48 protein-coding genes (2 of these 48 running past the window's edge) are annotated in these 57671 nt (G+C 72.6%); 23 read left to right on the forward strand and 25 right to left on the reverse strand.

What is annotated here, in order from left to right; translation table 11 throughout:
* Together ACRQ4C_RS11265 and ACRQ4C_RS11270 are read left to right on the forward strand one after the other, a co-directional pair.
* Positions 1–851, forward strand: the 3' portion of a protein-coding gene (locus ACRQ4C_RS11265; protein ID WP_439688705.1) for an AAA family ATPase. Its footprint begins 148 nt before the window's first position; 851 of the gene's 999 nt are visible here — the last part of the coding sequence; the start codon falls outside the window, past its left edge; it ends in the stop codon at positions 849–851.
* Positions 851–2221: a DUF58 domain-containing protein gene (locus ACRQ4C_RS11270; RefSeq protein WP_439688706.1), complete on the forward strand. Its 1371-nt coding sequence runs from the start codon at positions 851–853 to the stop codon at positions 2219–2221. The genes ACRQ4C_RS11265 and ACRQ4C_RS11270 overlap by 1 nt, the downstream gene beginning before the upstream one ends.
* A gap of 7 nt (positions 2222–2228) precedes the next feature.
* Here the strand turns inward: ACRQ4C_RS11270 and ACRQ4C_RS11275 are convergent, their stop codons facing one another.
* Positions 2229–3224 (reverse strand): stage II sporulation protein M, encoded by a 996-nt coding sequence (locus ACRQ4C_RS11275; RefSeq protein ID WP_439688707.1) that lies wholly within the window; start codon positions 3222–3224, stop codon positions 2229–2231.
* An 87-nt stretch (positions 3225–3311) separates the two neighbouring features.
* On the opposite strand from ACRQ4C_RS11275, the gene ACRQ4C_RS11280 reads away from it, so the two are divergent.
* A complete protein-coding gene (locus ACRQ4C_RS11280) occupies positions 3312–4181 on the forward strand; it encodes an RDD family protein (RefSeq protein WP_439688708.1) in 870 nt (289 codons plus the stop codon).
* A 113-nt stretch (positions 4182–4294) separates the two neighbouring features.
* Here ACRQ4C_RS11280 and ahcY read toward each other — a convergent pair whose 3' ends face one another.
* Together ahcY and ACRQ4C_RS11290 are read right to left on the reverse strand one after the other, a co-directional pair.
* Positions 4295–5773: an adenosylhomocysteinase gene (ahcY, locus tag ACRQ4C_RS11285; protein ID WP_439688709.1), complete on the reverse strand. Its 1479-nt coding sequence runs from the start codon at positions 5771–5773 to the stop codon at positions 4295–4297.
* 142 nt (positions 5774–5915) lie between these two features.
* A complete protein-coding gene (locus ACRQ4C_RS11290) occupies positions 5916–6128 on the reverse strand; it encodes a DUF3499 family protein (RefSeq protein WP_058726834.1) in 213 nt (70 codons plus the stop codon).
* 58 nt (positions 6129–6186) lie between these two features.
* Between ACRQ4C_RS11290 and ACRQ4C_RS11295 the strand changes: the two genes are divergently transcribed.
* Complete coding sequence (locus ACRQ4C_RS11295; RefSeq protein ID WP_290131365.1) at positions 6187–6627, forward strand: metallopeptidase family protein; 441 nt, start codon at positions 6187–6189, stop codon at positions 6625–6627.
* A gap of 109 nt (positions 6628–6736) precedes the next feature.
* Here ACRQ4C_RS11295 and ACRQ4C_RS11300 read toward each other — a convergent pair whose 3' ends face one another.
* The 5 genes from ACRQ4C_RS11300 to manA all read right to left on the reverse strand — a co-directional run bounded on the left by ACRQ4C_RS11300 (position 6737) and on the right by manA (position 13864).
* On the reverse strand, positions 6737–8143 hold the full coding sequence (locus tag ACRQ4C_RS11300) for a DUF5719 family protein (RefSeq protein WP_290131364.1): 1407 nt from the start codon (positions 8141–8143) through the stop codon (positions 6737–6739).
* Positions 8140–10995: a glycosyltransferase gene (locus ACRQ4C_RS11305; protein ID WP_439688710.1), complete on the reverse strand. Its 2856-nt coding sequence runs from the start codon at positions 10993–10995 to the stop codon at positions 8140–8142. The genes ACRQ4C_RS11300 and ACRQ4C_RS11305 overlap by 4 nt, the downstream gene beginning before the upstream one ends.
* A 119-nt stretch (positions 10996–11114) precedes the next feature.
* On the reverse strand, positions 11115–11447 hold the full coding sequence (locus ACRQ4C_RS11310) for a WhiB family transcriptional regulator (protein ID WP_400413460.1): 333 nt from the start codon (positions 11445–11447) through the stop codon (positions 11115–11117).
* Between the two features lie 186 nt (positions 11448–11633).
* Entirely contained in the window at positions 11634–12602 is a 969-nt protein-coding gene (gene galE / locus ACRQ4C_RS11315; protein WP_290131361.1) for a UDP-glucose 4-epimerase GalE, read from the reverse strand.
* A gap of 53 nt (positions 12603–12655) precedes the next feature.
* Complete coding sequence (gene manA / locus ACRQ4C_RS11320) at positions 12656–13864, reverse strand: mannose-6-phosphate isomerase, class I (RefSeq protein ID WP_290131360.1); 1209 nt, start codon at positions 13862–13864, stop codon at positions 12656–12658.
* Between the two features lie 42 nt (positions 13865–13906).
* On the opposite strand from manA, the gene ACRQ4C_RS11325 reads away from it, so the two are divergent.
* Positions 13907–15292 carry an O-antigen ligase family protein gene (locus ACRQ4C_RS11325; protein ID WP_439688711.1) on the forward strand — a complete coding sequence of 462 codons (1386 nt, stop codon included), beginning with the start codon at positions 13907–13909 and terminating at the stop codon, positions 15290–15292.
* A gap of 61 nt (positions 15293–15353) precedes the next feature.
* Here the strand turns inward: ACRQ4C_RS11325 and ACRQ4C_RS11330 are convergent, their stop codons facing one another.
* Positions 15354–16733: a hypothetical protein gene (locus ACRQ4C_RS11330; RefSeq protein ID WP_439688712.1), complete on the reverse strand. Its 1380-nt coding sequence runs from the start codon at positions 16731–16733 to the stop codon at positions 15354–15356.
* A gap of 92 nt (positions 16734–16825) precedes the next feature.
* Between ACRQ4C_RS11330 and ACRQ4C_RS11335 the strand changes: the two genes are divergently transcribed.
* Positions 16826–18127 (forward strand): O-antigen ligase family protein, encoded by a 1302-nt coding sequence (locus tag ACRQ4C_RS11335; protein ID WP_439688713.1) that lies wholly within the window; start codon positions 16826–16828, stop codon positions 18125–18127.
* 216 nt (positions 18128–18343) lie between these two features.
* Here ACRQ4C_RS11335 and ACRQ4C_RS11340 read toward each other — a convergent pair whose 3' ends face one another.
* A complete protein-coding gene (locus ACRQ4C_RS11340) occupies positions 18344–19084 on the reverse strand; it encodes a polyprenol monophosphomannose synthase (RefSeq protein ID WP_439688714.1) in 741 nt (246 codons plus the stop codon).
* On the reverse strand, positions 19081–21570 hold the full coding sequence (locus tag ACRQ4C_RS11345) for a glycosyltransferase (protein WP_439688715.1): 2490 nt from the start codon (positions 21568–21570) through the stop codon (positions 19081–19083). The genes ACRQ4C_RS11340 and ACRQ4C_RS11345 overlap by 4 nt, the downstream gene beginning before the upstream one ends.
* Positions 21571–21710: 140 nt before the next feature.
* Between ACRQ4C_RS11345 and ACRQ4C_RS11350 the strand changes: the two genes are divergently transcribed.
* Complete coding sequence (locus tag ACRQ4C_RS11350) at positions 21711–22997, forward strand: glycosyltransferase family protein (RefSeq protein ID WP_439688716.1); 1287 nt, start codon at positions 21711–21713, stop codon at positions 22995–22997.
* A 143-nt stretch (positions 22998–23140) separates the two neighbouring features.
* Here the strand turns inward: ACRQ4C_RS11350 and ACRQ4C_RS11355 are convergent, their stop codons facing one another.
* Both ACRQ4C_RS11355 and ACRQ4C_RS11360 read right to left on the reverse strand, forming a co-directional pair.
* The gene (locus ACRQ4C_RS11355) at positions 23141–25306 is read right to left on the reverse strand and encodes a hypothetical protein (protein WP_439688717.1); all 2166 of its coding nucleotides are present in this window, start codon (positions 25304–25306) and stop codon (positions 23141–23143) included.
* Entirely contained in the window at positions 25306–25926 is a 621-nt protein-coding gene (locus ACRQ4C_RS11360; RefSeq protein ID WP_439688718.1) for a hypothetical protein, read from the reverse strand. The genes ACRQ4C_RS11355 and ACRQ4C_RS11360 overlap by 1 nt, the downstream gene beginning before the upstream one ends.
* A gap of 227 nt (positions 25927–26153) precedes the next feature.
* Here ACRQ4C_RS11360 and ACRQ4C_RS11365 point away from each other — a divergent pair, with 227 nt between their 5' ends.
* Genes ACRQ4C_RS11365 through ACRQ4C_RS11385 form a run of 5 tightly spaced genes read left to right on the forward strand, consistent with a single transcriptional unit; the run spans position 26154 to position 31433 of the window.
* Positions 26154–27056 (forward strand): ABC transporter permease, encoded by a 903-nt coding sequence (locus ACRQ4C_RS11365; RefSeq protein WP_290131351.1) that lies wholly within the window; start codon positions 26154–26156, stop codon positions 27054–27056.
* Between the two features lie 3 nt (positions 27057–27059).
* Positions 27060–28286, forward strand: a complete 1227-nt coding sequence (locus ACRQ4C_RS11370) for an ABC transporter ATP-binding protein (protein WP_290131350.1) — start codon at positions 27060–27062, stop codon at positions 28284–28286.
* 2 nt (positions 28287–28288) lie between these two features.
* Complete coding sequence (locus ACRQ4C_RS11375; protein WP_439688719.1) at positions 28289–29338, forward strand: glycosyltransferase family 2 protein; 1050 nt, start codon at positions 28289–28291, stop codon at positions 29336–29338.
* Positions 29339–29397: 59 nt separating this feature from the next.
* On the forward strand, positions 29398–30573 hold the full coding sequence (locus ACRQ4C_RS11380; RefSeq protein ID WP_439688720.1) for a glycosyltransferase family 4 protein: 1176 nt from the start codon (positions 29398–29400) through the stop codon (positions 30571–30573).
* On the forward strand, positions 30570–31433 hold the full coding sequence (locus tag ACRQ4C_RS11385; RefSeq protein WP_290131347.1) for a glycosyltransferase family 2 protein: 864 nt from the start codon (positions 30570–30572) through the stop codon (positions 31431–31433). Before ACRQ4C_RS11380 ends, ACRQ4C_RS11385 begins: the two co-directional genes overlap by 4 nt.
* A 40-nt stretch (positions 31434–31473) precedes the next feature.
* Here the strand turns inward: ACRQ4C_RS11385 and ACRQ4C_RS11390 are convergent, their stop codons facing one another.
* The 3 genes from ACRQ4C_RS11390 to ACRQ4C_RS11400 are packed head-to-tail and all read right to left on the reverse strand — an operon-like array spanning position 31474 to position 34773.
* Entirely contained in the window at positions 31474–33282 is a 1809-nt protein-coding gene (locus ACRQ4C_RS11390; RefSeq protein ID WP_439688721.1) for a glycosyltransferase family protein, read from the reverse strand.
* An 8-nt stretch (positions 33283–33290) separates the two neighbouring features.
* Complete coding sequence (gene rfbA, locus ACRQ4C_RS11395; protein WP_290131345.1) at positions 33291–34154, reverse strand: glucose-1-phosphate thymidylyltransferase RfbA; 864 nt, start codon at positions 34152–34154, stop codon at positions 33291–33293.
* A 10-nt stretch (positions 34155–34164) separates the two neighbouring features.
* The gene (locus tag ACRQ4C_RS11400) at positions 34165–34773 is read right to left on the reverse strand and encodes a dTDP-4-dehydrorhamnose 3,5-epimerase family protein (protein WP_111238994.1); all 609 of its coding nucleotides are present in this window, start codon (positions 34771–34773) and stop codon (positions 34165–34167) included.
* A 116-nt stretch (positions 34774–34889) separates the two neighbouring features.
* Here ACRQ4C_RS11400 and ACRQ4C_RS11405 point away from each other — a divergent pair, with 116 nt between their 5' ends.
* The 7 genes from ACRQ4C_RS11405 (at position 34890) to ACRQ4C_RS11435 (ending at position 43875) form a co-directional block, all read left to right on the forward strand.
* Positions 34890–35831, forward strand: coding sequence for a glycosyltransferase family 2 protein (locus tag ACRQ4C_RS11405; RefSeq protein ID WP_439688722.1), 942 nt, complete (start codon positions 34890–34892; stop codon positions 35829–35831).
* Between the two features lie 43 nt (positions 35832–35874).
* A complete protein-coding gene (locus ACRQ4C_RS11410; RefSeq protein ID WP_439688723.1) occupies positions 35875–37380 on the forward strand; it encodes a glycosyltransferase family 39 protein in 1506 nt (501 codons plus the stop codon).
* Positions 37377–39005: a glycosyltransferase family 39 protein gene (locus ACRQ4C_RS11415; RefSeq protein WP_439688724.1), complete on the forward strand. Its 1629-nt coding sequence runs from the start codon at positions 37377–37379 to the stop codon at positions 39003–39005. Before ACRQ4C_RS11410 ends, ACRQ4C_RS11415 begins: the two co-directional genes overlap by 4 nt.
* Positions 39002–39988: a dTDP-glucose 4,6-dehydratase gene (gene rfbB, locus ACRQ4C_RS11420; protein WP_439688725.1), complete on the forward strand. Its 987-nt coding sequence runs from the start codon at positions 39002–39004 to the stop codon at positions 39986–39988. Before ACRQ4C_RS11415 ends, rfbB begins: the two co-directional genes overlap by 4 nt.
* A 35-nt stretch (positions 39989–40023) precedes the next feature.
* Complete coding sequence (gene rfbD, locus ACRQ4C_RS11425) at positions 40024–40875, forward strand: dTDP-4-dehydrorhamnose reductase (RefSeq protein WP_290134217.1); 852 nt, start codon at positions 40024–40026, stop codon at positions 40873–40875.
* A 191-nt stretch (positions 40876–41066) separates the two neighbouring features.
* Entirely contained in the window at positions 41067–42209 is a 1143-nt protein-coding gene (locus ACRQ4C_RS11430) for a glycosyltransferase family 4 protein (protein ID WP_439688726.1), read from the forward strand.
* 79 nt (positions 42210–42288) lie between these two features.
* A complete protein-coding gene (locus ACRQ4C_RS11435; protein ID WP_439688727.1) occupies positions 42289–43875 on the forward strand; it encodes a glycosyltransferase family 39 protein in 1587 nt (528 codons plus the stop codon).
* A gap of 80 nt (positions 43876–43955) precedes the next feature.
* On the opposite strand, the gene purE is transcribed toward ACRQ4C_RS11435, so the two are convergent.
* The 4 genes from purE to ACRQ4C_RS11455 all read right to left on the reverse strand — a co-directional run bounded on the left by purE (position 43956) and on the right by ACRQ4C_RS11455 (position 48677).
* Positions 43956–44468 (reverse strand): 5-(carboxyamino)imidazole ribonucleotide mutase, encoded by a 513-nt coding sequence (gene purE / locus ACRQ4C_RS11440; protein ID WP_439688728.1) that lies wholly within the window; start codon positions 44466–44468, stop codon positions 43956–43958.
* Between the two features lie 9 nt (positions 44469–44477).
* The gene (locus ACRQ4C_RS11445; protein ID WP_439688729.1) at positions 44478–45581 is read right to left on the reverse strand and encodes a glycosyltransferase; all 1104 of its coding nucleotides are present in this window, start codon (positions 45579–45581) and stop codon (positions 44478–44480) included.
* A gap of 93 nt (positions 45582–45674) precedes the next feature.
* Positions 45675–47333, reverse strand: coding sequence for a glycoside hydrolase family 6 protein (locus ACRQ4C_RS11450; RefSeq protein ID WP_439688730.1), 1659 nt, complete (start codon positions 47331–47333; stop codon positions 45675–45677).
* Between the two features lie 207 nt (positions 47334–47540).
* Entirely contained in the window at positions 47541–48677 is a 1137-nt protein-coding gene (locus ACRQ4C_RS11455; protein ID WP_439688731.1) for a 5-(carboxyamino)imidazole ribonucleotide synthase, read from the reverse strand.
* 113 nt (positions 48678–48790) lie between these two features.
* On the opposite strand from ACRQ4C_RS11455, the gene ACRQ4C_RS11460 reads away from it, so the two are divergent.
* The gene (locus ACRQ4C_RS11460) at positions 48791–49258 is read left to right on the forward strand and encodes a GtrA family protein (protein WP_290131334.1); all 468 of its coding nucleotides are present in this window, start codon (positions 48791–48793) and stop codon (positions 49256–49258) included.
* A 10-nt stretch (positions 49259–49268) separates the two neighbouring features.
* Positions 49269–50834 (forward strand): ArnT family glycosyltransferase, encoded by a 1566-nt coding sequence (locus ACRQ4C_RS11465; RefSeq protein WP_439688732.1) that lies wholly within the window; start codon positions 49269–49271, stop codon positions 50832–50834.
* A gap of 22 nt (positions 50835–50856) precedes the next feature.
* On the opposite strand, the gene ACRQ4C_RS11470 is transcribed toward ACRQ4C_RS11465, so the two are convergent.
* From ACRQ4C_RS11470 to ACRQ4C_RS11480, 3 genes are all read right to left on the reverse strand, one after another.
* A complete protein-coding gene (locus ACRQ4C_RS11470) occupies positions 50857–51891 on the reverse strand; it encodes a lysylphosphatidylglycerol synthase domain-containing protein (RefSeq protein WP_290131332.1) in 1035 nt (344 codons plus the stop codon).
* Positions 51892–51981: 90 nt separating this feature from the next.
* Positions 51982–53856, reverse strand: coding sequence for a hypothetical protein (locus ACRQ4C_RS11475; RefSeq protein WP_439688733.1), 1875 nt, complete (start codon positions 53854–53856; stop codon positions 51982–51984).
* A 225-nt stretch (positions 53857–54081) separates the two neighbouring features.
* The gene (locus ACRQ4C_RS11480; RefSeq protein WP_439688734.1) at positions 54082–54228 is read right to left on the reverse strand and encodes a hypothetical protein; all 147 of its coding nucleotides are present in this window, start codon (positions 54226–54228) and stop codon (positions 54082–54084) included.
* A 7-nt stretch (positions 54229–54235) separates the two neighbouring features.
* Here ACRQ4C_RS11480 and ACRQ4C_RS11485 point away from each other — a divergent pair, with 7 nt between their 5' ends.
* Complete coding sequence (locus ACRQ4C_RS11485; protein ID WP_439688735.1) at positions 54236–55033, forward strand: GH25 family lysozyme; 798 nt, start codon at positions 54236–54238, stop codon at positions 55031–55033.
* Positions 55034–55120: 87 nt separating this feature from the next.
* Here ACRQ4C_RS11485 and ACRQ4C_RS11490 read toward each other — a convergent pair whose 3' ends face one another.
* Positions 55121–56359, reverse strand: coding sequence for a polysaccharide pyruvyl transferase family protein (locus ACRQ4C_RS11490; protein ID WP_439688736.1), 1239 nt, complete (start codon positions 56357–56359; stop codon positions 55121–55123).
* Positions 56360–56408: 49 nt separating this feature from the next.
* Between ACRQ4C_RS11490 and ACRQ4C_RS11495 the strand changes: the two genes are divergently transcribed.
* Complete coding sequence (locus tag ACRQ4C_RS11495; protein ID WP_439688737.1) at positions 56409–57587, forward strand: glycosyltransferase; 1179 nt, start codon at positions 56409–56411, stop codon at positions 57585–57587.
* On the opposite strand, the gene ACRQ4C_RS11500 is transcribed toward ACRQ4C_RS11495, so the two are convergent.
* Positions 57554–57671 carry the final stretch of a hypothetical protein gene (locus ACRQ4C_RS11500; RefSeq protein WP_439688738.1) on the reverse strand. Its footprint extends 1385 nt past the window's final position, so 118 of the gene's 1503 nt are visible here — the last part of the coding sequence; its start codon lies beyond the right edge, outside the window; it ends in the stop codon at positions 57554–57556. The genes ACRQ4C_RS11495 and ACRQ4C_RS11500 overlap by 34 nt on opposite strands.

Here is a 57671-nt window from a genome sequence, read left to right on the forward strand (position 1 = left end):
TCGCGCAGGGCCACGTGCTCCTCGAGGGCGTCCCCGGGGTCGCGAAGACGCTGCTCGTCCGGAGCCTCGCGGCGGCGATGTCCCTCGACACGAAGCGCATCCAGTTCACGCCGGACCTCATGCCGGGCGACGTCACCGGGTCGCTCGTGTACGACGCGTCGACGGGCACGTTCCCGTTCCGCGAGGGCCCCGTGTTCACGAACGTGCTCCTCGCCGACGAGGTGAACCGGACGCCCCCGAAGACGCAGTCCGCGCTCCTCGAGGCCATGGAGGAACGTCAGGTCAGCGTCGACGGGGACGCACGACCCCTGCCCGACCCGTTCTTCGTCGCCGCGACCATGAACCCGATCGAGTTCGAGGGCACCTACACGCTGCCCGAGGCCCAACTCGACCGGTTCCTGATGAAGCTCACGCTCGACGTGCCGCCGCGGGACGTCGAGTGGCAGGTCCTCCGACGGCACGCCGACGGCTTCGTCCCGCGGGACGTGTCGTCGGCGGGCATCGTCCCGGTGGTCGGACGCGACGAGGTGCTGGCGGCCCAGCGCGCGGTCCGCGGGGTCGGTGCGCGGGACGACGTGCTCGCCTACGTCGTGGACCTCGCCCGCGCCACGAGGCAGGCGCCGTCCGTCCGGGTCGGCGTGAGTCCGCGCGGTGCCACGGCCCTCCTCGCCGCGGCGAAGGCCTGGGCGTGGATCACCGGGTACGACGCGATCACCCCGGACCACGTGCAGGCGATGGTCCTGCCGGTCTGGCGCCACCGGCTGCGGGTCGCCGCGGACGCCGAACTCGAGGGCGTCGGCGCGGACGGTGTGCTGCAGCAGGTCCTCGAGCAGGTCCGGGTGCCGATCTAGTGGCCGTCAGCGGTCGGTTCGTCGCGCTCCTCGCGGTCGGCGTCGTCCTCGTCGTGCTGCTCGGCACGGGGTGGGCGGGCCTCGCGTGGGTCGGGGTCGTGGTCGTGGCCGCGGCGCTCGACGTGCTGCTCGCGGCCGACCTCGGACGGGTGCGCGTCGACCGCCGGATGCCCCGACTCGCACGTCGGGACACCGTGGCCGACGGCACGCTCGTCCTCGCGAACGACGGCCCGCGCCCGCTCCGTGCGCTAGTCCGCGACATGTGGGAGCCCTCGACCGGGTTCGGGCCGGACCGCGTCCGCCTGACGGTGCCCTCCGGGGAACGGCGCACCGCCCGCGTCCGGTTCGCGCCGTTCCGTCGTGGGCGTCGACGGACCGCGGGCGTCGCCGTCCGGGCGTTCGGACCGCTCGGGCTCGCCGCACGGCAACGGGTCCTGCCGGCTCCGGCCGAGCTCGTCGTGACGCCGCCCTTCCGGTCCCGTCGACACCTGCCGTCCCGGCTGGCACGACTCCGGGAGCTCGACGGCGAGACGACGCTGCAGCTCCGCGGCCACGGCACCGAGTTCGACTCCCTCCGCGACTACGTCCGGGGCGATGACGTCCGGTCGATCGACTGGCGGGCGACCGCCCGTCGGCAGGACCTCGTGGTGCGGACCTGGCGTCCGGAACGGGACCGTCGGGTCGTGGTCGTCGTCGACGCCGGCCGTGCCGGGGCGGGGCGGATCGAGGACGAGCCGCGGCTGGACACCTTCATCGAGTCGGCGCTGCTGCTCGGCGCGCTCGCTACCGCAGCCGGGGACCGCGTCGACCTCGTCGTGCTCGACGACCACGTCCGCGAACGGGTCGTCGGCGCCACCCGGACGGACGTCGTGCAGCGGTTCGGCGAGGCCCTCGCACAGGCCGAGCCCGGGCTCGCCGCCACCGACTGGGCCGCGGTGCCGGCGGTCGTCGACGCGGTCACGACCTCCCGGGCGCTCGTCGTGCTGCTCTCCGGCCTCGACTCGGTCGGGGCGTCTGGCGACCTGTTGGCCGTGCTCCCCCGGCTGACCGCGCGCCACGCGGTCGTCGTGACGAGCGTGACCGACCCGGCCGTCGCGGCGGCGGCGCGCTCCGCCCTGGAGCCGGCCACCGGACGACGCGGACCAGCCGTCGGACGCGGGGCGGGCCTCCCGGCCGGGGCAACACGCGCCGGGGCTGCCGAACGCGACGTCCACCGACGGGCGGCCGCCGAACGCACCCTGCTCGACGCCGACGGGGTCGCGGACGCCGCTCGCCGTGCCGGTGCGGAGGTCGTGCGGGGCGTGCCGACGGCGGTGCCGCCGCTCGTCGCCGACGCCTACATCCGCGCGAAGGCGGCCGGACGGCTCTGACGGCTGCTCAGCCGGCGGTCAGCGCCGTCGCGCCGCGCTCGAACTCCTCGAGGTCACCGCGCTCCCCCGCGCGGTACGCCCGACCGCCGACCACCCACTGGTAGACGAGGACCAACGCGAGCGCGGCCGTCCCGATGCCGATCTTCACCGGCCACGGCCAGGGCTGGCGGGTGACGACGCCCTCGACGAGCCCGGACAGGAGCAGCGTCAGCGTCAGTCCGACCGCGACCGTGATGAGCGCGCGACCGTCCTCGGCGAGTGCCTGCGCCCGGGTCCGCGCGCCCGGCGCGATCCACGACCACGCGATCATCAGTCCGGCGGCTCCGGCGACGAAGATCGAGTACAGCTCGAGCTGACCGTGCGGTGCGATCCAGAGGAAGAAGTCGCCAAGGCGACCCTGGGAGTGCATGACCGCGCCGGACACCCCGAGCCCGACGGCGTTCTGCACGATCGAGAACGGGACGAAGACGCCGGTGATGCCGAACGCGACCATGCTCGCGGCGATGTAGGCGTTGTTGGTCCACACCTGCGCCGTGAACGCCCCGAGCCCGTGGTCCGAGTAGTAGTCGACGAAGTCCTGCGTCGCGTACCGCCGGAGCGCCTCGGGCGTGCCGAACGTGTCGACCGCGCCGGCGGTGGCGCTGATCCACACGCCGACGACGACCCCGATGAGCGTCGTCGCGACGGCCACCCAGATCGTGGTCCAGCGGATCCGGTAGAGCGCGGCGGGGAGCTGCACCGCGAAGAACGTCGTGAGCGCGGTCAGCGGGTCGACCGGGGTGCCGGTGAAGCGGAGCCGGGCGCGGAAGAGGGTGAGCGAGAGGCGGTCCCCCGTCGCGGTCCGGGGCGCTGCGCCACGGATGCGGGCGAGGTCGGTCGCGGCCTCCTGGTAACCGGAGACGAGTGCGTCGACGTCCGCGCCGGAACGCGGACGGCGGCGAGCGAGTCGGTTGAGCTCCTGCCAGCGTTCACGGTGCACGTCGCTGTACGCGTCGAGGTCCACTGCTCCCCCTCGTGGTCGGGCTCCGGTGCGCGGTGCCGGCGGTCCGGCACCGGTGCGTGGCGCCCCGGTCTCCGACAGAATGATCCCATGCCGAAGCCGACCGCGCCGCGCGACCTCGCGGACACGCGCTTCGTCCGGTCGCTCGACGACACCGCGGACGAGCTCGTCGTCGGTGAGGCGGTGGCGCTCGACGTCCAGCCGGCCGGCATCGCGCTCCGACTGGCCGCGGCGCTCCTCGACGCGGTGTGCACCGTCGCCCTGTACGTCATGCTGCTCATCGGTCTCGCTCGTGTGGTCCCGAGCGGGGTCGACACGGGCTGGGTGGCGGCGCTGCAGATCGCCGTCCTCGTCCTCGTGCTCGTGCTCGTGCCCGCCGCCGTCGAGGCCACCACCCGCGGCAAGAGCGTGGGACGGTACGCGACGGGCACCCGCGTCGTGCGGACGGACGGCGGGGCGATCGGCTTCCGGCACGCCTTCACGCGCGCCCTCGTCGGGCTGCTCGAGCTCTGGGGCACGCTCGGCTCGTTGGCGCTGCTCGTGGCGTTGTTCGGGTCGCGGCCGCGGCGGCTCGGGGACCTGCTCGCCGGGACGGTCGTGCAGCACGAGCGGGCACGGCGGACGGCGGACCCGGTGGTGCTCATGCCGGTCGAGCTCGGCGAGTGGGCCCGGGTCGCGGACGTGTCGTCGCTCCCCCAGCGGCTCGAGAACCGGCTCGGGGCGTTCTTCCGCGGAGCCGCCGACATGCGGCCGGACCACCGGACGGCGACGGCGGACGCCCTCGCCGCGGCCGTCGCTGGGCACGCGCACCCGGTGCCGCCCGTGCCTGCCGAGGTGTTCCTCGCCGGGGTCGTGGCGCTCCGGCGGGACCGGGACCTCCGCTTGCTGCGGGGTCGAGCGGCGACGATCGCTGCGGCGGCCGCCACGGCAGGTGCGCGGCCCCCGGGCTTCCCCCGCTAGCTGTCGTTCCTCGGGACGCTTCGACACCGTGTTCCGGACAAGACACCGCGGATCTCCACGGTGCTGTGTCCGGAACCTGGTTCCGGGGACCGCGCGCCGCCGCGCGCGCCGCGTCAGTACCGGTAGTGCTCCGGCTTGTACGGCCCCTCGACTGGCACACCGATGTACGCCGCCTGCTCGGGCCGCAGCGAGGTCAGCCGGACCCCGAGGGCGTCGAGGTGCAGGCGCGCGACCTTCTCGTCGAGGTGCTTCGGCAGCACGTACACCCCGGTCGGGTACGCGTCCCGCCGGGTGTGCAGCTCGATCTGCGCGAGGACCTGATTCGTGAACGAGTTGCTCATGACGAACGACGGGTGCCCGGTGGCGTTGCCGAGGTTCATCAGACGCCCCTCGGAGAGCACCAGGATCGAGCGACCGTTCGGCAGCCTCCACTCGTGCACCTGCGGCTTGATCTCGACCTTCTCGGCCCCGGGCAGCGCTTCGAGCCCCGCCATGTCGATCTCGTTGTCGAAGTGCCCGACGTTCGCGACGACCGCGAGGTGCTTCAGGGCGAGCATGTCCTCGACCCCGACGACCCCGAGGTTGCCCGTGCACGTCACCACGATGTCGACCTCACCCGCGACGTCCGCGAGCCGCGCGACCTGGTAGCCGTCCATCGCCGCCTGCAGGGCGCAGATCGGGTCGACCTCGGAAACGATGACCCGGGCGCCCTGGCCGCGGAGGGCCTCCGCCGCGCCCTTGCCGACGTCGCCGTACCCGACGACGAACGCGACCTTGCCGCCGATGAGGACGTCGGTCGCCCGGTTCAGGCCGTCGGGCAGCGAGTGCCGGATGCCGTACTTGTTGTCGAACTTCGACTTGGTCACCGAGTCGTTGACGTTGATCGCCGGGAACTTGAGCTTCCCGTCGCGCGACAGCTCGTAGAGGCGGTGCACGCCCGTGGTGGTCTCCTCCGTCACGCCCTCGATGTCCGCGGCGATGCGGGTCCAGCGGTCCGCGGAGTCCCGGAGCGACGCCGCCACGGTGTCGAGGACGATCCGCCACTCGGCGCTCGCGTCGGGTCCGGCCTCGGGCACGCGCCCGGCGGCCTCTGCGTCGGCACCGGTGTGCACGAGCATCGTCGCGTCACCGCCGTCGTCGAGGATGAGGTTCGGGCCGATCCAGTCCGCTCCGGCGGACGCTGCCTCGGCGCTCCAGTCGAAGATCCGGTTCGTGCACCACCAGTACTCCTCGAGCGTCTCGCCCTTCCACGCGAACACCGGCACGCCCGCGGGCTCGTCGACCGTCCCGGTCGGGCCGACGACGACCGCCGCGGCGGCCTCGTCCTGCGTCGAGAAGATGTTGCAGCTCGCCCAGCGCACCGTCGCGCCGAGGGCCACGAGCGTCTCGATGAGCACCGCCGTCTGCACCGTCATGTGCAGCGACCCGGCGATGCGGGCACCGGCGAGGGGCTGCCCGGCGGCGAACTCCTCGCGCAGGGCCATCAGCCCCGGCATCTCGTTCTCCGCGAGGCGGATCTGGTGGCGTCCGGCCTCGGCCAACGAGAGGTCGGCGACGCGGAACGGTGCTTCGGTGCGGGACTCGATGGTCATGGCGCCAGTCTTCCACGCGCGCGTCGGCGCGTGGTGTGCGCGACGCGGTGCGACGCGCGGAGGGCGCCACGGTGGTGACGGCCGGGAGGCACGGTACGCGACCCGACGTCGGTCACGCGAGCAGGGCCTCCAGGCCGGTGCCTCAGTCGGCTTCGCGGAGCGGCTCACGTCGGACGACGCGCCACCCCCGCGGCACCCGCAGCCGCGCGGCGTGCCGCGCGCACAGGTCGTAACCGTGCGGCTCGACCCGCGTTGACAGCGGACCGACGACGACCATCGAGTCCCCGTAGTCGTACGTGAGGGTCGCCGACGCGCTCGCGCCACAGGCGACCTTGCTGCAGATCCGTACGTCCATACCGGTACCGACCCTACCGGGTGGGTCCCGGACCCCTGCGCCCGCGTACGATGACGGGATGCGCCGCAAGCCCCCGCTCGTCACCCCGGTCGACCGAGGCCGGGGCCGTTCCCGGCACGGACGCGGTGGTCGTTCGAGCGTGACCGGACCGGACCTCGCACCGCTCACCACGCGGGCGGAGGCGTTCGACCGGATCGTCGGCGACACCGCGCACTACCTCGTGCAGCTGTGGCCGGACGAGCTCGCGGGCGTCGTGTTCCAGGTCGCGGACATGCCGACCGACCCGACCCTGCCGGACCGGATGCCTCGGTGGCGGGTCGACCGGGCCGGCAAGCGGGTCACGGTGTTCCGCGTCCCCGTCGAGCGGGTGACCCGCAGCCCCGAGAAGGACGACGTGGACCGCCGGATCATCGTCGAGACCGCCGTGTTCCGCGCGGTCGGCGAGCTGATCGACAAGGACCCGTGGGACCTGGCACCGGACCGCTACCGGCACTGGTGACGGACCCGACGGACCCGACGGACCCGACGGACCCGACGGACCCGACGGACCCGACGGTCCCGTCGGACCCAGCGCACCCGACGGACCCCGCGGGCCGAACGTTCCCCGCTCAGGGGTAGACGCGCACCGGGGTCGAGACGGCCGTCGACGGCCGCACCGGGAAGCCCGCGATCCCGTCGTCGTTCTGGTAGGTCACCCCCGCCACGAGCCCCGCGGCGCCCGTGATCGTCAGCTGCTTCGCGGTCGGCGCCGGGACGGTCACGGTGGCCCCGGAGACGACGGACACCTGCCGTTCCTCGTCACCGGAGGCGATCGTGACGTCGGCGTCCGCACGCGTCGGGTTGACGAGGGTCAGCTGTGCACCGTCACCGGGCGCGACCGCGGTGACGACGTCGTCCCCGAGCGGCTCGGCCGACGCGAACCAGCCGAGGTCGGTCGCGTCGTCCTGGGTCGGCGTCGTGGTGCGGGCGCCCGCGACGACCGGCACCGTCGAGCTGATCGTGAGCGAGTACCGCCCGTCCGGGAAGTCGTCGAGCGTGACGTCGGTCACGATGCCCGGCTCGGCCGTGGCGTTCACGGTGGAGCCGCCGCCGTCCGCCGTCGTGATCCCGAGTGTCACCCGTGCCGCGGTGGTGCCGGGGACGAAGAGCCGGACCACCGGGGCGGCGTCCGCGGTGTCGTCGCCGCGCTGGGCGGCGTCGGCGCCCTCGAGGACGACCCCGGGGATGATCTGGGACGTGCTCGGAGCGGCGCCGCCGGACACGATGTCGAAGCCACCGGGGGTGAGCGTCCGCACCACCGTCTCCTGCATGTGCGCGACGATCTGCCCACCGGAGGACTCGACGTGGACGACGGTCGAGCCCTGGTCGGAGACGAAGCCGGACAGCGGCACGACCTTCTGGCTCCGCGGGGCGACCACGATGCCGGTCGTCCCCGGGGCGCTCACGGTGCCGGAGCCGTCGTAGATCGCGAGGTCGACGGTGGCGTTCACGTCGGTGGGGTTCGCGAGCGTGATGAGGCTCGTGCGTCCGGTCTCGGTCGAGCCCCCGACCAGCCAGGTCGACTGCGCGGGGTCGTCGCACGACGCGGCTCCGACGCCGACGAGGTCACCGTCGGAGACGCTCTGGTAGCTGCTGCCCGCGACCTGCGGCGTCGTGGAGCCGGCCGGCGCGGTGAGGAGCCGGGGGTCGCTGCTGCCGGAGTCGTCCACGCCGAGGTCGGACCGCTCGACGGAGTCGCCCGTCGTCGCCGTGGCCACGGTGGCGCTGCCGACCGGGCTCGCCTTGGTCGCGTCGTTGCCCGCGTCGTCCGAGAGCCGCAGTGCGTTGCCCGCGCAGACCCGCTGCGCGTCGGCCGCGACGGGGGTGACCGTCTGTCCGGCGGGACGGCCGGGGGTCGACTCGGTCCCGATGGCGTGCGCCACCGTTACGGTGCCGGCGGCGACGACCACGGCGACCGCGGTGGCGGTGCCGCGGACCAACCAGCGGCGGACGGTGGCGGGGGTGCTGGCGCTCATTCGTCACGCTCCTCGTCGAAGGTGGTCGCGGGTTCCTCGGCCTCGATGCGGTTCGAGGTGGCGCGGCGCCGGCGGGGTGCGGTGGGCACCGCGAGCAACGCTGCGGCGCCGAACACCACGCCGAGGACGACGAGGTAGGCGACGTGCGTGGCCTGGGCGGCCGCGGAGCCGGTGGAGGTCCGGTCGACCTCGCCGTCGAAGTGGAACAGCTGGCCGTTCGTGGTCTCGCCGATGCTCGTGAAGAGCGCGTTCTGGCCGATCGCCCCCGCGGCGCGGTCGTGCACGGTCTGTGCCAGCGGGTCGGAACCGGCGTCGTCGAGCAGCACGAAGCTGATCCCGAGCGAGCGGAGCGCCGGGCGGGGGTCGTAGCCGCTGCGGCTCGCGAGGTTGCCCGCGAGCGTCGTGAGCTGCTCCCCCGAACGGCTGAGGGTCAGCGCCGTCGAGTCCAGCGTCGACTGGTCGTCGAGCGTGGAGCCCTGCCCGCGTTCGAGCGAGACGGACAGCGAGCCGTCGGGCTGCGGGTCGACGACGAGCGTGCCGACGTCCGGGTTCGCCTGCGCCTCGGCGTTGACGTAGGCGCTGAGCACGCGCCCGCTCGTCGGCTGGATCGTGGCGGTCTGCAGGTAGAACGCGGCGAACGCCGGTGCGACGGTCACGCCGGCGAGGACCGTCGCCACGAGCCCCGCGACCGGAGCGAGTCTCGGCAGCACGTCGAGGCCGATGCAGGCAGCTGCGACGATGCCGAGCCAGTACACGCTCAGCCCGCTCCCCGGCCAGACGATGGTGGTCGTGGAGCCGACGCCCGTGACCGCGAGCTGCGTGGCGCCGAAGGCCGTGGCGTACCCGAGCAGGGCGACGACGAGCGCGGCGCCCGCGACGGCCCAGCGGTGCCCGAGCATCGCGCCGAGTGCCGCGACCGCCACCGGGAGCGCCAGGACGGCCATGACGACCGGCAGCACCCACGCGACGAGAGCGAGCGACTCGGTGTGCAGCAGCCAGCCGCTCCAGTCCGGCACGGGCTGCCCGATGGCGAGCTGGAACGCCGACGGCGCGCGGGTCGCGGATGGTACGCCGGGATCCGCGAGGACGGCGAGCGGGTTGCCCCTGGCCACCTGCGCCAGGAGCAACGGCAGGAACAGGACCGCGGCCGGCACCGGGATGAAGATGCGGCGGTGTGCCCGCCGCCAGCCGACGACCAGTGCGACGAGCCACGTCAGCAGGAGCACCGGGAGCAGGGACGGCGCCGAGGCGGCGACGACCGCGAAGAGGATGGCGGCGCCAGCAGCCCACGCCCACGACCGGTGGGCCTCGAGGAGCGCGAGGAACAGCCACGGCAGCGTCAGGTGCGCGATGACGGCACCGAGGTGCCCGCTCGTGACCGCCCCGACGAGCGTCGGCGCGATCGTGTACAGCGCTGCGCCGATCACCGGCACCCAGGTCCGGGTCGTGACCTTGCGCACGGCGAACCACGCGCCGAGCGCGGACACCGGGAACGCGAGCAGCATGACGAGCACGACCGAGGTCGACGGCGACCAGAACGTGATCGAGCCGAGGACCGCGACGACCGCGGTGAACGGGTCGCTCGGACCGGTGAAGCCGGTACCGAGGGAGTGCCAGCCGTAGCCGACGTTCTGCCACAGCCGACCGACCGAACTCGACAGCGGCAGGAGCCCGCCACCGGTCAGCGCCGGCGACCCGAGCAACGGGTACAGCGTCACGACGCTCAGCACGGCCGCGGCGAGCACCACCCAGACCCCGCCGTCGCCGAGGAACGAGGCGCGTGCGATCGGGGCGTCCTCGACGCGTGCGAGTTCGACGTCGCGGGACGTCGTCCGGCGCTCGTGCAGGCGGCGCCAGCTCACGCGGAGCGGCTCGATCGCGGCCCACCCGACGGTGCGGTTGCGCGCGAGCACCTTCCGCGCCCGTCCGACCCCGCTCCCGAACGCGACCGCGAAGGCGGCGGCGAGCTCGCCCGTGACGGCGGCCGGGTGCTTCGCGACGAGGTGCCCGACCGCACGCGCGACCGCGAACGGGACGAGCGTCAGCCAGTGCAGCCAGAGGGTCCACGCCGGGGCGTAGGTCAGCCGGCGGTGGAGCTGCGCCTGACGGTGCAGCCGCACGCGCTTGCCCTCGGAGAGCCGCTTGCGACCGAACTCCTCGACCGGGCCGGCACTCGAGACCCGGGCCTCCGGGACCACCGCCACGCGGTGTCCCGCGAGACGCGCCCGTACGCAGAGGTCCAGTGCGGCGTCGACGTCGGGCAGCGCCGGGTCGAACCCGCCGAGCTGCTCCCAGACGGACCGCCGGACGAGCATGCCGGCCGCCGCGACGCCGAGGACGTCGGTGTACCGGTCGTGCTGACCCTGGTCGAGTTCGTCCTGCACGAGCACGAGGGACCGTCCGGTCCTGGTCATGCTCTCGCCGAAGTCGCGGATGCGGGAGGGGTCGTCGTCGTGCACGAGCTTCGGGCCGACGACCACGACGGACGGCGCGATCTCGACCGCGGTGAGGAGTTCGGCCAGCGCCTCGGGAGCCGGTGCGTTGTCGTGCCCGAGGAACCAGAGCCACTCGTCGGCCGGACCACCGTCGCCGTCGGCGGGCGCGACCTCGCGGACGCCCGTGGCGACCGCCTGCACGAAGGTCCGGCGCGTCGACAGGCGGACCAGAGCGGCCGAACCGCCGAACTCGAGTCCCGCCGTGGAGCCGTCGGTCGATCCCGCGTCGACGACGACGAGACCCTCGGGGTGGCGGGTCTGCCGGGCCAGCGCGTCGAGGGTGCGGTCGAGGTGGTCGCCGCCGTCGGCGGCGACGAGGATCGCGGTGACACGGGGCTGGGAGACGCTGGGCTGCATGACGGGCGTCACTCTACGGTCTGGAGGCACGCGGTCCGTCGCGGACGGCGGCGCGCCGTGAACCTGTGGGAGCCATCACCGCACGGTGTGCGCCGGACGCGCACCGTGCCTCCCGGCGGCTACGCCCTCTTGCGGAGCTTGCGACGCTCGCGCTCGGAGAGACCGCCCCAGATGCCGAAGCGCTCGTCGTTCTCGAGCGCGTACTCGAGGCACTGCGCCCGGACCTCGCACGAGGTGCAGATCTTCTTCGCCTCGCGCGTCGATCCGCCCTTCTCGGGGAAGAACGCCTCGGGGTCGGTCTGCGCGCACAGCGAGTCCGCCTGCCAGGCGAGCGGGTTCTCCTCGTCGTCGGTCTCCGTGCGGCGGACGCCCGGGACGCCGAGCGACACCGGGTCGACGTGCCAGTCCTCCGGAACACCGGCGCTGAAGTCGGAACCGTTCACCCTGATCACCCCTGACGACTTGTGACGGACCACGACGGGTTGCCGTCGTTGCCTGTAATTACAGCGGTGTGATTCCCGAGAGTCAAGTCGCGGATCATAGAAGCGCCTGACCGTTGCGGCGTGTCATGTCCCCCGTCCTGGCGTGTCGCCCGCGTTCTGTCCGGGTTTCGGGGGACACGCCAGGTCCGGATCAGGTCACGCTCGAGCGACGCTCCGGCGCGCCTCCCACGCGCTGGACACCATCTGGTCCAGGGAGTGCCGCATCGCCCAGTCGAGGTCACGGGCCGCCGCCTCGCCCGTCGCGACGATGCGCGCGGGGTCACCCGGGCGCCGCGGAGCGACCTCGGGCTCGAAGGCGATCCCGGTGCCCTTCGCCATCGCGTCCATGATCTGGCGGACGCTCACGCCGTCGCCGCTGCCGAGGTTGTACGCCCGGTCGAGCGGCTCCCCCGCCTCGAGCTTGCGCGCGGCCACGGCGTGCGAGTGCGCGAGGTCGGCCACGTGCACGTAGTCCCGCACGCAGGTGCCGTCCGGGGTCGGGTAGTCGTCGCCGTTGATCCGCGGTGTCCGACCGGCGAGCAGCGCGTCGAACACGAGCGGGAAGAGGTTGTGCGGGCTGGCGTCGTAGAGGTCCGGCTCGCCGGAGCCGACGACGTTGAAGTAGCGCAGCGACGTCGTCGTGAAGCCGCGGGCGACCTCCATGTCCCGCAGCAGCCACTCGCCGATGAGCTTCGACTCGCCGTAGGGCGACTCGGGTGCCTTCGGGGTGGACTCGACGACCGTGTCGACGTCCGGGGTGCCGTACACGGCCGCGCTCGACGAGAACACGACCTTCGTGACGCCCTCGTCCGCCATCGCGCGGAGGAGCGTCGTCATGCCCGTGACGTTCTGCTCGTACGTGTGCAGCGGACGCTCGACCGAGACGCCCGCGTACTTGAAGCCGGCGACGTGCACGACCCCGGTGACGGCGTGCTCCCGGAGCGTCCGGCGCACGAGGTCGCCGTCGAGGATCGTGCCCTCGACGAACGGCACGTCCTCCGGCACGAAGCCGCGGAAGCCGCTCGAGAGGTCGTCGAGCGCGACGGTGTCGATGCCCGCCGCCCGCAGCGCTCGGACGACGTGGGACCCGATGTACCCGGCACCGCCGGTGACCAGCCAACTCATGGTCGTCACGCTAGCGGACCGGGGTGTCCCCCAGGGGCGTCAGACGTGCGTGTTCACGCACCCGTCGCGATGAACACCGTCGACGTCAGGCCCGACGCCGCGTCGGCCTCGACCGTGACGTCGCCCTCGTCCGGCGTGACGTAGCAGGCCTCGCCCTGGCGGAGCAGCGTCGCGCTCGTCGCACCGACGAGCGTCACCACGCCCTCGGTGCAGATCGCGATCGAGGGGCCGTCCAGGGGCGCGACACCACCCGTGCCGAGGCCGACCGGGCCGCCGTCGCCCGTGACCCGCACGAGCGCGAAGCCGACGCCGTCGGGGGCGAAGCGGTCGACCCCTGGTGCGAGGTGCTCGGGCTCGAGGACCGGCGCCGGGTACGCGGTGAAGTCGAGGACGTGCAGGAGCTCCGGCACGTCGACGTGCTTGGGTGTCAGCCCCCCGCGGAGGACGTTGTCGGACGGCGCCATGAGCTCGATGCCGAGTCCGTCGAGGTAGGCGTGGATGTTCCCGGCGGGCAGGTACATCGACTCCCCGGTCCGGAGCGTCACACGGTGCATGAGGAGCGACACCACGATGCCGGGGTCGCCCGGGTACGCCGCCGCGAGGTCGCGGACCGTGCGGATGTTCGGCCCGGCCTCGTCGTCGGGGACCGCGGCGGCGAGGTCGCTCACGGCCCGCACGACGGCGAGCGCGCCCTCGTCGGCGGTCTCGAGCCAGCGCACGGTGTCCTCGAGGCCCTGCCCGAGGTGCGCGACGAGCGGGCCGAGACGGCCGGAGCCCGCGTCGAGCCGCTCGACGTCGGCCGTCGTCTCGGCCACCGGGCGGAAGCCGCTCAGGGCCTCGAAGCGCTCGCTCAGCGCCACGACGAGCTCGGGCTTCGGGAACGGGTCCTTGTAGTTCCGGGCCGGGTCGTCGATCGGGACGCCGGCGGCCTCCTCGCGCTCGTAGCCCTCGCGTGCCTGCTCCGGGGTCGGGTGCGCCTGCAGCGAGAGCGGGGCGGCCGCGGCGAGGACCTTGAGGAGGAAGGGCAGGCCGGTGCGCCCCGTCCCGAGGGCGTCCTCCGGCTCCGCGGCGATCCAGTCGAGCAGCGTGTCGGCTCCCCCGACCATCGCCGGGTTCACCACGACGCTCGGGCTGCCCGGGTGGGCGCCGAGCCAGAGCTCGGCCTGGGGTGCGCCGGTGACGGTGCGGCCGAGGAGCTCGGGGATCGCGGTGACGGACCCCCACGCGTAGTCGCGCGGGGTGTTGGTGATGCCGAGGAACATGCGGCGAGCCTACCGGCGGGCGCGCGACGGTACCCTGACGACGTGACGAACACGTGGCCGGTGGCTCGAGGTACGGTTCCGGAGCGGGAGGCGTTCGCGTTCGCGAGCACCCTGCTCGGTGTGGTGTTCGCCGGCGACGCGGTGCCGAACACCCTCACCTGGGTCGGCGCCGGCGTCCTCTGGGCGCTCGTCGCCGCCTGGGGCATCACGATCCTCGTCCGCGCGAAGCCGCCGCTGACCCGGACCCCCCGGTCGCTGTGGTTCTTCCTCGCCTGGTGCCTGGTGTCGCTCGTCTGGTCGCACTGGCGGTACGCGACCCTGCCGAGCATCGTGGTGCAGGTCGTCTGCGCCGCGGTGGCGTTCGCGGTCGCCTCGACCCTGACCTGGCGCCGCATCCTCGACGCGACGAGCCTCGCGATTCGCTGGGTCCTCGCGCTGTCACTGCTCTTCGAGGCCTTCGTCGCGGTCGTGCTCCGGCACCCGATCGCTCCCGCGTGGACCGACTACGGGGACGCGAAGATCCCGGACGCCTTCTACTTCTCGCGCGCCGAGCTCTTCACCGGTGGCCGCATCCAGGGGCTGCCGGGCAACGCGAACCTCCTGGCGATGGTGGCCCTGCTCGCGGCGATCGCCGTCGGGGTGCAGCTCGCCGAGGGTCGCATCCGTCGGGCACGCGCCATCGGGTGGCTGGTCGTCGCCGCCGTCGTGTTCCTCCTCACCCGGTCGTCAACGGTCGCCGCGGCCGCGGTCGTCGTCGCGCTCGTGCTGGTCGTGGCGCTCTGGATCCGCCGGACGCCCACGGACCGCCGCACGCCGCGCTACCTCGTCGTCGCGGCCGCCGCCCTCGTGCTCGCGGGGGTCGCCTTCGTCGCGCGCGGTGCGGTGTCGGAGCTCCTCGGCAAGGGCTCGGACGCGACGGGCCGCGGTGAGATCTGGGCGAAGGTCCTCGGACTCGTCGACCAACACCCGGTCGTCGGCTGGGGGTGGATCGGCTACTGGTGGCCGAGCATCCCGACCCTCGCCGACCTCGCACACCGCAAGGGTGTGACGTACCTGCAGGCGCACGACGCGTACCTCGACGTGTGGATGCAGACGGGCATCATCGGTCTCGTCCTCTTCGCGATCTACGCCCTGACGACCCTGCACCGGGGCTGGGCCGGCGCGACGCGGATCGGGTACGACGCTCGCCTCGAGCAGCGTCCGTTCGACCCCGTGACGCTCTTCCCGCTCCTCGTCGTCGTCGCGCTGCTCGTGCAGTCGGTCGCCGAGTCGCGGCTCCTGTACCAGGGGAACTGGATCCTCTTCGCGCTCCTCGCGATCAAGTCGCGCATCGTGCTCGTCGGTGACGAGCCGGCGTCGACGGGCGACGGGCCCCGCACCCCGCCCGCCCGACGCGCCTTCCGACGACTCCCGGCACCGCGCGCCTGAGCGGTCCGGCCGGCGGTCCGGCCACCGCGCGGGCCGACGGGGCGACTGGCGCGCGTCCGCGTCAGCGCAACCGTTCGCAGGGCACCGACGCACCCCACGGCGCCGTGCGGACGCGCGCCACGTCGAGGTCGGGGTCCGCACGGCAGGCGGCCGCCGCCAGGGGAGCTGAGGTGCCCACTCGGGGCCGGCCGCTCGGCGGGAAGCCGGTTGCACGTGGTCGAGGAGCTGCGGAGCGGTCCCGACGACCGCCGAGGTCACGACGACCGCGACCGCGCACCAGCCGGCGGCCGCGCCGACGAGCCGAGCCGTGCCTCCCGGCCGGGGTCCGCTGCGGACCGCCACGCCCGTCGGCCCACGTGACGAGCACGCCGGCGGCCGTCGCGACCGAGGAGAGCAGCAGCAGTCCGCTCGCCGCCGCGTAGCGCAGGGGGCGCGCCGCGGCGAGCACGGGCGTGGGCGTCCCCCACGGCGAGTCGACGCCGTTCGCGTACAGCGCCGCGATCCACACGGCGAACGACGCACCGGCCAGGGCGACCACGATCCACCGCGCCCGGGTGGGCCCGACGACGACGGCCGCGACGAGCAGCGCTGCGACGACGAGTGCCGGCACGACCGCGACCCACCAGCCGTGCGCGAGGACCGACCGGACGACGTCCCCCGCACTCGATCGGAACAGCCCGTTGACGGGTTGCAGGAGGAACCCCGCCACGACGTCGAGCGGCCGCGGGGTCGCGGAGGCCGGGGTCCGCGGGGTGGACAGCGACACGACCACCTGCGCCGCCGCGCCGCCGAGTGCCACCACCGTGACGGGCAGCGCCAGCAGGTCCGGGCGCCCGCCTCGTCGGGCGGGACGCGGGAACCAGGCGAGGAGGAGGAGCGGCAGGAACAGGACCGTCTGCGGCTCGGTGAGCGTCACGGCCGCGGCGACGACGGCGAGGCCGGCCGCCGCCCGCCAGCTCCGGGCGCGGTACGCGAACACCCACGGTGCGAGTGCGAGCAGGAACCAGTGCAGGTTCGCGGTGTTCCCGGCGATCTCGTACGGTGCGAGCGGCAGCAGCGCCGGCACCGCGGCGAGCAGGGCCCGGAGCGGCCAGGGGCCGACGACCTGCCGGGCGAGCACGAACACGAGCGCAGCGGCCACCCCGACGACGCAGCAGGAACCCAGCGACAGCGCGAGCGCGTACCGCTCGACGGGCAGCGCCCACGCGGCATCGACCACGATCCGCGGAACGAGGTGGAGGTACCCGGCGTACGGCTGCAGGAGGTCCCACGGGCCGTCCGCCACGCGCTCGCGGAGGAACACCCCACCGTCCTCGGCCCACACCGTCCGAGCCGCGACGGGCCCGAGCCGCCACCAGCCGACGACGGCGACGACCAGGCCCACGAGCACCGCGCCGAGCCCCGCGACGACGGTGGTCCGGACCGTCCCCCTGTGCTGCACGGCCAGATCGTATCGTCGATATCGCGCTTCGTGGATAGCGACCGGCCGTCGGGTGGCACGACGACGCCCGCGCGGTACGCGAAGATGGACGGGTGACGGACAGCCGGGTGACCAGACGCGTGCAGGCGCGCCGGTACCTCTCGGCCTGGATCGGGTTCTCGGCGGGCGGGCGGTTCAGCCAGGCCCTCGCGACCGTGATCGTCCTCTTCGCGTTCGGCGAGCCCACCGTCACCACGCTCGTCGGCGGTGCCGGCACGTGGGCGGTGCTCGTCACCCTCGTGGTGCTCGCCGGGCTCAGCCTCCTCGGTCAGCGGTACCGGATCGAGTGGCACGGGGTGCTCCCCCTGTCGCTGCTCGCGTTCGTCGGCTACTGCGCGCTCAGCGTCCTCTGGAGCCAGTACTCGTGGGTCGCCCTCCGCGGGTTGACGGCCACGGTCTGCTTCGTCGGGCTCGGCCTCTACCTCGCCCTCGGACGCGACCTCGTGCAGGTCATCCGCGCCTCCGGTGACGCGTTCCGGATCCTGCTCGTCGTCGCCCTCGGCCTCGAGGTCCTCTCCGGCCTCGTGCTCGACGTCCCGATCCCCGCCTTCGGCATCCGCGGCGACATCGCGTACGGCGGACCGATCCAGGGCATCGGCGGCACCCGCAACTTCATGGGGTTCATCGCGGCGATGGCCCTGGTCACGTTCGTCGTCGAGTTCCTCACCCGCTCCGTGACCGTCTGGCGCGCCGTGGCGTCGACCGCCCTCGCCGTGATCGCCCTCATGCTCGTGCAGTCCCCCATCACGGGCCTCGCCATGATCGCCCTGGCCGTGACGGCCCTCGCGCTCTGGGCACTGCGGCACGCGCGACCGACCGCACGACCCGTCGTGAACGGCGTCCTGGGCGCCGCGGTCCTGGCGATGGTCGCGGTGGGGGTCATCGCCAGGCACCGGGTGCTCGCCGAGATCGGCGCGGCGGGCGGGACGGCGACCCGCATCGACCTCTGGGCACAGATCCGTTCCCTGACGGCGCAGTACCCGATCCAAGGCTGGGGCTGGGTGGGCACGTGGCCGCAGGAGGCCGTGGTCCCCTACGTCACCTTCATCGACCCGGCGGGCGAGCGCTTCACCTCGGCGCTCAACGCGTTCGTGGACGCCTGGTTGCAGATCGGGCTCGCGGGGACGATCCTGCTCGGCATCACCGCCGTCCTCGCGTTCGCGCGGGCCTGGGTGACCGCGACGACGTTCCCCGGCGTGGCCTACGTCTGGCCGGCGGCCGTCCTGGTCCTCCTCGCGGTCACGAGCACGGCCGAGAGCTACCTCCTCCACGGTGCGGGACTCATGGTCTTCGTCACCGTGCTCGTCGTCGCGGCGCGGCGGCGCTCGTGGCGGAGGCACCTGCCCCGGGTCTGAGCCTCTGACGGCTCGAGGGCGAGCGTCCGAGCACCGGCCTGGAGGCACGGCTCGCCCCGTCCGGCGCCTCCCGTCCCGGCGGGTGGCGCGCCGGGCGCGGTGCGCCGCGTGGTACGCCGCGTGGCGCGCCCCGCGTGCGGGTCGCGTCGGCCGGATGCGGTCAGCGGGTCGCGGCCCGCGGATCGCGGCCACCGGATCGCGGTCACCGGGTCGCGGTCAGCGGCGGCGGCCGAAGCGGCGCTGGAGGCCCCACTGGGTCACGCGCAACATGGCCTCGAACACGATGCCACCGCTCATCTTCGAGACGCCGTGGATGCGGTCGCGGAAGCGGATCGGCACCTCGACGATGCGACCGCCCTGCGCGTCCACACGCAGCGTCATGTCGACCTGGAAGCAGTAGCCCTTCGAGTCGATCGAGTCGAGGTCCATCGCCGCGATCGCACTCGCGCGGTACACGCGGAACCCGGCCGTGACGTCGTGCACGGCGATCCCGAGCATGATCCGCGCGTAGGTGTTCGCACCGCGGCTGAGGACTTCGCGGCGGAGCGGCCAGTCGACCACCGAGCCGCCGGCGACCCAGCGCGACCCGATCGCGAGCAGCACGTCGTCCGCGCCCCGCACGGCGTCGATCATCGCGGGCAGGCGGTCGGGCGGGTGCGAGCCGTCGGCGTCCATCTCCACGAGCAGCGGGTAGCCGCGCTCGAGCCCCCACCGGAAGCCCGCGACGTACGCGGTGCCGAGGCCGAGCTTGCCGGACCGTTGGAGCAGGTGGACGCGGTCGTCCTCGGCGGCCATGGTGCGGACGATGTCGCCCGTGCCGTCGGGGCTGCCGTCGTCGACGACGAGCAGGTGCGCGGTGGGCACCTGGCCCAGGATCGCGTCGGCGATCGCACGGATGTTCTCCGCCTCGTCGTACGTCGGGACGACGACCAGGGCGGTGGCGTCGGCGGCGCTCATCGGTTCTGCAGCCGGCGCTTGATCTTCCCGGCGACGCTCCGCGGCCCCTCGGTGCGGAGGTAGTGCACCGCGCGGCCGAGGTCGTGACGGACCCCGTAGAGCTTCTTCCGGTCGGGGACCCGGACGCGCATCTCGTGCGGCGTCACGGCGATCCCGGCGTCGCGGACGGACTTGTCCGCGGCACGGATCGGGTTGCGGCAGAACTCGACGAGCGGCTCGAGGACGTTCTCCCACGTGAACTGTTCCCGCACGCGGTCGACGTTCGCGATGAACTCCGCGCGCGCCTTCTTGTCGAAGAGCGCGGTCTCGAGGGCGTCGGCCAGCCCGGCGACGTCCTGCTCGTGCACCGCGATGCCGAGCTTCTCCGCGGCGACGAGGTCGCCGAAGGAGTCGCCGGCGGTCGTGACGATCGGCAGTCGAGCCCACAGGTAGTCGAGGATCCGGGTGCGGAACGAGAACGTGGTCTCGAGGTGCTCGTAGTGCGTGGAGACGCCCGCGTCCGCCTCGAGCAGGTACGCGCCGCGCTCCTGGTACGGGATCCAGTTCTCGTTGAAGAACACGTTCTTGCCGGTGAGGCCGAGGGCGTCAGCCTCGGCCCGGACCTTCGCGACGATGTCCATCTCGGGCACGTCGGGGTTCGGGTGCTGGACGCCCATGAAGAACAGCTTCACGCTCGGGCGCTTCGCCGCGAGCTGGCCGATCGACCGGACCAGCGTGATGGGGTCGAACCAGTCGTAGATGCCGCCGCCCCACACGACGAGCTTGTCGTTCTTGCCGATGCCGGGGACGACGCCCTTGATCCGCTGCACGTCGTGCACGGGCGGCGTCGACGACAGGCCGAACGGGACGACCCCGATGAGCGAGCGGAGGTCGGGGTCCCGCGAGTACGTGCGGGCGTTCACCCGACCGGATCCGGCGAGCTGGCCGAGCCAGAACATCCGCTGTCGCTCGGAGGCGCAGATGAAGTAGTCGCCCAGCTCGAGCTGGTGGTTGAGCGTGTCCGACGCGTCGAGGACCTGGCGGTTCCACTGGTCGACGTCGTCGCTGCGGCCCTGCTCGAGCTGCTCGAGGTGCAGCGGGTCGTAGACGTCGACGACCAGGATCTTCCGCGTCGACTCGAGCACCGGGAACAACCGGAGCGCGTGACCCTGCACGACGATGACGTCGGCCCACGCCTCGTGCTCGACCATCTGGCGCGGGTGGCGGTGCGGGACGGTGACGACCTCGTACGACGCATCGATCTGCTCCGAACGCGTCAGGCTGACCACACGGACGTCGTGCTCCTTGGCGAGCTCCTTCGCCATCTGGGTCGCGCGGATCGCGGGGCCGGCCATCTTCTCGCCGACGGCGTCGCCGGTGATGATGAGCACCCGCCGACGGGTCCCGACCTCGAGCACGCCGAGGGAGTGCACGATCTTGTCGTAGCCGGCGAGGTAGTTCTCGATCGGGTAGGCGGGCTCGTCGCGGTTGCCGAACAGCCGGAGCAGTTCGCGGTCGCTGCGGACACGGGTCGCCTGGATCCGGCGCCGCGACTCGGTCATCGAGGGCAGCTGCTCGACGAACTGGTCGACGCCGTAGATGCCGGCCATGCTCGTCTTCGGCACCGGGATCGTGGGGACGCTGTCGTCGCCGGGGTTGCGCAGGTCGAGCTCGGTCGAGTCGAGTTCGCCGCGTCCGACCGCCCGACGGACCGCGAGGGCGAGGGACCCGGGCAGCGCTGCCGCGAGCTGCTCGTCGCCGAGGTTCTTGTAGAGCGTGAAGAGGGCGTTCCGTTCGAGCAGGTACGTCTCGCGGAAGTCTCCGAACTTGTTCATGGAGGCATGGTGCTTGTGGAACGCGACCGACCGCGGCTGGTAGCGGAACCGCCACCCGAGGAGGTTGAGCCTCCAGCCGAGGTCGACGTCCTCGTAGAACATGAAGTAGCGGTCGTCGAACCCGCCGAGCTGCTCGAAGAGTTCCGCGCGGATGAACATCGCGGCGCCGGTGCCGAAGAGGACGTCGGTCTCGCTCTCCCACCGACCGGTGTCGGGGGACCCGGCGAAGGGCTTGTAGCCCATGCCGTACCAGGTCATCGCGGCCTCGGTGAAGTCGACGTTCACGCCCTCCCAGTCGAGGACCTTCGACGCCACGGCACCGATGTCCGCGCCCGAGGCGAACGTCGCCATCGCCTCGCGCACCCAGCCGACGTCGGGGCGGGCGTCGTTGTTGAGGAACGCCACGACCTCGCCGGAGGACTTCGCGACACCGAGGTTGCAGCCGCCCGTGAAGCCGAGGTTCGCGCCGGCGTCGACGAGGGTGAAGTCGAGGTCCGATGCCTTGAGGCGGCCGAGGTGCTCCGGCCCGGACCCGTTCTCGACGACGATGACCTCGAGCTTGTCCTGCGGCCAGTCCTGCTTCCGCAGTTCCGCGATGCTCGTGAGGGTGTCGTCCGTGCCCTTGTAGTTGACCAGGACGACGGAGACGACTCCGGCCTTGCGCTCGCTCACGCGGTTCCTCCAGCTGTTCGCACGCACCGAGGCGTGCTCGTGTCAACGGCAACCCAGGGCTGCCGACGGCCGAGGACACCCTACAAGGCCGACCGTGGCGATCGCCGACGTCGCGCCGTCGTTCGTGCACAATGTCGCAGGTGACGACGCACGCCATCCCCGCCGCCCCCGCCCGTTCCCCGCTGGAGGCCGAGTACACCGCGATCGCGGCCGGTGCGCACGCCGAGGGACCGCGCGGCACGGTCCGCTTCGCGGTGTCGACCGCTGACCCGACCGAGGGCAAGGGCGACCTCTACGTGGCGCTCGGCCTGGCGCGGGCGCTCCGGGCGGACGGCTGGGGCGTCGCGCTCTGGCCCGTCGAGCGGTGGACCGAGGAGTTGCCCGAGGACACCGCCGTGCTCGTCAGCATGATCGAGTCCTTCGTACCGGGGCTCGTCCCGGCGAGCACGGCGCTCGTCGCCTGGGTCCGGAACTGGACGGCGCAGTGGGCCGCACTCCCCTACCTCGACGAGTTCGACGTGGTGTGGACGTCGTCGGCGATCGCCCGGGACGCCGTCGCAGCGCACCGCAGCGGCCCGGTCGAGGTCGTGCCGATCGCCGCCGACCCCGACCTCTTCAGCACGGGTGACGAATCAGCGAGGAGCGGGCGCGCCGTCACCACGGTCAACTTCTGGGGCGTGCGACGCCGGGCGCAGGACGTGCTCGAGGCCGTCCGCCCGGCCGAGCCCGTCGTCTGGTTCGCGGCGAACGCCGACCTGCTGACGCCCGCCCCCGGGGTCGAGCTCAGGCCAGCGGTCTCCTACTTCGCCCTGCCGGACGTCTACCGGGCGGCCGCGTTCGTCATCGACGACGTCATCGCGCCCGCCGCCGAGTACGGGACGCTGAACTCACGGCTGTTCGAGTCGCTCGCAGCGGGTGCGCTGCCCGTCACCGACTGCGCGCTCGGGCTCGACGAACTCGGACTCGAGGACGTCCCGGTGTACGACGACGCGGCGTCGCTCGAGGCCGCGCTGGCGATGCCCGCGGACGAGCGCCGGTCGCTCGTGGGGCGGCTCCGCGACGTCGTGCTCGACCGGCACACCTTCACCGCCCGCGCCGAGCAGGTCGGACCGACCCTCGACGCCGCCGTCGAGGCCGCCCGCGGACGACGGGGGCAGCGGTCGGCGACCCTCCGCTGGATCACGGCGCTCCGCGAGGAACTCCGGGCGACCGCGGCCGAGCGCGACGTGCACCGTGCCGGGGTCGACGACATCAACCGGCGTCTGATCGTGTCGGAGAACGCGATCGCCGGCTTCGACGCGGCTCGCCGCTCGGCCGAGGCGGAGCGCGACGCGATCGCGCTCCGGTACGACGCCCTGACGCGGTCCCTCGAGTACCGCCTGCTCCACGGGGCGGGACGGGTCGCGCGCCGCGCGCTCCGCCGCTGACGCGACGCGACGCGACGCGACCAGACGAGCACGACGCGACGGACGGACGCGACGCGACGCGACGCGACGGACGCGGCACCACGCGACGGACGGGAGGCGCGGTGCCCGCTGGCACCGCGCCTCCCGTCCGTCACCGGCGTTCGTCAGGAGACGGTCGCGGTCTTGCTCCCCGCCTGCTTCCAGGCGCCGCTCGGCAGCTCCTGGAACCACAGGGCGACGGTGTGCCGGCCGGCCTTCTGTCCGGTGAGGGTCACCGACAGCCCGACGTCGGACCCGTACCCCGGGTGCGCGCGCTCGACGTCCTTCCGGGTGCCGGACGCGAGGGCGGTGTGCACCGTCTTCCCGTCGACGTCGACGCGGTAGGTCACCGGGTTCACCGTGTCGGGGTCGATCGCCCAGCCGGAGACCGTGATGGTGCCCTTCCCGCCGCGCGCGACGTCGTACGCGCCGTAGACCGGCCCGGTCTTGCCCGTGGCTCCGGCCACCGCGGGCACCGTCACGGACTTCGACCCGACGGCGACCCACTTGCCGCTCGGCCGGTCCATCGCCTGCAGGGCGACGGTGTGCTTCCCCGCCGCGACGCCGGTCAGGGTCGTCTGGACGCCGACGTTCGGCCCCCAGCCCGGGTACACCTTCTCGACGTCGGCGCGGCGGCCGTTCGCGGTGCCGGTCTGCGCGACCTTGCCGTCGACGAGGACCCGGTAGGGCACCCGGTCGTAGACGTCGGGATCGAAGGCCCAGCCCTTGACCGTGACCTTGCCGACGGCGGGCGTGGCCTGGTCGAGCCGGGCCTTCACCGTGCCGGTCTTCCCCGTCGGACCGGTCGTCGGCATCGTGACGGTCGCGGTCTTCGTGGCGACCTTCGTCCAGCTGGTGCCGGGCTTGTCCTGCGTCCACAGCGTGACGACGCGGGAGCCGGGCGTCACGTTCTTGACGGTGGTGGAGAAGCCCACGGTCGACCCGACGCCCTTGTAGACCTTGGCGACGTCGTTCCGGACGACGTTCGCGGTCGCGTTCACGACCTGCTTCCCGTCGATCTGCACGCGGTACGGCGCGGGCTTCGAGGAGTCGGGGTCGAGCACCCACCCGCTGAGCGCGATCGTCCCGGTCCCGCCCTTCGCGGTGTCGAGCACGCCCTTCGGCGGCGCGCTCGTGACGGTGAACGGCGTGCAACCGAGCATCGTGTTCGAACCGGGGCCCTGGTTGATCGCGTAGACGCAGACCGAGTGCGAGCCCTGGCTCATGCCGGTCAGGGTCGTCGAGAAGCCGTGCTTCGTGTTGCCGGCGCCGAGGGACCCGGCCAGGTCGGAGCGGGCGATGTCGCCCGTCACGGTGCGCTTGCCGACGCCGTCCACGTAGAACGCCACGCGGAGCGCCTTCGTGAGCACGTCGGGGTCGACGGCCCACCCGGAGACGGTCAGCGAGGTCGACGAGACCGTCACCGAGTCGACGTTGCCGTAGGGCGACGATCCACCCGTGGGCGAGCCGAACCAGTCCGTGTACATGCGCCAGAAGTTGCGGTTGCCGTAGGCGGAGCAGGCGTCACCGGAGCCGTAGAGGTTGTTCATCGCGGCGGTGTTCGGCGTGTACGGCGTGTAGATGTACAGCCCGGCCGTCGCCTGGTTCTTGATGTAGACGGTCTTGCGGCCGCACGCGGCGTTCGGGTTGAGCAGGATCGAGTTGTTCCGGCCGGCCTGGTACGCCCAGTACGTCGGCGAGGCCTGGTAGCGCTTGAACTGCAGCGCCGCCGCGTAGACCTGCTGCGCGAACCCGCGGTAGGCCGGGTCGCACGGCGCGGTGTCCGGGCAGGCGAAGCCCGTGGCGTGCTGGTACATCCAGTTCGTCGGGGCACTGGTCGCGACGATGCCCTGCTCCTTCTGCAGCAGGACGAGGAGCGCCTTCTGGCTGATGCCGCACGCCGCACCGACCTGGGCGATGATCGTCGCGCCGCTCTTGGTCCCTCCGGCGATCGCTGCGCAGCGTCCGGCCACGGCCTTGATCGCGGGGACGTTCTGCGTGAAGTCCTTCAGGCACTTCGGTGCCCCGGACTGCTGCCGGCAGTTCGGCGCGACGCTGTTGAGGAACGACTGCACGCCGGACGCGGACATCGCGGACCCGTTGTAGAAGTTCGCGTCCGAGATGATGTTGCCCGGGTCGAACGCACTCGCGGTCGCCGCGGACGCGGACTCGGTCGTGGTCTGCTCGGCGAGCACGGTGCCGAAGGTGAGCCCGGTCACGGCCACCGCGAGCGCGGCGACCATCGCGAGCGAGGTCCGCAGCGGACGTCGGCGGGGTCGGGTGGTCTGCATCACGGCACCTCCGCCGTCATCGGGTCGGACGTGGTCGACTTCGACCCGACCGAGTACTGGAGTGTGATCGACCAGGTGCCCGAGGACACCTTCGCGGCCGGGAAGGACACCTGCGCGCAGTTGACCGCGCTCGGGCTGGACTGTGCGGAGCTGGTGGCGGTGCGGGTCGTGCCGCCCTTCGTCGCGGTGAAGCTGCACGTGCCCGAGGCGTTCGTCGTGCCGGAGACGAGGCCTCCGGCCTGCAGCGTCCGGCTCGCGGCGTCCCAGCCCGCGAACGTGACGACCGCGGTCGCCGGGAAGGCGGCCGGGTCGGTGTCCGGCTGCGCGGTCTCCCCCGAGCCCGGGAACGCGCCGGGGGTGTCTTCGTCGGAGGCGCCGCCGCCGTCGTCCGACGAGCCGGTGCCCCCGCCGGCGTCGGACGTCGCGTCGTCCGCCGGGGCCGCCGAGGCGCTGCCGTCGGTGGTCGGGGCGGTCGCCGTCGGGCTCGACGACGTGGTCGCCGAGGCCGTCGAGGACGCGGAGGGAGCCGGGTCGCCGTCGCCGGCGGAACACCCGGCCGCGAGGAAGGTGAGCGCGCCGACCACCGCGAACGCAGCGATCGGCCGTGGAGCGAAGAGCATGCTGACGGGCCGTCCTGTGGATGTTGACAAGGGTCCGGGTTGCGCCCACGGTAACCCGAAAGTGAAGGTTGAGGGTTGGTTCCGACCGGAATCACCCCCGCACGGGGTGCACGACAGTCGTCGTGCAGTCCACCGCACGCACGGTCCGGGTCCCCTGCTGCTCCAGACGGCCCGGGAGGGGCGCCGAGTATGCTGTCCCGGTCCTGCCCCCACGAACGAAGAGACGCATGGTCGATCACAACCGCATGGCTGCGCTCGCGCAGGAGCCCCTCGTCGTCGTCGGTGCTCCGACGAGTGCGATCCGAGGGACGTGGCGCGAGTTGCGCGACGTCTTCCGGCAGCGCGAGATGCTCGGCATGCTCGTCCGGCGCGACCTCAAGGCGCGGTACAAGGACTCGGCGCTCGGCTTCGTGTGGACGCTGGTCCGGCCGCTGACGCAGCTCCTCATCTACTACTTCGTCATGGGGCAGATCCTCGGCGCGGCCAAGGGCATCGACAACTTCGCGATCTACGTCTTCACGGGCCTCAGCGCCTACACGCTCTTCAGCGAGATCGTCGCCGGGTCGACCGGGTCGATCGTCGGCAACTCGGGCCTCATCAAGAAGGTCTACGTCCCGCGCGAGGTGTTCCCGCTCGCGAGCGTGGGCGCCGCCCTGGTGAACTACGTCATCCAGTTCGCCATCCTCATCGCGGCGACCCTCGTCATCGGGGTGTTCCCGTGGCACGAGGGACTCGTCTACCTCATCCCGTCGCTGCTCGTGATCCTCGTCTACGGCGCGGCCATCGGGCTCGTCCTCGCAGCGCTCAACGTCTACCTGCGCGACGTGCAGTTCGTCATCGACGTCGGGCTCATGGTGCTGCTCTGGGCATCGCCGATCGTCTACTCGTACGCGATGGTCGTGGAGCGGCTCAAGGTCGACTGGATCCTCGCCGTCTACACGAACAACCCCCTCACGCTGTCCGTCCTCGGGATGCAGAACGCCATCTGGCTGCACGACCCGAAGGACGTCGTCTACCCGGAGCACCTCATGCTCCGTCTCGGCATCGCCTTCGTCATCGGCGTCGCCTGCCTCCTCGGCGCGCAGCGGGTGTTCTCCCGGCTGCAAGGCAACTTCGCGCAGGAGCTCTAGACCATGGCCATCAGCACGCCCGTCACCCCGTCGACCACGACCCGGTCCGCAGCACGCCCGGACGTCATCGTCATCGACCACGTCCGGAAGCGCTTCACCGTCCGCAAGGACAACACCATCCGCGAGCGCATCGTCACGCTCGGCCGCGCCGGCCGGAAGCACCGCCAGGACTTCTGGGCGCTCGACGACGTCAGCGTCACGATCCAGGCCGGGTCGACCGTCGGGCTCATCGGCCAGAACGGCTCCGGCAAGTCGACGCTGCTCAAGGCGATCGGCGGCATCATCCAGCCGACCTCCGGCACGGTGTCCCGCCGCGGACGCCTCGCCGCCCTGCTCGAGCTCGGCGCCGGGTTCCACCCGGACCTGTCCGGCCGCGAGAACGTCTACCTCAACGCGTCCCTGCTCGGCCTGAGCCGCAAGGAGACCGAGGCGCGGTTCGACGACATCCTCGCGTTCTCCGGCATCGGCGACTTCATCGACACCCAGGTGAAGTTCTACAGCTCCGGCATGTACGTGCGACTCGCGTTCGCCGTGGCCGTGCACACCGACCCCGACGTGCTGCTCGTCGACGAGGTGCTCGCGGTCGGCGACGAGGCGTTCCAGCGCAAGTGCCTCGACCGCATCCGCTCGTTCCAGGAGCAGGGCAAGACGATCATCATCGTCACGCACTCCCTGAGCCAGGTGCAGGAGATGTGCGACCGTGTGGTCCTCCTCAACAAGGGCAAGGTCCTGCACGACGGCGATGCGGTGCAGGCGGTCAGCAAGTTCCGCGACGTGCTCGAGGAGCGCCGGTCGGGCGAGCTGAGCGCCGACGTGGCGGTCGGCCGCGGCACCGTGCTCGGCGCCACCGTCACCGCCGAGGGCAAGGAGCACCGCGCCCCCGTCACCCCCGGCGACGACCTCGTCGTCGACATGGAGTTCGAGCACCTCGACGGCGTCACCGACTGGGAGGCCGCGGTGCAGATCAACAACACCGCGGGCCAGGTCGTCTACGGCACGACGACGGGCATCATGGGGGTCCACCTCGAGCCGCTGCACGGCCGACGGAAGCTCCGGCTGAAGATCGCCGACACGAACTTCGGGACCGGCAAGTACTTCATCAACGTCTCGATGATGGACTCCGCCGGACGGCACCTGCACGACCTGCCCGAGTGCGACTCGTTCGAGGTGCCCTCGTTCGGCGACGCCGTCGGCACCGTCTACGCGAAGCCCTCGCTCGAAGAGCTCTGAACGTGCCCGGACCCTCCGTGCCGCGCGACGGCACGCGGACCGCGGTCGTCATCGTCAACTGGGAACGTGCCGACCTGACCGCGCGTGCCGCCCGCGCCGTGCTCGACGACCCGACCGCCGACGCGCAGGTCGTGGTCGTGGACAACGGCTCCTCGGACGACTCCGTCGCCGTGCTGCGGGCGGCGCTGCCGGACGTGACGATGGTGGCCCGCGACCACAACGACGGCTTCGCGGCCGGTGCGAACGCGGGCATCCGCGCGACCGACGCCGACGTCGTCGTCCTCCTCAACAACGACGCCGAACCCGCGCCGGGGTTCGTCGCGGCGCTCCGCGACCACCTGGCGCGCGCCGCGCCCGACACCGCCGCCGTGACGGGCCGTATCCTCCTCGCCGGACGCTGGTCGCGCCTCCCGGCCGGTGCCGTGCCCGCACCCGACCAGCGCGTGCTGCACGACCACGCCGGCCACCGGTGGACACCGGCGCCGGACGGCGAGGTGCGCCTCAACTCCACCGGCGTGCGCGTCGACCGCGACGGCAACGGCCGGGACCGTGACTGGTTCGCCGCCGCCGACCACCGCGCCGACGTCGACGTCTTCGGCTTCTCCGGTGGCGCGAGCGCGCTCCGGCGGAGCGCGCTCGACGACGTCGGGCTGCTCGACGAGTCGCTCTTCATGTACTACGAGGACACCGAGCTCGCCTGGCGGCTCCGCCGCCGCGGGTGGCGCGTCGAGCACGCCGCGGACGCCGTCGTCGAGCACGACCACTCCGCGTCGTCCGGCGTCCGGAGCGACCTCTTCGTCTTCCGCAACGCGCGGAACCGACTCGTCGTCGCGCTCTGGCACGCGCCGTGGTCGACGGTCTGCCGAGCAGCGGTCCGCACAGCGGTACGCGGGCTGCGCGGCCTCGCGTCAGCGCGGGACCGCCGGGAGGCACGGCTCGTCCTGGCAGCGTTGGCCGACGTCGCAGGGCACCTCCCCCGGCACCTGGCACGTCGCCTGACCGAGGACCGTCGCGCGAGTGTGCCGCGCCGGTCCGTGGACCCCGGAGCATGAGCCGCGGGCGCTATCCTGGTCGCTCCCCCGTCGACGGCCCCGGCCGGAAGGATCCTCGCGTGCCGCACACCACCGTCCTGATCGACGGGACGGCCGTACCGGCAGCGCTGGGCGGCGTCGGTCGCTACGTCGAGGGCCTCGTCTCGCACCTCGCCGCGCCCGACCTCGACGTGCACCTGGTCGTCCGACCGGAGCACGTCGAGCACTTCGCCGCCCTCGCGCCGTCCGTCACCGTGCACGCCGCCCCGCGGTGGACCCGTTCGGTGCCGCTGCGCTTCGTCTGGGAGCAGACCGGGCTGCCGTTGCTCGCACGTCGACTGCACGCCGACGTGCTCCACTCGCCGCACTACACGTTCCCGTTCGCCTGGCGCGGGGGCTCGGTCGTGACCCTGCACGACGCCACCTTCTTCTCGAACCCGGAGTGGCACTCGCGGACGAAGCGCACGTTCTTCACCTGGTGGAGCCGTCGGTCGCTCCGCAGCCGACCGGTCGTCGTCGTGCCGAGCGCGGCGACCGCGTCCGAGGCTGCACGGGTCGTGACGGGCATCCACGCCGACGTCCAGGTGGCGCCGCTCGGCGTCGACCGGGCCGTCTTCCACGAGCCCTCGACGGCCGAGGTCGAGGACGCCCGGATCGCCGCGACGCTCCCCGAGGGCGCGCCGTGGATCGCGTTCCTCGGCACGATCGAACCGCGCAAGAACGTGCCGGCCCTGCTCGACGCGTACGCAGCGGTCCGGCAGGCCCGCGCGGTGACCGGATCCGACACCCCGTGGCTCGTGCTGTCCGGAGCGCGGGGCTGGGACGAGGCCGCGACCGCACGCCTCGACGCCCTGCAGGACGACGACCACGTGGTCGAGGCCGGCTACCTCCCCCTCGAGGACCTCGCCGGCTTCCTCGGCGGCGCAGAGCTCGTCGTCTACCCGTCCCTCGGCGAGGGCTTCGGGCTGCCCGTCGTCGAGGCGATGGCGTCCGGTGCCTGCGTGGTCACCACCCCGCGTCTGTCGCTGCCCGAGGTCGGCGGTGACGCGGCGGTGTACACCGAGCCCGACGCCGAGGCGATCGCGACGACGATCACGGCGCTCCTCGACGACCCGGACCGCATCGCGAGGCACCGCGCGGCCGCGCTCCGTCGGGCCGACGACTTCACGTGGGACGCCACCGCGGCCGTCCACGTCCGGGCGTACGCCGACGTGCACGCCCCGGCCGCCGGCGCGCACACGGGAGGCACCCGGTGACCGCGTCGCCACGCGTGGCCGTCCTCACCGTCACGTACAACACGGGCGAGACCATCCGACCGTTCCTCGCGAGCGTCGCCGACGCCTCGTCGACCCCGGTCGCGGTGGTGATCGCCGACAACGGGTCCGCCGACCTCGACGCGCTCCGGGCGATCGGCGAGTCGTACGGCGCCACGGTGGTGTCCTCGGGCGGGAACCGGGGGTACGGCGGCGGCATCGACGCGGCGCTGACCGCCCTCGACGACGTCCTGCCCGACGTCCGCCCGGACTTCCTGCTCGTCACGAACCCCGACGTCGTGCTCGGCCCCGGGTCGATCGACGAACTCGTCCGGGCAGCCGACCGGCTCCCCGACGGTGGCGCCTTCGGCCCGCGGATCCTCGACGACCAGGGCGAGACCTACCCGTCGGCGCGGCAGCTGCCGTCGCTCCGGACCGGCCTCGGACACGCGGCGTTCTCGCGGTTCTGGCCGGCGAACCCGTGGAGCCAGCGGTACTGGTCCACGACCCAGGTCGTCGAGCGCGAGGCCGGATGGCTGTCGGGCGCGTGCTTCCTCATCCGCACGTCGCTGTTCCGGCAGCTCGGCGGGTTCGACGAGTCGTACTTCATGTACTTCGAGGACGTCGACCTCGGGCAGCGTGTCGGACGCGCCGGTCGCACGAACGTGTACGTGCCGTCGGCCGTCGTCACGCACACCGGGGCGCACTCGACGTCGTCGAACCGGCGCCGCATGGAGATCGAGCACCACCGCAGCGCCTACCGCTACCTGTCCCGCAAGTACCGCGCCTGGTGGTTGTGGCCGCTCCGTATCGCACTCCGCGCGGGTCTGTCCGCCCGGGCGCGCTGGGTCACGCGCAAGTAGCGCGCCCGGTCGCCCGCTCCGCGGACCGCGCGCGAGCGCGTCAGCGGAGCAGCCGTGCACGCTCGGCACGGGCGGCGTCGAGCAGCACGCCGGCGCGGGCGTCGAACGAGTGGTCGGCGGCGATGCGCGCGGCGACCTCGGCGCACTCGTCCGCGGACGGCCACGGGTGAGCCGGGTCGAGCAGGGCCGCGAGTCCGTCCCGCGAGCGGGCGACGGCCAGGGTCGGCACGTCAAGCACGTCCTCGAGCCCCGCGACCGGATCGGTCACGACGACGCCGCCCGCCGCGAGGACGTCGAACACCCGGTTCGACACGAACCCACCGGCCGCCATGTCCGGCCAGTGGTCGTTGAGGACCACCCGCGCCGAGGCGTAGGCAGCGGCGACCTCCGCGCGCGACAACGCCGGCTCGCCCAGGAGGGACGGCGGCAGGACGGCTGCCCAGCCCGGTCCGTGCACCCGGAGGTCGGCCCCGACCGACACGGCACCGGTGACGATCGGGCGCTCGGTCCCCCGCGTCGACCCGACGAACACCACGCGGCCGGCATCGGCGCCGGTCGCGGAGCGGGTCCCCGGGTGGAAGACCGACGGGTCGGTCGCCTGCAGGAGCGGCTCGACCGGCACGCCGCTGCGCGCGGAGGCCTCGGCTGCCCACGTCGGTCCGGCCGCGAACGCCCGGTCGAACGTCCGCAGCTCGGTGTCCGTGACGTCGTCGGGGTGGCTGATGACCCAGAGCAGGTTCACGGACGCGGGGTTCGGTGGCACGCGGTCGAGGCCGCGCACGACGAGCGTCACGTCGTCGTCGCCGTCGTCGTCCCGCACGTGGGCGTCACGCCGGTCGACCCGGACGTCCTGCCCGAGCCGCTCGAGCGCGGCCGCGAGCTCGGTGGCGAAGTGCACGTCGCCCCAGCCGTCGCCCTCGGGGCCGGCCGGGGCGGCGATCTTGACGGACCACGACAGCCGGTCGGCCCGCACCCGTGACCGGACGACCGGCGACACGGGCCGGGCACCCCACGGCGGGAGCGGCAGCCCCGCGACCACCCCGGACCCTGCGCCGTCCGCCGGGCGGTCACGCCACGACGCGACGACGTCCACCACGGCGGCGTCGACGGTGCGACCAGGCTCGACCGTCCGGACGACCGGTCCGACGGCACGGGTGCGCACGGTCGTTCGCGCGGCTGCGGCCGCGTCGGCGGTCCACGCCGTCAGCGTGGTCCGTTCGTCCGGGAGGCACGGTGCGGGGACCACGGCGCCCTGCGGCATCGAGACGACCGGTTGGTCCACCCCGAGGACGACGTCGTCCGGCGGTGCGGCACGGTCGTCCGACCACGGCAGCGCGCCAGGTCGGACGAGCCGTGCTCCGGCCCGATGGACACCGTCAGCGGTCCGGACGGCGGCCTGGGTCGGTCGGTCGACGTCGTGTGCGAGCGCTCGCAACGCCTCGGGCCCGACCTCGACGGAGGTGTCGACGAGCACGACCGTCCTGCCCACGCCCGCGGCGAGTCCGGCGTTGATCGCCGACCCGAGCCCGTCCACGTGACCACGGCGTCCCCACGGCTGCGCCGGGTCGAAGCCGTCCCGGGGCGACGCGTCGGCCACGTAGGACACCGCACGCACGTCGACGTCGGCACCGAAGGCGTCACGGGCCGCCGCGACCAGCCGGGGCACCTCGGCGTGCCGGTCGGAGCGCGTCGTGACGAAGACCGTCACCGGCGTGTCCAGGGACGGGAGGTCGCCGTCCCAGCCGGTCACGCGCACGACGTCGGTCGACGTCGCGGACGCCCCACGGGCCTCCTGGCCGACGTCGACGACCGCGCCGTCAGCGCGACGCTTCCGCCGGAAGAGGCCCACGGTCCGGGTCAGGCGTCGAGGAGGCGCTGCAGGTACACGCCGTACCCGCCCTTGACGAGCGGCGCGGCGAGCTCGGCGAGCTGCGCGTCGTCGATCCAACCGTTGCGCCAGGCGATCTCCTCGATGCAGCCGATCTTGAAGCCCTGCCGGTCCTCGATCACCTTGACGTACTCTGAGGCCTGCATCATCGACTCGAACGTGCCGGTGTCGAGCCATGCGGTGCCGCGGTCGAGGACCTGCACGCCGAGCTTCCCCGCGTCGAGGTAGCGCTCGTTCACGGTCGAGATCTCGAGCTCGCCACGCGCGCTCGGCTCGATCGTCTTGGCGATCTCGATGACCTCGTTGTCGTAGAAGTAGAGACCGGGCACCGCGTAGTTCGACTTCGGCTCGGTCGGCTTCTCCTCGATGGAGACGGCCGTGAAGTCGTCGTCGAACTCCACCACGCCGTACGCGGTCGGGTCGGCCACGTGGTACGCGAAGATCGTGGCGCCCTGCACCTCGGTGTTCTTCCGGAGGTTCGTGCCGAGGCCCGTGCCGTGGAAGATGTTGTCGCCGAGGACGAGCGCGACGCTGTCGTCGCCGATGAAGTCCTCGCCGATGACGAACGCCTGGGCGAGGCCGTCCGGGCTCGGCTGCACCGCGTACTGGATGTCCATGCCGAGCGCGGAGCCGTCTCCGAGGAGGGCCTTGAACTGCTCGTTGTACTCCGGCGTCGTGATCACCAGCACCTCGCGGATGCCGGCCATCATGAGCGTCGACAGCGGGTAGTAGACCATCGGCTTGTCGTAGATCGGCATGAGCTGCTTGCTGATGCCCTTGGTGATCGGCCAGAGCCGGGTGCCGGAGCCGCCGGCGAGGATGATGCCCTTCACGTCGAGTCCCTTACTTCTTCGTCCGGAGGGACTCGGTGTACGCCACCGCTTCCTCGTAGGTCGGCAGCAGCCCCTGCTCGGCGGCCTGCTCGAGCGTCGGCGCAGTCGTGTCCTTCTCGGACAGCACGGGCTCGCCGAGGCCCTCGGGCAGCTCGAGCCCGACCGTCGGGTCGAGGATCGTGATCCCCTTCTCACGCTGCGGGTCGTAGTGCGCGCTCACCAGGTAGTTCACCGTCGAGCGGTCCTCGAGCGCGACGATCGCGTGGCCGAGGCCCTCGGAGAGGTAGACGGCCTTGCGGTCGACGTCGTCGATCCGCACCGAGTCCCACTGTCCGAACGTCGGCGAGCCGACGCGGATGTCGACGATGTAGTCGATGAACGCGCCGCGGACGGCGGTGACGTACTTCGCCTGGCTCGGGGCGACGAGGGCGTAGTGGATGCCCCGGGCGACACCGGCCGAGGAGATCGACATGTTCACCTGGCGGAGGTCGAGCGGGTGGCCCACCGTCTCCTCGAGGACGTCGGCGCGGTAGGCCTCGAGGAACGCTCCTCGTGCGTCGCCGTGCTGCACGGGCGTGAACTCCCACGCGCCGGGGATCTTGAGTTCGCGGATCTGCACCACGGCAGCCTAGCAAGCCGGCTGGTACACCACGTTTCGCGACCTGCACGCCCGTTCGCATTAGGCTGTTGAGGCCTCGCGCTCCCGTCAGCCATCGAAACGAGACCTGCATCCCCGTGAAGTTGTTCGTCCAGATCCCCTGCCTCAACGAGGAGAACACCCTCGCCAGCGTCATCGACTCCATCCCGCGGGAGATCGAGGGCATCGACGAGATCGAGATCCTCGTCATCGACGACGGCAGCACGGACCGCACCGTCGAGGTCGCGAAGGAGCACGGCGTCAAGCACTTCGTGCACCACACCACGAACATGGGCCTCGCCCGGTCGTTCCGCGACGGCGTCGACTACGCGCTCCTGCACGGCGCCGACATCGTGGTCAACACCGACGGCGACAACCAGTACCCGCAGGCCCAGATCGCCGAGCTCGTGCAGCCGATCCTCCGGAAGGAGGCGGAGATCGTCATCGGCGACCGCCAGACGCGCACGATCGAGCACTTCTCCGGGTTCAAGAAGCTCATGCAGCGCTTCGGGTCCTGGGTGGCCTCGCGGGCGGCCGGCCTCGACCTCCCCGACGCCGCGAGCGGGTTCCGCGCGTACTCGAAGTACTCCCTGATCCGACTCAACATCGTGACGCGCTTCAGCTACTGCATGGAGACCATCGTGCAGGCCGGGTACAAGCGCCTCGCTATCGCCTCGGTGCCGATCACGACGAACCCGAAGACGCGCGAGTCCCGGCTGTTCAGCAACATCTTCCAGCACATGTTCCAGTCCGGTTCGGCGATCGCCCGGGTCTACCTCATGTACCGACCCATGGCGTTGTTCGCGTGGGTCGCCGCGATCCTCGGGGCACTGGGGCTCTGGCCGCTCGTCCGCTACCTCGTGCTCCTCTGGATGCACACCCCCGGAAACCACCTCCAGTCGATCATCCTCGGTGTGGTCCTGCTCATCACGGCCGTGCTCGCGGTGGTGATCGGCGTCGTGGCGGACCTCACCCGGCTCAACCGGACGCTGGCCGAGGAACAGCTCGACCTGCAGAAACTGCAGCGCTACGGTGACTGACGGGGGCGTTCGGACACCGCGGGTGGGGCGTGCCGAACGGATCGTGGTCACCGCGATCATGGTCGCGTTCGCCGCCGTGCTGGCGGTCTGGGCGATCGGGACCACCACGTACAAGGCCCCGGACGAACCGACGCACATGGACGCGGCGGTGCACGTCGCGATCGGTGACGCGTGGGCACCGCCCGGCACCCTGCACTACCTCGCCGCGACCGTGGCCACGCAGCTCGGCAACCAGCGCGAGTCCTCCGCGGAGCACCCGACCTGGGGCGAACTCCTCCGCGACCACCCCGGCGACAGCACGGGCAGCATCGACCAGATGACGCAGCACCCGCCGACGTACTACGTCATCGCCGCCGGCGTCCTGCACCTCGTGCACTTCGAGGACCTGCGCTGGGACCACGCGGTGCTCGCGCTCCGGCTCTTCGACGCGCTGCTCACGCTCCCGATGCCGTTCCTCGCGTGGGCCACGGTCCGCCGGCTCACCCGGTCCCCACGGGCGGCGGTGATCGGCGGCGCAGCGATCCTCGCGATCCCCGAGCTCGCCGCGATCGGCGCCTCGGTGACGAACGACGCGCTCATGCTCCCGCTGTCGGGGATCCTCGTGTACCTCGTCACCCGGCTGCTCACGGGCGACCACCGCGTCCGCCTCCTCGTCGCGATCGCGGTCGCGCTCGGCGCCGCGCTCCTCGTCAAGGGGACGGCGCTGCCGGCGGTCCCGTTCGTGGGGATCGCGGTCGTCACGGCCGGGCTCCACCGCGGTGTCGTGCTCCGGAACGTCGTGCGGGCGTTCGGCACGCTCGCCCTCGCAGCCCTGGTGGGCTCCTGGTGGTGGGTGCAGAACCTCGTGCTCTACCGCCAGATCCAGCCAGACGGCATGGCGGGTTCCATCCGTCCGGACAAGCCGTTCCCGTCCGGCACCGGTCCGTCGCCGGAGGTCTTCCTCCGGGACTACTGGAACGGCGTCACGCGGACCTTCTGGGGCAGTGTGGGCAGCCTCGCGCAGTACCAGATCGCGCAGTTCCTCATCGACGCGCTCACCGTCGTCTCGCTCGCCGGCATCGCGATCTGGGCGTTCCATCGCGGGCCCTCCCTGCGCCCGGCGATCGTGCTCGCCGCGTACCCGGTCATCCTCATCGCCCTGCACATGCAGAGCGGCTGGGGCGGCTACGTCCGGAACACGATCGTCGCGGGCACACAGGGGCGGTACTACTACCCCACCCTGCTCGCCCTGATCGCACTGAGCGCCCTCGCCTGGCCGCGAGCGACGATCACGCTCCGCGGTCGGACCCGGCTCGCGGTCGGCATGGCCGTTGCGGCGTGTGCGATCGGTGCCTACGGGGTCGTCTACGTGATCCGGGCCTTCGGCCGCAACGCCGCCTGGTGGATCACCGAGGCGAACGTCGCCGAGTTGGACCGCTCCGGGTCCGTGCCGGGCGGGTGGACGGTCACGATCGCCGCGGTGGCCCTGCTGCTGCTCGCCGCGAGTGCCGTCGTGCTCGTGCGTTTCCTGCGCGTCACCGCGCCGGAGCGGGCAGGGGGCACGGCATGAGCGCCCGGCTGCAGTGGATCGGTGTCGGCGTGGTGACCGCCGCGTGGGTCGGGTTCCTCCTGCTGTTCGCGTTCGTGACGCCCGTCTTCGGCGCGCCGGACGAGCCCGCCCACGTCGACGCGGCCTTCCGGCTCGCACTCGGCCTCGGTTGGCCGGCTCCGGGCGACATGCACTACCTCGCGGCGATCCGGCAGGTCGTCGAGAACCCGGTGCCCGCTGCCGACCGCACGACCGTGTCGGCCCTGCTGGCTCGGTACCCGGGCGACTCCGCCGCGATCGACCAGATGTCCCAGCACCCGCCGACCTACTACCTCGTCCAGGCGCTCGTGCTCAAGGCGATCGGCTGGGGCTCGCACAGCTGGGGTACCGCCGTCCTCGCGCTGCGGCTCGTCGACGTCATGGTCGTGGCTGCCGTGCCCGTCCTCGTGTGGGCGACCGTCCGACGGGCCACCCGCTCCCCGCGGACGGCGCTGGTCGCTCCCCTGCTGCTCTTCGCGGTGCCGCAACTCGCCCAGGTCACGTCCGGCGTCACGGTCTGGGCGCCGATGGTCCTGGCCGGTGCCGTCATGGTCTGGCTCGCGGTCCGGGTGGCTACGGGCGACCGTTCCTGGTGGACGACCGCGGGACTCGCGGTCAGCGTGACGGCGATGTGCGCACTCACCGCCCTCGGACTCGTGGCGGTCCCGTTCGCCGTCGCCGTCGTGCTGCTCGCACGCGGTCGCCCGGCCGCGACGCGAGCCCTGCACGCGGTCGTCGTCCTCGTCGTCCCGCTGGCGGCCACCGGCTGGTGGTGGGTCCGCACGCTGGTGCGGAGCGGCACGCTCGTCCCCGATGCGCTCCGTGCCTCCACGACCGTGGTGCCGTACCCCACGGGCGACCCCGAGCCAGGGGCCTTCGCCGGACGGCAGTGGGACGGTCTGACGAACTCGTTCTTCGGGCTCCTCGGGGCGAACCAGTGGGTGCTGCCGCCCGCGCTCGTCGACTCGATGACGATCATCGCGCTCACCGCGATCGCGTGGTCGTACGCCCGCCGTGGGACCGGTCGTGGCCTCACCACGACGCTGCTCCTCTGGCCCGCGCTCGTCCTGGTCGCGACCCTCGCGTACAGCTGGCGGAACTACCTCGGGACACACCAGGGCAACGGCCTCCAGGGGCGGTTCCTCTTCGTGGCGGTCGTCGCGCTCGTCACGGCCCAGACCGTCGCCTGGCGTGCGCTGGTCGTGCGTCCGGACCTCCGACGCCGCCTCGCACGGGCCGCCGCGGTCAGCGGGCTCGTGATCGGCACCTACGGGTTCGGCGTGCTCTACCGCGGCGCGTGGGAGCACGAGCAGTTCCGCGTCACGGTGGGCGGGCTCCAGCGGATGGGTGGCGACTCGCTCGGCGGCACCATGCCGGTCGCGCTGTCCGGCCTCCTCTTCGCCGTGGCCGCCGTCACCTCGGTCGTCGTGGTGTGGCGCCTGTCGGCCGTGCGCGACACCGGGCCGGTAGACTTCTCGCCGCGAACGCCGTCCGCACCGAGCGCGGACACCGCACCGAGCGCGCACACTGCACCGAGCGCGGCGGGCACACCGACCGCACCGACGGCACCGACCGCGGACCGACCAACAGGAAAGAGACCCCAGTGAAGATCCTCGTCACCGGAGGGGCCGGCTTCATCGGCTCGAACTTCGTCCGCCGAACGCTCGAGGACGCCTACCCGGGCCTCGAGGGCGCCGAGGTCGTGGTGTACGACGCACTGACGTACTCGGGCAACGAAGCCAACCTGGCACCCGTCGCCGACTCCCCGCGGTACACGTTCGTGCACGGTGACATCCGCGACGCCGCGAAGCTCGACGAGGTCGTCCCGACGGTCGACGCGATCGTCCACTTCGCCGCCGAGTCGCACGTCGACCGGTCCGTCCGCGACTCGGGCATCTTCGTCGAGACCAACGTCGTCGGCACGCAGCGCCTCCTCGACGCCGCGCTCCGGCACGGCACCGAGCGGTTCGTGCACGTCTCCACGGACGAGGTCTACGGCTCCATCACCGAGGGCTCCTGGGCCGAGGACCGCCCGCTCGAGCCGAACTCGCCCTACTCGGCGTCGAAGGCCGGCAGCGACCTGCTCGCCCGCAGCTACCACCGCACGCACGGCATGAACCTGTCGATCACGCGCTGCTCGAACAACTACGGGCCGTACCACTTCCCCGAGAAGGTCATCCCGCTGTTCGTGACGAACCTCATCGACGGCAAGCACGTCCCGCTCTACGGCGAGGGCAACAACGTCCGGGACTGGCTGCACGTCGACGACCACTGCCGCGGCATCGCGCTCGTGCTCGTCAAGGGCCGCGCCGGCGAGGTCTACAACATCGGCGGCGGGACGGAACTGACGAACAAGGAACTCACGCAGCTGCTCCTCGACGCCACCGGCCACGACTGGTCGAGCGTCGACCGCGTCGCGGACCGGCTCGGGCACGACCTCCGCTACTCGGTGGACATCACGAAGATCCGCGAGGAGCTCGGCTACGAGCCGCAGGTGCCGTTCGAGCAGGGCCTCGCCGACGTCGTGCAGTGGTACCGCGACAACCGCGCCTGGTGGGAGCCCCTCAAGGAGCGTGCGGCGCTCAGCTGAGCGGCGTGACCGACCCCGACGGGACCCACGACACCATGACGCGATACCTCATCACGGGGGCGGCCGGCATGCTCGGCCAGGACCTCCAGCACGCCCTCGCCGGACGTGACGTCACGGCCCTCGGCCGCGCGGACCTCGACATCACCGACGCCGACGCGGTCGACGCGGCCGTCGCCGGGCACGACGTCGTCATCAACTCCGCGGCCTACACGAAGGTCGACGACGCCGAGACCCACGAGGACGACGCGTACGCCGTCAACGCCACGGGGCCGAAGCTCCTCGCCGAGGCCACGGTCCGGCACGGGGCGAAGCTCCTCACCGTGTCGACGGACTACGTGTTCGACGGCAACGGCACGGCGCCCTACGCGGAGGACGCGCCGACCGACCCGATCAACGCGTACGGCCGGTCGAAGGCCGCTGGCGAGGCGTTCGTCCGCGACATCGCCCCGGACACCTCGTACGTGGTCCGGACGGCGTGGATCTACGGCGCGCACGGGCCGAACTTCGCGGCCACGATGCTCCGTCTCGCCGCGTCGCACGACACCGTGAGCGTCGTCACGGACCAGGTCGGGCAGCCCACCTGGACCGGCGACCTCGCCGCGCGGATCGTCGAGCTCGTCGACGGCGACGCCCCGGCGGGCGTCTACCACGGCACGAACGCCGGCCAGGGCTCCTGGTACGACTTCACCCGGGCCATCTACACGGAGGTGGGTCTCGACCCCGAGCGGGTGCTCCCCACCGACAGTGCCGCCTTCGTCCGGCCGGCGCCGCGGCCCGCCTACAGCGTGCTCGGCCACGACGCCTGGTCGCGCGCCGGGCTCGCGCCCATGCGCGACTGGCGTGAGGCGCTGCACGCCGCCGTGCAGGCGGGCGCCCTGCAGGCCTGAACCGCGGCACCTGACGCGACCAGGAGACGGCCTGGAGGCACGGCACCGGACCCGTGCGGAGCCTCCAGGCCGTCACCGGGTCGCGTCGGACGGGCGCCCGTGCCGGTCCGTCACGGGGTCCTCCCCGTCCCCCCTGGTAGGGTCAGCCAGCCGGGTCACGGCACCACGACCACGACGAGGAGCACGCCAGCATGACCACTCTCCACGTCGTCGTCGACCAGGTCGTCGCCCCCGTGCCCGGTGGGATCGGCCGCTACACCGAGGAGCTCACGCGCCACCTCGTCGCGAACGCGCCGGAGGGCTGTGACGTCGCCGCGGTGGTCTCCGCCGTCGGGAACGACGAGCTCCGTCGACTCGAGACGCTGCTGCCCGGACTCTCGGAGCTGCAGCGCCTGGCGCTCCCCCGACGCGAGCTCTCACTCGCGTGGCAGGGCGGGATGGTCGGCAGTCTCGCGAAAGAGATGGTGCACGCCCCGAGCGTGCTCGCGCCGCTGGTCAAGCACGACCGCGTGCAGTTCCCGGGCCGCCAGACCGTCGTGACGGTGCACGACACCGTGCCGTGGACCCACCCGGAGACCCTGACTCCCCGCGGTGTGCACTTCCACCGCGCGATGATCAAGCGCGCGTACAAGTACGCCGACGCCGTGGTCGTGCCGACCCACGCCGTCGCGTCGGCCCTCAACGAGATCCACCGCTTCGACGACCGGCTGCGGGTCATCGGCGGTGCCCCGAGCGGGCGGCTCAGGACCCCGGTCGACGCCGATCTCCGTGCCGAGCGGCTCGGTCTCCCCGAGCGCTACGTCCTCGCCGTGGGGACGCTCGAGCCGCGCAAGGGTCTCACCCACCTCATCGACGCGATGGCACACCCGGACGCCCCGCAGGACGTCCCGCTGGTGATCGCCGGGCCCGACGGGTGGGGCGACGTCGACGTGTACGGCACCGCGGAACGCGCCGGACTCGCCCGCGACCGGGTGAAGGTCCTCGGTCGGGTCGACGACGCGGACCTCGCCGTGGCGTACGACCGCGCGACGGTGTTCGTGTTCCCCAGCCTGGCCGAGGGCTTCGGCCTGCCGGTGATCGAGGCGATGAGCTTCGGCACGCCCGTGATCCACTCCGACGACGCCGCCGTGAGCGAGGTCGCGTCCGACGCCGGCGTGACCGTCGCCCGCGACCCGCGCGACTCCTACGCGGAGCGGCTCGCGCAGGCCGTCTACCAGGTGGTGAACGATCCGCTGCTCGCGTCGCAGCTGGCGGTCGCCGGACCGGACCGCGCGCGGATGTTCGACTGGAACGACGCCGCCTCGGAGACCTGGCAGCTGCACGCCGACCTCTGACCACCGCGTCACGGCCGACCGGACCGGTGCCACTGCTACCGTTGTCCGGTCACCCTGCACCGAACTGAACGGGACCGCCATGCCTTCACCTGCGCCGACCGTCGTCGACGCGGCAGCGGAACGACCACGCGGCCCTGGGTCCGAGCTCGACGCCCGGTCTCCCCGCGTCTGGCCCGCGGCGGTCCTGGTCGGCTTCGCGGCCTTCGTGGTCGCCGTCATCGGGTCCTGGATCCCGGCGGCGTGGGCGGACGAGGCCGCCACCATGAGCGCCGCGCGTCGGTCGCTCCCCGAGCTGTGGCACATGGTCCACAACGTGGACGCCGTGCACGGGCTGTACTACGCCGCGCTCCACGTCTGGTTCGAGGTCGTCCCGTACTCGGTCTTCTCGCTCCGCCTGCCGAGCGCGGTCGCGACCGGCGTCGCCGCCGCCCTGACCGTCGTGCTCGGCGCGCGTCTCGCCGGCCGGTGGGCCGGCATCGTGGCCGGGATCGTCTTCCTGCTCCTGCCGCGGGTGACCTCCGCGGGGATCGAGGGCCGGTCGTACGCCTTCACGGCGGTCGTCGCGGTCACCCTCACCCTGGTCTTCGTCATCGCGGTGCAGCGGACCGTCGAGCGACGGCCCCGGGCCTGGGCCTGGTGGGTCCTCTACGGCGCGGTGGCGCTGCTCTGCGGCCTGCTGTTCATCTACGAGGTGCTCATCCTCGCCGCGCACGCACTCACGCTGCTGGTCTGGGTGGTCCGGCGGGGTGGCCCCGGGGGTCGGCGTCCGCACCTGCGAGCAGCGCTGTGGTGGCTCGTCCCGACCGCGCTCGTCGGCGTCCTGCTGCTGCCGTTCGTGCACCTGACGTCGGGCGAGGCCGCCAAGCAGCTGTACTTCATGGGCAAGATGGGCTGGGGCACCGGCATCCTCAAGCCGGTCTTCGTCCTGCAGTTCTTCATGGGGTCGAAGTCGATGGCGTTCGTCGGCTGGCTCGCGATCGCCGTCGGCGCGGTCACGGCGGTGGCGCTCCCCCGACTCCGACACCGGGTGCCCGCGGTCGAGCTCACGCTGCCGATCATCCTGCTGCCCCCGGCCGCGATCTACGTCGCGTCGGTGCTCGTCCGGCCGCTCTACAACGCCCGCTACTTCACCTTCGAGACGCCGCTCGTCGCGATCGCGATCGCCCTGGGCCTCACGTTCCTGCCGTGGCGCCGGACGGCGGTCCTGTGGCTGGCGCTCCTCGCGGTGCTCTCGGCGCCGCAGTGGTCGTCGCAGCGGCAGCCGATGGCGAAGGACGGATCGACCTGGGACACCGCGACCGCGCTCATCCAGCGCGAGCGCGCGGCCGAGCCCGCCGGTACGCGGGACGCCATCTACTACGGTCCGTTGCCATCGCACGTGAACCGGACGACCGAGTTCGTCGAGGCGTCCTACCCGCAGGCGTTCGCGGGGATGCGCGACCTGACCGTCGAGCGTAGTGCGGTGTCGATCGGCGAGCTCTGGGCGCAGCGTCGTCCGGTCACCGCCCCGCTGCCCGACCTGTCCGACGTCGACCGGATCTGGTTCGTCGGTGAGCCGACGGCCGACCAGCCGCGTGTGCTCCAGGACCAGATCGGCGCGACGTGGCACACGGCGGACGAGTGGAAGGACGGCGCGTTCGTGATCAAGGTCTACGAGCGGGACTGACCCCGTCGCGTGGCCCGGGCGCGCGTCGCGTGCCTCGGGCGCGCGTGGCGCACCGTGCGACGGAGGCGCTGCGGGTCCGCTCAGAGGGATTCGCGGAGCCGCGCGGCCTTCTCCTCGACGAGCTGCTCCAGCCCGTCCGCGTACTCGGCGAGCCGCGCGGCGACCGCCGGGTCGGCGCTGCCGATGATGCGTGCCGCGAGGAGTCCGGCGTTCGCCGCCCCGTTGATCGCCATCGTCGCGACCGGGATGCCCGCCGGCATCTGCACGATCGACAGCAGCGAGTCGAGCCCGTCGAGGCGCGCGAGCTGCACCGGGACACCGATCACGGGGAGCGTCGTCATCGACGCCACCATGCCGGGGAGGTGCGCAGCGCCACCGGCACCCGCAATCACCACGCGGATGCCCCGTGCGGCGGCACCCCGGGCGAACCGGGTCATCTTGTCCGGGGTGCGGTGGGCCGAGACGACGTCGGCCTCGAACGCGATGCCGAGCTCGGTGAGCATGTCGGCGGCGGCCCGCATGGTCGGCCAGTCGGAGTCCGACCCCATGATGATCGAGACGAGCGGCTGGGCGGTGGCTGCGGTGTCGGTCACGGGTCGAGCCTAGCCGAGCAGGGCCCGTCGCCAGGCGTCGCCGTCGGCGCCGATCATCCGCTTTCGCGCGACCCACGCGGCAGCCCCGGGGTCGGCTGCACCGCGGTCGACGGCGGCCACCACGGCCGCGCGCCAGGCGGCCGGGTCGTCGGGGACGGCCACCACGCCGTGGGCCGCGGCCTCGGCGTACGAAGGTCGGTCGGACACGACGGCGGGCAACCCGAGCGCGACGTACTCGATGGCCTTGAGGTCGCTCTTCGCGCGGTTGAACACCTCGTCGCGGAGCGGTGCGACGCCGGCGTCCCAGCGCTGCCGGTGGTCCACCAACCATCGGGCGAACGCCGGGTAGTGGCCGTCGGGCACCTCGACCCGTCGGTACCAGTCCGCGTCGCCCTCCGCGACGCCGATGACCTCGAGGTGGATCGGCAGGCCGTCGGAAGCGACGAGGTCGGTGAACACGTCCCGCAGGAGCTCGAGGTCGGCCGCGTGCGTCAGCGTGCCCATGTAGAGCACCCGGTGCTCGTCGGCGGGGAGGTCGTCGGTCGCCGCCGGCTCCCCCGGAGTCCAGAGCGACGGGTCGAGCGCGTTCCGGACGACCACGGTGTCCCGGGCGAGGGGACGGACGACCTCGGCGAGCTCCTCCGTGCTGACCACGACGACGTCGGCACCCCGGACGAGGGCGTCGATCGACGCGAGCCGGTCCGGGTCGTACTCGGCGCGGGCGAGCCGCTGCCTCCCGGAGTCGGTGAAGAAGTCGTCGTCGACCTCGGCGACGACCCGGACGCCCCGACCGCGAGCGGCGCCGAGGAACGGTGCGACGGAGGCCCGCGGCAGGATGTCCCGCTGGACGAGCACGACGTCCACGTCCGTGTCGGCCGCCCCGTCCACGAACGCACCGGCGTCGACCTGCCGGACCGTCGCCGTGCCCGATGCCGCGAGGTGTTCGGTACGCCGGACCACCCGCACGTGCGCCGAGGCCGGGTGCGCACCGTCCGCACCCGCGACGACGTAGCCGACGACGGGCAGCGGCGTGGGGGCGGCCGGCGTGGTCCCACCGGCGGTCAGTGCGCGGCGGAGTCGGCGGGCGGCACGACGGACGAGATCACGCGGCATGCGTCCATGATCCCGGAAACGGGCCGGCGCCGAGCGCGGGCACGCGGCGAGCGGCAGCGGCAGCGGCAGCGGCAGCGGCAGCGGCAGCGGCAGCTAGCGCACGGTCAGGGTCCGGCAGCCGAGCGACCGGTCCCCGCCGGACCCGATGCCGACCGCCACGACGCAGACCTTCCGCTTGCCCGACGCGACGATCGCCGTGCCGGACACGCCGTGCGACGGTCCGACGCCGTGCACCCGGTCGACGTCCGCTCGGCGGCCCCCCGCCGTGAACGTCCGGACCTGCCGGCCGTCGGCGGTGACCCGGACCCGGACCGCGCGGCCCGTGTCGTCCCGGTCGAACGCCCAGCCCCGCACGGACACGCGGCGGTGGCTCGGCGACGAGAGCGCGTCGACCCGGCCGGTCGGCGCCACCGCCGCGACGCTGACCGTGCGGCACGGGTCCGATCGCTGATCCTTCCCGCTCCCGGTGTTGCGGGCGACCGCGCACACGGTGTGCTTCCCGGGCGTGGTCGGTACCACCCCGGTGAAGCCGTGCGCGTCACCGACGCTCCACTGCGCCGCGACGTCCGCTCGACGGGCGTCGGCCGTGACGGTCCGCACGGAGCGACCGTCGAGGGTCAGGGCGACGCCGAGTGCGGTGTCGGGCGCGTCACCGTCGAACGCCCAGCCGGTCACGGCGACGCCCCCGGCGGCCGGCACGGCGCGCTCGAGCGCCACGTACGGGTCGGACCGGTACGCCCGAGCAGGCTGGACCGCGGGCGCCCCGAGCTGCGCCTTCGCCACGAGCGTCCGCGCGAAGGACGGGTACCACTTCCCCGCCGCCGGGCCGCCGTTGCAGGTGCCGTCGCTCGCCCCCGGGGTCTTCACCCACAGCAGGGCGTCGAGGGCGGTGCCGTCGGAGACCACCCGGGGTGCGGTGCCGAGCCCGGCTCCGGGCCCGTTGCACCACGTGCCGCGCCAGCCCTGCCCGTTGCGCGAGGTGTCGATGACGTAGTGCGAGCCGTCCGTCGCCGCGGAGAGCTTCTCGGCGTACGCCTGCTCCTGGGCCGTGGGGTAGTAGTTCGCGACGTTCGTGGAGAACCCGCGGGCGGTGGTCACGCCGGCCTGCCGCAGTCGGTCGGCCATCGTCGCGACCGGCACCCAGTTCGAGTTGCCGCCGTCGAGGTAGGACGGCACGCCGGCCGCCGTGAACACCCCGACGGTGCGCTTGAGGATCCGGTAGCGCTGGGCGTCGAGGGACGCGTCGCACGCCGCGTTGCTGAGCATCGCCAACGAGTCCGGTTCGACCACGACCGCGGCACGGTGTCCTCGCAGTCGGCCGGCGACCTGGTCGATCCAGGCGCCGTACGAGGCCTCGTCGAGTCCCCCGGCGGAGTACCCGCCGCAGTCGCGGTCCGGGATCGCGTAGGTCACGAAGACGGGGGTCGTGCCGGCCTGCTCGGCCGCGGCGACCGCGCGGTCGATGGTGGTCGTCAGGGTCGTCCCGCGCGTCCAGTCGCCGAGCCAGATCGCGACCGGGTACCGCGCGATGGTGCTCGCCGCGGCGGCCCCGTCCGGGTCGGTCGTGCGGAGGGCGTCGGCGGCCTTCGCGGCCTCGCTGGTCGCCGAGCGGTAGGGCCCACCGGCGAAGAGGGTCGTCGCCGCCGCCGTCCGCACGGAGGGCGTCGCCGCCTCGGCGGTCGGGGCGACACCGACGGTGGTGACGACGGTGGTGAGGACTGCGACGGCGCCGAGGACGGCGAGGCTGCGCATGCGGGCTCCCTGGACTGCTCGGACCGGCCCCCTGGCCGGTCGGAGCGTCCATGACAACACGTGCTGCGCACTCCACGACACACGCCAGATCGGGTGCCACCCGAGCGGGTGTCCGCACTTCTGCCGACGTCCCCAGCGCGGACCGGAGGCACGTGGCGGGCCCGCCACGTGCCTCCAGGCCGTCCCTCTGGTCCCGCCGGACGTGCGTCAGTCGTCGAAGTGCGCCGCTGCGGCGCGCGCCCGGTACACGACGTCGTCGACGTCGTCGCCGACGACGGTGACGTGCCCGATCTTCCGCCCGGGTCGCGGCGCCTTGCCGTAGAAGTGGTACTTCGCCTCCGGGAACGCGGCGAGCGCCCCCGGGTACCGGGCGGCGAGGTCGCCGTCCGCCGGACCGCCGAGCACGTTGATCATGACCGCGGCGGGCGCGTGCATGCCCGTGGCGCCGAGGGGCAGGTCGAGCACGGCACGGAGGTGCTGCTCGAACTGGCTCGTCGTCGCACCGTCGATGGTCCAGTGCCCGGTGTTGTGCGGCCGCATCGCGAGCTCGTTGATGAGGATCCGCTCGTCGGACGTCTGGAACAGCTCGACCGCGAGGACGCCCGTCACGCCGAGTTCCTCGGCGATGCGCACCGCGATCTCCTCGGTCAGGTCCGCGATGCGCCCGGCGCTGTCCGACGCCGGCGCGAACACCTCGGCGCACACACCGTCCTGCTGCACGGTCTCGACGAGGGGCCACGCGACGACCTCGCCGGAGGGACGACGCGCCACGGACTGGGCGAGTTCACGCGTGAAGGGCACGAGCTCCTCCACCAGGAGGGCCTGACCGTCACCGGCCTCCGCGACGGCGATGAACCAGTCCTCGACGTCGGCCGGGTCCGCGACGACGCGGACGCCCTTGCCGTCGTAGCCGCCGCGGGCGGTCTTCACGACCGCGCGACCACCGTGGTCGTCGAGGAACGCGCGGAGCTCGTCGGGGTCGTGCACCGCTGCCCAGTCGGGGACCGGCAGCCCGAGCTCGGACAGTCGGCTGCGCATCGTGATCTTGTCCTGTGCGACGGCGAGGGGCTCCGGCCCGGGTCGGACCGCGACACCCGCGTCGACGAGCGCGCGGAGGACGTCCTGCGGGACGTGCTCGTGGTCGAAGGTGACGACGTCGACCTCGCGGGCGAAGGCGAGGACGGTGTCGACGTCGTGGTAGTCGCCCTCGGCCGTCGCGGCGATGCCGGCCGACATACCAGGGCCCTCGGCGAGCACCCGGATGTCGATGCCCAGTTCCAGTGCTGCGGGCACCATCATCCGTGCCAGCTGTCCCCCACCGACGACCCCGACGCGCAACGCCATGCTGTGTGTTCCTTCCGTCGCTCACACCGAACGGTCCGAGCGCCCTGTCTAGAATCGACTCTCGGGTCACCCGCTGGGTGGCCCGTGACAACTCTACGGATCCTGGAGACCCCGTGCGCCGACTCATCGCCCAGCTCGCCCGCTTCGGGGTGGTCGGCGCCGTCGGCTTCGTGGTGGACACCGCCGTGTTCAACCTCCTCCGGTTCACCGTGCTCGACCCGGCCGACGTGCACTCGGGGCCGTTCTGGGCGAAGGTCATCTCGACGACCGTCGCGATCTTCGTGAACTGGATGGGCAACCGCTACTGGACCTTCCGCGACCAGCGGCGTGCCGTGGCGACCCGCGAGGGCATCGAGTTCGTGGTCGTGTCCCTCGGCGGCATGGTGATCGCGCTCGCGACCCTCGGCGTCTCGCACTACGCGATGGGGTTCACGTCGGCCTTCGCGGACAACGTGGCGAACATCGTCGGCCTCGGGCTCGGCACGATCTTCCGCTTCTGGCTCTACAAGGTGTGGGTGTACCACCCCGAGCGGACCGCCGCACCGGTCGCGGACCCCGTCCGCACCGAGGTCGCCCCGTAACATCGGCCACGTGACCCTCGACGCCCGTCCACCCGCCGTCGCGCGCTGGGAGCGGATCGCGATCGCGGTCGTGACGGCCACCTTCGGGCTGTGGCTCGCCGCCTGGGCGCTGCTCGTCCCGGTGTTCCAGGCGCCGGACGAGACGGCGCACATCGACGCCACCGTGCACCTCGCGCTCGGCGACGCGTGGGCCGCCCCCGGCGACCTCATGGTCGCGCAGGCGGTCCTCGTCGCGAAGCAGCAGCAGGCGACCCAGCCGGCCGACGAGTGGGCGACGGTCAGCGAGCTGCTCCGGACGTTCCCCGGGCCCTCGACGACCGTCGACCAGATGTCCCAGCACCCGCCGACCGCGTACCTGGTCGGCGCGGCCGTCCTGCGGGCGGTCCACTACGGCGACCTGCGGTGGGACCACGCCTTCCTCGCCCTGCGGTTCGTCGATGTGGCGATGGTCACCGCGCTGCCGTTGCTCGCGTGGGCGGCCGTGCGTCGCGTCACCCGGTCACCGCGCGCCGCCCTCGTCGGCGGGCTCGCCGTGTTCGCCTCCCCCGAGCTCGCCTCGATCGGGTCCTCGGTGTCGAACGACGCGCCGGTGCTGCTGCTCGCGGGCGTGACCGTGCTGCTCGCGACGCGCCTGCTCACGGGTGACCTCCGTTGGCGGACCGCCGTGGGGCTCGCCGTGGCGACGGGGGTGCTCGTGTGGGTGAAGGGGACGGGTCTGCCCGCGGTGCCGTTCGTGGGCGTGGTGGTGCTGTTCGCCGGCGCGGGGGTGCTCGGCTGGGGCGCCCGCGTCCTCCGCACGGTCGTGGTGCTCGGCGTGACCGGGGCGATCGGGGCGTGGTGGTGGGTGCACAACGTCGTCGCGTACGGCAGGGTCCAACCGAACGGCTACACGGCGATGCGGCCGCCGAAGGACTTCCCCCCGGGCGAGCACCCCACGCTCGGACACTTCCTCGACGTCAGCTGGGGCACCCTCACCCGGACCTTCTGGGGCAGCTTCGGCGCGCGGGCACAGGTGAGCATCGGCGACCTGTTGACCGCCGTCGTCACGATCGTCGTCCTCGTGGTGCTCGTCGGCTGGGCCTTCCGCCGGGGTCCCGAGCTCCGCGCCGTGCTGTGCCTGGCGGTGTTCCCGGCGCTGCTCATCGGCATCCAGAACCGCACGAGCGCGCACTCCTACCTGACGACCACCGAGGTCGCGGCGACGCAGGGGCGCTACTACTTCCCCGCGATCGTCTGCCTCATCGTGCTGAGCGCGGTCGCGTGGCGTCGGCTCGTGCCCGCTGGGCGCCCGCGCGCCGTCGTGGCGACGGCCCTCGCGGTCCTGCTGCCCGGGCTCGGCGTCTACGGGTTCGCGGTGGCGGCGGCGTGGTTCTGGAACGCGGCGGTGTTCCCGGTCACCGGCCGGGGACTCCTGCGGTGGACCGAGGTCGGGCCGGTGCCGGTCGCGGTGCTCGTGGCGCTCGTCGTGGCCGCCGGGATCGGCATGGTGTGGTCGGTGGTGCTCGTCGTGCGGGCCGGCGTCCGTCAGGTGACACCCGTCCCCGCTCGTGCGGGCAGCAGGGCCACCGCGGCGTGACGAGGGAGCGGCCCGCCCCGCGTCAGGCCGCCGGGGCCCCGTCGTGCACGACCGACGCGTCGTCCGTGGGCCGTCCGCGCCCGAACCAGGTCGGCACCGCCGCGCAGAGCAGGAAGAGCGCGTCGACCGCGAGGCTCCAGACGCGCGTCACGACCACCACCACGAGGGCGATCGACGGCGGCATCACGAGGCTCAGCAGCAGCGCTTGCACGCCCTCGCGGACGCCGAGCCCGCCGGGCGCGAACACCGCGAGCATGCTGATCGCCGACGCCATGCTCGCGGCGCCGATGACGAACGCCGCGTCACTGCCCTTGAGCGACGGGTACACCGCGAGGGTGATGAAGTAGTACGCGCTGCCCGACAGGATGGCACCCGCGACGTACAGTCCGGCACCGCCGAGCACGGTCCCGAGTCCGGGACGCACGTCGTCCTCGAGCGGCTTCCGACGGAGGATCTTCAACGCGAGTCCGATGAGCCACACGAAGACCTGCGGGACGAGGCACACGACGCAGCCGACGAAGGCGGCGATCATGAGCGCGATGAGCCACCCGTCGAGGTCGTGCGTCCGGGGGTCGATGAGCAGCAGGACGAGGGCGAGTGCGAGGGTCGCTGCGATCTGCAGGGCCCCTTCGAGCAGCCCGCTGACGCCGAGTCGGGCCTTGGAGACACCGTGCTTCGACGCGAAGTAGACCTTCCCGATGATCCAGGTCGCTGCACCGGGGATGTAGCGGCCCATCCAGGACTTCGCGTACACGTAGGTCAGGGTGACACCGCTGCCCTTGAGGCCGGTCGCGCCCAGTCGTCGGAGCAGGTAGAACCAGATGCCGACGCCCCAGTACCGGAAGCCGAGGCTGATCACGGTCGCGACGGCGACCCACCCCCAGTTCCACTGCACCCGTGACAGCTGCGCCCAGTCGACGCTGCGCACGTACAGCACGAGGAACACCGCGAGCAGCACGTAGAACGCGATCGGGATCGCCTTCGTCAGGAACCGGCGCAGGCCGGGCCGACGCTTCCCCTCGGGTGCGGGGGCGTCGCTGCTGGTGCTGTCGGACAAACGGTTCTCCTGCGTTCGGGGCTCAGGACATCGTAGACGCCCGTCCCGGGGCGCCAGCCGAGCGAGCAGCGCGCGCAGCCTCCTCGCCGCTCAGCCGTCGAGCCGGATGATCTCGACGCGGCATGGCCGCGTCCGGTCGCTCGAGGTGTCCCCCGTGCACGGGATGACCGCGGTGAACGTCCCGACGAGCGTGCCCGCGCCCGAGTAGTCCCGCTCGGCGCGTTCAGCGGGGTCGTACTGGAAGAAGTACCGGATGCCCTGCTCACGGAACACCGCGCGCTGCGCCGCCGACGTGTAGTTGTACCCCTGCCCCGAGCGCCCGAACATCCGGGTGTCGGTGAGGAACGCGAGCGATGCGAGCCCGCGCGTGTTGGTGCCCACGACGTTCGACCCGGGCGGCAACACCCCGCTCGCGGTGATCTCGTCCGCCAGCCGGACGAGTTCGGGCACCTGCGTCGGACCGGTCACGTCGAGTGGCTCGGCACTCGCCACCGACGCCACGAACGGTGCGGGGTGTCCCAACCAGTTCTGCGAGAAGGACGCCAGCGGCACGACGGCGATCCCGATGCACGCGACGACGATGCGGAGGACCCCACGCCGCCGGACGAAGCGCCACACAGTCGGCAGCATGAGCGCGGCGAGGAGGGTCGAGACGTAGAACAGCGGCCAGTAGTACCGCGGGTTGCCACCCCCGCTCGACGACGAGGTGATGAGGGCGTACCCGACGAAGTAGACGAGCGCGGTCGCGGCGGTGAGACAGGCGAACGCGTACCGGCGGAAGCGGACGACCCCGACGACGAGGGCTGCCGTGAAGAGCAGGCCGATCGGCACGGCGAAGGGCGCGAACGAGGCGATGCGGTTGAGGTAGAAGGGGAACGCGAAGACCCGCTGCTGCACGTAGTACTGCGCGCGGGCGAGGAGCCCCGACTCCTTCGTCACGGTCGGTGCGGCGTCGGCGGACGGCTCGCTCGTCGTCGGCGCGGTGGAGGCGCTCGGGTCGGGGTTCTCGGCGACGCCCTGCATGTAGACCGACTTGGTGAAGTCCTCGTTCGCCGTGACCGCGTGCGGGTTCGGCGGCACCGGCAGCCACGGCCAGTCGCCCGACCGTGACCCGGCGTCGAACTTCGAGCTGATGTTCACGTCGAGCGACGACCCGAGCGTCGGGTACCCGTACTTGTGCGTGAGGGCGCCGACCCACGGAGCCGCCACGACCACCGCCACGACCACCGCCGTCGCCGCGGTCGGCCACCAGCGGAACGCCGGCTCGCGACGCCGTGCCGCGGACCACGCACGGAGGAGCATCCAGACGACGAACGACCCGATCACCACCGGGACCAGGAACAGCTTGACGAAGTAGCCGGCGGCGATCGCGATGCCGAGGACGACGCCGACGACGATCCGGATCCGGAGGGAACCGGTCCGGACGCGGTCGGCCCAGCGGAGGGCCCAGAGCCAGAGGACGATCCACGCGACCACGAGCAGGTCGGGGGTCTGCACCGAGACGGTGGCCATCAGCGCGGGGATGGCCGCGACCATGTACACGAGCGCCGGGACGACCCGGTGGACCTGCGACCAGACCACCCACCCGCCCACCCCGAGCACGACGGTCGCCGCTGCGAGGTTGACGACGAGGAACGCGGACGGCAGCCCGAGCCCCACGGCCACGAGCGGTGCCATGAGCCACGACACCATCGGCGACCAGTAGGCGTTGACCGCGTCCCCGAACCACCCGTTCGCGTAGTCGCGTGCGATCGACATGTACGAGATGCCGTCGACGTTCGTGACGCCGAGCCGCTGGTGGTAGCCGACGGCGGCCGTGAGTCCGATGCCGAGGACGAGGACGGCCGCCATGGACGCGAACGCGAGCACCGTGCGGCGACGACTGGTCGTGCGCTCGTGGTGCCGCTCGAAGTGGAGGTCGAGCGCCTCGCGGGCGGCTGGCGTCGTCACGGTCACGTCAGCCATCTTCGCATCCACGGGGCGACGCCTCTCACCGACCCAGGCCGCAGCACGCGGTCCGCCCGGCTCTCCGTCACGTGTCGGGTAGCATCGCTCGGACGTGGCGCGGGGATGACAGGGCCCTGCGCCGACTCGACGAGGAGGGGTGGACCGCATGCGCGCCACCAGGAGCAGGTCGATCGGCATCGGGGTGGCTGCGGTCGTGGCCGGGGCACTCGTGCTGGGAACCGGTCAGGCACACGCCGAGACGACACCGACAGCGACACCGACGCCGACAGCGACGGCGACAGCGACGGCGACACCGACGGCGACGGCGACGGCGACAGCGACACCGACAGCGACACCGACGGCGGGGTCCACCGACACGACGACGTCCATCGCCGAGATGGACCGGACCGGCAACCACCAGATGGGCGCCGGGATCGCCCGCTTCGCCGGGGAGCGGGAACTCACGACGGTGGTGCCGCAGGCCTCGTCGGCGGCGGGCGCCCGCACACAGGCGACCGCCCAGGCCGCCACCGCCGGCGGTCCGCCCCCCGGCAAGATCCAGGGCTTCGACATCAGCGCGTGGCAGCCGAACGTGAACTTCCGCAACGCGTACAACGCGGGGGCGCGGTTCGCGTACATCAAGGCGACCGAGGGCGTCTCCTACGTCAGCCCGGTGTACAAGGAGCACTACGCCACCGCCCGCACGCGCAACATCATCCGCGGCGGCTACGTCTACGCGCAGCCGAGCCAGGCGAGCGGAGCCGCGACCGCGAACTTCTTCTTCAAGAACGGCGGCGGCTGGAGCGCCGACGGCCTCACGCTGCCGCCGCTGCTCGACATCGAGTACGGCAGTGCGTCGCAGGGCGTCTGCTACGGGAAGTCGTGGGCGGACATGCGGAGCTGGATCAAGGACTTCTCGAACACCGTGTACAAGAAGATCGGGCGGTACCCGCTGATCTACACGACGACGGACTGGTGGAAGCGCTGCACGAACAACAGCAGCCAGTTCCAGGACAACCCGCTGTTCGTGGCGCTCTACCCGGTGAAGGACTTCACCAACCCGGGCACGGTCGGCAACAGCTGGAAGAACTACTCGTTCTGGCAGTGGGCGTCGAGCGGTCCGCTCCCCGGCGACCAGGACGTCTACCGCAGCACGATGACGAACCTCAAGAAGATGGCGACCCGACGCGACTGAGCCGGGTCGGGCCCGTCGACGGGCGGGACGACCGACGGGAGGCGCGGTGCCGGCTGGCACCGCGCCTCCCATCCGGTCGCGGTCGCGTCAGCGACCGGTACGCGACTCGATCCCGCGCGTCGCCACCGCGAAGTCGGCGTCCAGACGCGTGGCCATCGACGCGACGCCCTCCGCGAGCTGGGCCGTGACCGTGTCGCGCTGTGCGTCGAGGTCCTCGAGGAGCGCCGTCACGTCGTCGACGAAGCCCGGCTCGAGCGCCGACTCGATCGGCTTCGAGTAGGCCTGCTGGCCCATCTGCTCGAAGAACAGTCGGCCCTTGTCGACGTAGTAGAGGACGGCGGCCGGGACGCCGGCGATCGTGCCGACGATCGCCGAGTGGAGCCGGCTCGCGAGGAACAGCCGGCTGCGCGACATGAGGCCCGCGTACTCGGCTGGCGAGAAGACGTCGGCCTCGACCACGTGGGTGCGGTCGCCGTGACGCATGAGCGCGATGACCTCGCGCGCGAAGGCGGCGTCACCCTCGGATGCCTCCATGTGCATCGGGTAGAAGACGACGTCGGCGTCCCAGCGCTCCACCTGCCGGTCGGCCAGGTCGGCGAGCGCCTGGCGGTACGTCACGAGTCGGTCGCTGTCCACGCCGGTCTGGCGGAACCGCTTCGGCAGGAAGCGGAACGGGATCCACCCGCTGCGCTTGTAGTGGAACCAGCGGCGGACACCGAAGCCGATCGAGCCCTCGAGCCGGTCGGCGGTGAGTCCGGTGGAGCGCTCGAGCCGCTCGAGGACGTCGACGTCCGGCTGTGCGACCGTACCGACGACGGCGGGGTCGAAGGACGACACGACCGGGGTGCGGACGCCCCAGGCGAGGAGCTTCTCGCGCGACTCGTCGTCACGGACGGCGAAGGACCGGCACAGGTCGGCGGTCGCGCGGATGAGGCGCTTGCTGACGCCCGCCGACGTCGGGCCGATGCCCTGGAACGCCCCGACGAGGTTCCGGTTGACCGCGCGGACGAGCAGCATCTTGCCGAACCAGTACACGAGGCCGAGCTTGTTCGTGTAGTCCTTGAGGATCTCGCCGCCGCCCCAGAGCACCACGTCCGCGCCACGGGCGGCGCGGAGCAGGGCGACGAGGTCGCCGACACCGGTGCTGTACGGCGAGACCGGCAGGAACCGGATCCCGAACCACTCGCCGTCCCGCTCGGGGTACTGCGAGAGCGAGACGATCTCGGCGTCGGGCCACCGGCGGCGGACGAGCTCGACGTTGCCGGCGAGGATCGCTCGGTCGCCTCGGTTGTGGGGCGAATCGCTATTGTGGATCAGTACGCGCACGGGTCGAGAGCCTACCGGTCCCACCCGGCACCACCCCGGAAAGGCCTCCTTGTCCCGCAGCTCCCGCCCTCGTCTGCTCGTCCTCGGATCGACCTTCCCGGCCCGTCCGGACGACGGGGTCCCCGCGTTCGTGCTCGACCTCGCCCACCAGGAGGCCACCGAGTTCGACACGCTCGTGCTCACGCCGCGTGTCCCCGAGGGTGCGGCACGCGAGACGATCGGCGCGGTGCACGTCCGGCGGTTCCCGTACTTCCCGAAGGCCTTCGAGGACCTCGCTGACGGCGCCATCCTCGACAACCTCAAGGAGCGGCGCACGCGACTCGTCCAGGTCCCGGCGCTCGTGTTCGCGCAGTACCGGGCGGTCCGCGCCGCGGTGCGCTCCGGCCGACCGGACGTCATCCACGCGCACTGGGCGATCCCGCAGGGGCTCGTCGCCACCCTCGCCGCACCGGGTGTGCCGCTCGTCGTCACGACCCACGGCGGGGACATCTACGCCCTGCGGGCGGCCCCGCTGGTGCGGCTGAAGCGCTGGATCTTCGGCCGCGCCGCGCACGTCACGACGGTGAACTCCGAGATGCGCGACCGTCTCACGGCCTGGGGCGTGCCCGAGGACCGCTCGAGCGTGATCCCGATGGGCGTCGACCTCGGGCCGGCCCGCGCTGCCCGCGCCCGCACAGCTCCCCAGGAGCACCACGTGGTGGCGGTGGGTCGCCTCGTCGAGAAGAAGGGCTTCGGCAACCTGCTCGAGGCCCTCCGCGGCCTCGGCGACGACGTCCCCTGGCGACTCACCGTCGTCGGCGACGGTCCGTACCGGGCCCAGCTCGAGCGTCAGGCGTCCGGACTCCCCGTGACCTTCACCGGCCAGCGCGGGCGCTCCGAGGTCCTCGACACGCTGGCGTCCGCCACGGTCGTCGCGGTGCCGTCGATCCCGGCGGCGAACGGCGACCAGGAGGGACTACCGGTGACGCTGCTCGAGGCCGCGGCGGTCGGTTCCGCGATCGTCGCCAGCGACCTGCCCGGGATCCGCGACGTCGTCACGGACGACGAGTCGGGGCTCCTCGTCCCGCCGGGCGACGTGGCCGCGCTCCGTGCGGCGCTCCACCGAGTGCTGACCGACGCCGCGGCGCGCACCCGGTACCAGGAGCGCGCGGTGGCGTCCGCTGCCGAGTTCTCCACCGAGCGGATCGGCGAGCGCTACCGCGCCGTGCTCCGAGCTGCGGTGCGCTGAGTCCGGTCCGCGTCGTCGGCCCCGGCCGCGCCGGTCCCGCCGCGCGACCACGCCGTCCGGAGCTCGCCGACGACGAAGAGCACG

The organism is Curtobacterium sp. SP.BCp (genome assembly GCF_051903255.1).
GTDB lineage: Bacteria > Actinomycetota > Actinomycetes > Actinomycetales > Microbacteriaceae > Curtobacterium.

Excerpts from the sequence above, each read along its gene's own strand:
- ACRQ4C_RS11280 (WP_439688708.1), top strand. The coding sequence starts at position 3,312 with ATGCCGAAGCCGACCGCGCCGCGCGACCTCGCGGACACGCGCTTCGTC.
- ahcY (WP_439688709.1), bottom strand. The coding sequence starts at position 5,773 with ATGACCATCGAGTCCCGCACCGAAGCACCGTTCCGCGTCGCCGACCTC.
- ACRQ4C_RS11290 (WP_058726834.1), bottom strand. The coding sequence starts at position 6,128 with ATGGACGTACGGATCTGCAGCAAGGTCGCCTGTGGCGCGAGCGCGTCG.
- ACRQ4C_RS11295 (WP_290131365.1), top strand. The coding sequence starts at position 6,187 with ATGCGCCGCAAGCCCCCGCTCGTCACCCCGGTCGACCGAGGCCGGGGC.
- ACRQ4C_RS11300 (WP_290131364.1), bottom strand. The coding sequence starts at position 8,143 with ATGAGCGCCAGCACCCCCGCCACCGTCCGCCGCTGGTTGGTCCGCGGC.
- ACRQ4C_RS11305 (WP_439688710.1), bottom strand. The coding sequence starts at position 10,995 with ATGCAGCCCAGCGTCTCCCAGCCCCGTGTCACCGCGATCCTCGTCGCC.
- galE (WP_290131361.1), bottom strand. The coding sequence starts at position 12,602 with ATGAGTTGGCTGGTCACCGGCGGTGCCGGGTACATCGGGTCCCACGTC.
- manA (WP_290131360.1), bottom strand. The coding sequence starts at position 13,864 with ATGTTCCTCGGCATCACCAACACCCCGCGCGACTACGCGTGGGGGTCC.
- ACRQ4C_RS11340 (WP_439688714.1), bottom strand. The coding sequence starts at position 19,084 with ATGAGCGCCGCCGACGCCACCGCCCTGGTCGTCGTCCCGACGTACGAC.
- ACRQ4C_RS11355 (WP_439688717.1), bottom strand. The coding sequence starts at position 25,306 with ATGCAGACCACCCGACCCCGCCGACGTCCGCTGCGGACCTCGCTCGCG.
- ACRQ4C_RS11360 (WP_439688718.1), bottom strand. The coding sequence starts at position 25,926 with ATGCTCTTCGCTCCACGGCCGATCGCTGCGTTCGCGGTGGTCGGCGCG.
- ACRQ4C_RS11365 (WP_290131351.1), top strand. The coding sequence starts at position 26,154 with ATGGTCGATCACAACCGCATGGCTGCGCTCGCGCAGGAGCCCCTCGTC.
- ACRQ4C_RS11370 (WP_290131350.1), top strand. The coding sequence starts at position 27,060 with ATGGCCATCAGCACGCCCGTCACCCCGTCGACCACGACCCGGTCCGCA.
- ACRQ4C_RS11415 (WP_439688724.1), top strand. The coding sequence starts at position 37,377 with ATGAGCGCCCGGCTGCAGTGGATCGGTGTCGGCGTGGTGACCGCCGCG.
- rfbD (WP_290134217.1), top strand. The coding sequence starts at position 40,024 with ATGACGCGATACCTCATCACGGGGGCGGCCGGCATGCTCGGCCAGGAC.
- ACRQ4C_RS11430 (WP_439688726.1), top strand. The coding sequence starts at position 41,067 with ATGACCACTCTCCACGTCGTCGTCGACCAGGTCGTCGCCCCCGTGCCC.
- ACRQ4C_RS11435 (WP_439688727.1), top strand. The coding sequence starts at position 42,289 with ATGCCTTCACCTGCGCCGACCGTCGTCGACGCGGCAGCGGAACGACCA.
- ACRQ4C_RS11445 (WP_439688729.1), bottom strand. The coding sequence starts at position 45,581 with ATGCCGCGTGATCTCGTCCGTCGTGCCGCCCGCCGACTCCGCCGCGCA.
- ACRQ4C_RS11450 (WP_439688730.1), bottom strand. The coding sequence starts at position 47,333 with ATGCGCAGCCTCGCCGTCCTCGGCGCCGTCGCAGTCCTCACCACCGTC.
- ACRQ4C_RS11455 (WP_439688731.1), bottom strand. The coding sequence starts at position 48,677 with ATGGCGTTGCGCGTCGGGGTCGTCGGTGGGGGACAGCTGGCACGGATG.
- ACRQ4C_RS11475 (WP_439688733.1), bottom strand. The coding sequence starts at position 53,856 with ATGGCTGACGTGACCGTGACGACGCCAGCCGCCCGCGAGGCGCTCGAC.
- ACRQ4C_RS11480 (WP_439688734.1), bottom strand. The coding sequence starts at position 54,228 with ATGGACGTCGTCGTGTCGGTGGACCCCGCCGTCGGTGTCGCTGTCGGT.
- ACRQ4C_RS11485 (WP_439688735.1), top strand. The coding sequence starts at position 54,236 with ATGGACCGGACCGGCAACCACCAGATGGGCGCCGGGATCGCCCGCTTC.